We start from the raw sequence: 55,925 nt of genomic DNA, 5'->3' as shown, positions 1-55,925 counted from the left end.
TCTCGACCTCAACGGTCGTCGGTCGGATGACACTCATGGACGTTCTCCCCCCGGCACCGCGTGCGGAACGCGCGTGTCCCGCTTTTCCCATACTCAGGCGCTACCTCTGGCTACGCTCCGCCATACGCTGACTTCACCCAGTGGTGGGAGAGGGTTCGGAAAGGCCGCGAGAATGTGAAAATTCATCTAGGATTTCCGGTTCTGCCCAGTGCCTTGATCCCGCCCGATCATCGGGTAGCTCAGTCGTCGACTTACTCCGGTAACGTCCAGTCGGCCGTTGCAGTGACGGTCCCGCGCCACACTGGGCGTGAAATGATCGGTGAGCGATCCTCAGTGGATCAGCTGGCGAGGCGAGGCCCGTCGAACGGCGCGGTCCGCAGAGCCGAACAGCGGGGGTGCGGGTGCCGAACGAACAGCACGACCGGCACGGTCGGTCAGTAGTCGACCACGAACCGGCCGACAACCGCCGAACCGGCCGCAACGAACGAGGCTTCACCGACGGGAATAGCCCCGCCGGACGGGGAAACCCTCAACGCATGCGGAACGAGCGAATCGAGGCGGACCGGACCGGCGACGGGCCGGACCCCACCGGCGCACCCGAGCGGCCTCGCTGGCGGCAGCGCCTCTCCACCACCCTCGCGCTGATCCGCGCCAACCCCACCGGCCTCCTTGCCCTCAGGGTCGTCATCGGCGTTCTCGGCGCCCTCGTGGTCACCATCGGCATCGTGCTCATCCCGCTGCCCGGCCCCGGCTGGCTCCTGGTGATCGCCGGGCTCGGCATCTGGGCCGTCGAGTTCCTCTGGGCCAAACGGCTGCTCGCCTTCACCCGCCGCCACGTCCACGGCTGGACGGCCTGGGTGAAGCGACAGTCACTGGTGCTGCGCCTGGTCATCGGCTCGATCGGCCTCGTCTTCGTCGCCACCGTCGCGCTGCTCTCGATCAAGTACAGCCTCGGCATCGACGTGATCGCCCAGGTCTTGCGCTACCTCGCCACGAACTGACCCCGGGTTCGCGGGTCGGCCGCACGATCGGGTAGAGTCATCCGCGCTGAGGGCGATTAGCTCAGCGGGAGAGCGCTTCGTTCACACCGAAGAGGTCACTGGTTCGATCCCAGTATCGCCCACAAGTCCCCAGGTGCCCCCTGTCCGCAGAACGCGCGGACCGGGGGGCCTTGTCATTTCTGCTCCGGGGGCCGAGCCCCCGGACACCCCACGGTGCGATGGTGCGGTGCGTCGATCCGCGCGATCTGTTGCGCGTTGAGTTGTACAGGTACGTGGGTGTTGTGGACGGTGATCGGGGTTGTTGTGGCCTCGTCGCTGCGGGTTTGGCAGAAGCGCTGGAAGTTGCGCGGCTCGATGGGCGTGCCGTAGCGGGTGGTGAACACCAGGTCGTTGTCGTGCCACGCCTTACCGGCCGTCGCTCGTGCTTCGTCGCGTTGGTGTTTGCGCAGTCGGAGTGCGGCCAAGCAGATGTCGGGCAGCGGGAGGGTGGCGTCGGACGCCTGGGTCTTGGTGTCGCGGTGCAGGAGCTTCCCGCGTACGCGTTGCAGTTGGCGGCCGATGGTCAGCTCTCCGGCGTCGAGGTCGACGTCTGCCCAGGTGAGGCCGAGGGCTTCGCCTTTGCGCAGGCCGGTGACGAGGACCAGGGCGTACGCGGCGTAGAGCGGATCGGCGTCGCCGCGGGCGGATTCGAGGAAGCGGCGTGCTTCGTCGCTGGACCAGGACTTGCCGCGTCGACGGCGGACGGTGGCCAGGGTGACCGGCACGGCCGGGTTGCGGCTGATGAGGTCTTCGGCCTGGGCGTGGGTGAGGGCGGCGCGTAGGGCGGCCCGGATGTCGCTGACCGTGCGCGTCGACGGGACCGCCTGGCAGCACCGACCGACCGCGCAGCAGCGCCGCTTCTCCTTGCGGCGGGCGGCGTCCTTGCCCTGGGCGCAGCACTGGCAGGTGCGGGCCACCTGGTTCAGCCAGGTCTGCACCTCCCGCGCCTGGAGCCGGTCGAGCCGCTTGGACCCGAGGCCGGGGGAGAGGTAACGCCGGACGAACGTCTCGTAGGTGGCGAAGGTGAGCGGCGCCCGGTTCGGCTCGATGATCTCGGTCAGCCAGTAGGCGAGGAAGCTGCCCACGGTCGGCACACTGGTCGCCACCGGTCCGGCCTTGGCCTGCTGGTGCAGTTTGATCCACTTGTCGTGGACGGCGTCCCGGGTCTTGCCGTAGACGTACTTGCGGGTGCGTTTCCCGTCCGGCTTGGTGACCCAGACGTACGCGGCGAAGCCGTTGCGGTACGGGAAGATCGAGCCTTCGCCGTTGGCACGGGCACGGGCGGGCATCAGGCGGCCTCCTGCCGGTCGATCTGGTCGCGGATGTAGTCGTCGACCCATTCGGGGAGGATGCGGCGGTACTTGCCGTCCTTGATGGAGCGCAGTTCGCCGGTGGCGATCTTCATCTTGACCTTGGAGATGCCGAAGCCGAGCAGGACGGCGACCTCGGCGGGGGAGTACCACCGTGGGGTGAGAGGTCGGGTCACGCCGCCACCCCCGACCACGTCTCGTGGGCGAGTTCCTCCCGGCCGACGCGGCTGCGCTCCCGGTGCTGGGCGGCGGCGGTGTTGGCGAGCAGCGCGTCCCCGTCGGTCAGCCAACCGGAGCCGACGAAGGCCAGGGTGCCGACGCTGACGGAGTTGTCATCGGTGCGGCGGTAGGTGGCGCGGGTGTCGCGGAGCAGTCCGAAGGTGACCGAGTACCGGCGGGCCTTGGTGAGGAAGTGACCGCCGTAGCCGAGCATGTGCGCCCACCGTCGCAGCCCGGCATAGACATCGGGTGTGGTGTCAAGGTCGCCTTGACGGTCCTCGGCCTGGGCGTCGGTGTCGTTGGTGCGGCGCCGGGTGGGGCGGCCGAGTCGCCAGCAGGCGTCGATGAGCCGGGCCAGGTGGTCGCCCTCCGGATCGGCGTAGGCGTCGACCGTGCCCGGGGTTAGTCGGGTGGAGCAGTGGCCGGTGACCTCGGTGGCCTTGGTGGCGTACTTGGCCAGGTAGGCGGCCACCCTGGCGTCGGTCACGTCCCCGTCACCGGTGCCGATGCGGCGCACGTCGACCTGCTCACCCCAGGCGATCGACCAACCCTGCGGCCGGTCGGGATGCGGCGGAGTGGCGAAGGTGATCTGCCGGGCGGCGGCGTACACGGCGGCGTCGAGGTCGTCCACGGTGATCCCGACCGGTGGCGGGACCAGGGCGTGCCGGTCACCGGGATCGACCCCGTCGAGACGCAGCAGGACATGGAAGTGCACCGCGCCCCGGCGCTGCATCTCGGCGACCTTCCCGTGCGACACCCGCACCGGCGGCACCCGCCGAACCCGGCCCGAGTCGGTGACAACCTCGACCCTCGGGATACCGCGACGGTGGCAGAGGGCGGCAAGGTGCCGCTCGACGGCCTGCTTGGTGCGCCGCCACAGCTCACCGGCGAAGACGTTCCAGACGACCTGGTGATCGTGGTCGTAGCAGTCCAGGCAGAGCGGCCGACCGAGCTGCGGATCGGCGCAGTCGTGCCGGGTAAAGCAGGCCCCGGGCCGCCCGTGCGGGCAGGTGGCAGCGTCACGGCGGGCGTGGCAGGGGGCCGGTCGGCAGTCGCAGCGCCGCCGGTCGGTGCAGGTGTGCCGGAGTACGTTCCGGCGGTGGACCGGGCCGAACGACGGCGCGGTGAAGGTGGCGAAGACGACCGGGTGCTGCGTGACCGAGGCGGGGACGGTCTTGCCGCCGGTCAGGCCACAGCGGACGACCTGGAAGGCATCACCGGCGTAGACCCAGGAGCAGTCCGGGCACTGGGCGGCACGCCGGTTGCCGCACGCCTTGTAGAGCACCCGATCGGGCAACTCGTCGGTGTGCTGCTCGCCCAGGACCCGCCCGGTGTCCCGGTCGACGGCGGTCATGGTGCCGGTCAGCCGGATCGGACGGGCACAACCCCCGGCGGTCCGGGTGTGCTCCAACCAGCCGAAGTAGTCGGGGGTGGCGGCCCGGTGCAGGGCCTGGGCGGCACGACCGGCGGCAACGCCGGGACGGTGCAGGGTGGACACGATCTCTCCTCAGGGCGAGTGGCAGGGACGGGCGACGAAACGCCACCGGGGGGCCGGAACGCTGTCCGTCGGTGGTGTTCGTGTGTCTCCTGGCACCGCCGTGGAGGGCGACTGACGCCGGAGGGCGGGTGTGGCTGACCGCCGTTGGGTTGTGGTCCTTCCGGTTGCCGTGCTGGGTGAGGCCGGGACGGGTGGGGTGCCTGGAGGTCGGCGTCCGGCGGGTTGCCGCAGGCGAACCCCACCCGTCGAGGGAATGCGAATCCGGGCCATCGTGACGGCGGGAAGACCGTGCTGGGCCACTCAGCGGATTCCGGGGCCGACATCGCGGCCAAGGTGATCGAGAACCGGCGGGACGTGGCCCGCATCAGCGGCAGGAAGGCCGCTCAGCAGCTCCGTGGTCGAGCCCAGCGATCCGGCAGGGAGGCCGCACTGGCGTGCTCGACGACCGCCAGAGTAGCACCGGGTACCGACTCGTCAATCCGTCGTAGTCTCGTGCCAAGTGCGAGCCCTTATAACGGTGGCGCTGGCGGCGTGCTGGTTCAAGGATGGTGCCGTGGTTACCGAGAAGCTGCCGGGCGTCGTGCTGGTTGACGACCTGCGCTCGTTTCTTGATGGTCGGGCGGCACACGTTGCGCGCACCAGCAGGGCCGGCATCGAGGCACTGGAGCGACACCGCGGACAGCGAATGGACGAGCTGTGGCTGGATCACGACCTCGGCGAGGACGACACGATCTGGCCGGTCGTCGAGGTGTTGGAGCGGGCCGCGTTTGAGGAGGTCCCATTCGATATCGGCGTCGTGTACGTCCACTCAGCGAACCCCGCCGGCGCTGGAAGGATCATGCAGGCGTTGCGCCGCTGGGGCTACAACGTGCGCTCTGCGGCTGGGTCACCGTTCGTCGGCTACCTGGCCGAGCCCGAGTAGCAGCCTGGGGAAGCTGGCCGGCTGCCGACTGTGTGTGAGGACTTTCCTTACGTCTATCAAGGCGGCCCTGAACGGGCCGCACGCGCCGCCGCCTGGGCGCGCGTCCGTCGCTCCGCTGGCGCTCCGACTCCGGCCACGCAACACGCCCGGCGGCTGGCGCGGAGAGCGGGTAACCCGGTGGGCCGCCGCAGCGCGACAGCAGCGTTGACCGGGTAGTGGTGGGCCGACAGCCGGCCGGGCCGCACGGCCACGAGCCCGCGCGGCGTAGGGATGCGGACGCCGGCCGCGTTGGCGAGCTGGAGGCCGGTCGCGGGGTTGCGGTTACTGCGCCTCCGGCGGGGGCGCTCCGGCTCCAGGATGGCCGGGGCTCCGTCGGCGGGTCGCGGTCCGTGGGTGGTTGCGGTAGGCCACCCCGTCTGCCATCGACCCGGGCAAGCCGAGCAGACCGCCGCCCGGCCCGCCAGCGTCCGTACGGGTGTCAAGGTCCGCTTGACGTGGCGGGCCGGGCGGCGGCCTGCTCCCAGAAGGGCGGGTCGACGGCAGACGGGATGGCGAAGATGAGGTTAGATGTTGGAGGTCAGCGGCAAGTCTCTACCCGGCATTCATTGTGAGAAAAGTGGATGAATCGACTTCGTTATTGGAAGAGGCGACTTACTGCCAAGATTACTGACGAGCTATCGCGGAACCGCAAGTTGGTCCTGCGGGTTCTAGCGTCTGTAGCCGTATGTGCAGGTGTCGCCTTCGTCGTATTCATCATCATAGGGCCCCTTGCGTCACTTGTGGGTGGGGATGTGGTTAGTTCGCTCGCAGGAAAGGAGCGCGCTGACGCAATAAATAGCGTCAGGCAGACCCTGCTGCAAACCGCTGCCGGAATTGTTGCGCTAATTGCTCTAACTGTGACGGTCAGCACTTACCGTCTTTCCCGGAGGGGTCAGCTAACTGACCGGTATCTAAAGGTAGTTGCACTGCTTGCGAGTGAAAAAATGCACGAGCGAATTGGGGGCGTGTTTGCGGCAGAGCAAATAATGGTCGAATCCGAGAAAGATCACCAAACGATAATCGAAGTCCTCTCTTCCTATGTGCGTGAGTGGCCAGGTCATGAGGATTACCCCGACAATCGGGAACTCCCAGAGTTTTGGGGTTCGGCGGGGCCGAGAAAGTCTGATGTCAAACTCCCGGCCGACGTGCAGGCGGCGTTGACGGTCCTAGGGCGGAGACCAGAAAGGGCTGAAGCGCGCCCCTTGGATCTAACTGGTGCCGACTTGCGTAACGCAAGCCTAAGGGAAGTGAATTTCCGCAATGCCACTCTTGTCTGCGCCAAGCTAGATGACGCGGACCTCTTTGGTGCTGATCTGACCCGGGCCAACTTGCACGACGCTAGCCTTGCATACGCAGACCTACGAATGGGATCACTTCGCCGTGCGTACATGGTTGGTTGCACTCTTAGAGGCGCCTATCTGCCTCCAGATATGCGCGGCATCTATTTAGTGGATTCGGACTGCTCGGGGGCGAAGTTCGGCGAGCATCTAGAAGGCGCGCAGATCAACGACTGCTGCCTAGATCGCGCCTATCTGCTTGGCTGCAATCTGGCGAGTACCGGGTTCGCGGCGGTTGATGCGCGAAACACATTTTTTGCGTTGGGGAGAACTGTCGACCCAAATGACATGCCTGCCGTGGGGATGACTGGGCGCCAGCTTGAGCGTGTGGCCATCAACTCTTCTACCGTCCTACCATACTACCTTGACCCTTTATCCGTTGGAATTCTTGTCGACGAAGAGGGGCCGCTCGACTGGGATTCTCTGGATCCGATCTTTAAGCGGCTCGATGGTCCAGAGGCAGAGGTGGACGAAGTGGGCGAGGGGGAGGTGAATAGCCACGGGTCGAGGTGAATTTGCTGATTGCAGCCGAGGCGCATCGCGCTGGCCGCAGACGGGACTCGGCTCACCGGCGGCCGGTGGTTCCTTCACACCGAAGCAGTCAGCCCTGCTGCTGTCGACAGCAACGGTGACAGCTACAGGGCTGAACAACGCGAGCCGAAGCCAGCGTCCGTACGAGCCGTCAAGGCCGTCTTGACGTGGCGGGCCGGGCGGCGGCACCGCTCCCCGAGGCGGGCGGGTCGATGGCAGACGGGATGGCACTTGTACCCGCATGGAAGGATGTGAGAGCTGTACAGGTCGGCTCTAAGTGGACGGGGACAACGTGAGGGATCCGTTGGTGACCGCTGCGGGTGTGCTTGCTATTTCCGCTTTGCTCGCCATCTTTTATGCGGCCATTCAGACGGAATGGCCGACAAGCTACGTTTCGGCTTCCGCAGACGTTGGGCTGATTGTCAACCGAAATATCTGCCGATATCTAGCCTTTCTGTTCGTTCCTGCATACGTCGTCACCTTGCTGGTTTCAACGACGGTAAGCTCGTTTGGCGGAACGGCGATGGCCTGCGCGCTCGGTGGTGCGACTCTTCATCTTGCGCGGACTCAAGTCGTTCACTACTTCAAGACCGTCGTGCGAATCAGAAATCACACGCGGCTTCCATCTACGCTAGTGGTTATTGCGGCGATACTTGGAACGCTCGGATCGGCTGCACTGGGGGGATTAGGTCCTGGTCCATTCACCGCCGTTGTGCCACCCATTGATGAGTTCTTCAAGTCCCTTTGGACCACCATATTTGTGGCGTTGCTAGCGGTCGTGGCCCTTCGGATTTCTCGGGCCACGAGTTCGGCGGAGGCTCTAGTCAAGAGATCAAGGCAAGAATTAGGTCAGGAACTGATCAAGCTCGCCCGAGATGAAGCAACTCGGGCGGGAACTGATCCCGCTCTTGTTGAGGGCATCCTCCTGGCCGAGAACCTGCAACGTCCGGGTTGGATCAGACGCCTTGAGCGCTGGAAGGGACTGCTCCAGCCGGAGGGCACGTATGGAGTCATGCAAGTCCATTCCGATGCCCCGATAGACGACAAATCATCCGTGCGTCTTGCGATTTCCAAGCATCTCTGCGGCGTCGTAGTGCGCCGTAATGAGTGGGGTTTCTATGGTGACGATTTGCGACGGGTGCTAGGCAGTTACAATCCGAGCGCTGATTTCGTTAAAGTGGCTCAGATGCTCATTGACGAGATTTGCTACGAGACTTACAAGAAAAAGCAGGAAGGCGAAGACTCTCTCACCGACGAAGAGAAGTTGCAAGAACGCTTAGCGCTTGCGCTTGCAGTCTGGGAAGAAATGGCAAAGCGGATAGTCGCAAAAGAGGAGGGTGTGGTTGACATTGCGCGCCTCTCGATTTCTGACCTGCGCGCGATGACGCAGATTATCGAGCGGCTCCCGGCCCCCAGAGATTCAGTGGACGAAATAATGGGGAATCCGCGGCAAGCAGCGCTCAGGGTTTCAGGCATTGATGAGACTCTCGACAACAACCACACTTATGATAGTCGCTCCGGCTGACGGCCTCAGCCCTGCTGGTGGCCTCCGACAAAGCAGTCAGCCCTTTTGCTGTTGACAGCAACAGGCCCGAACCGTGAGAGCCGAAGCCGGCCGTCGAGGATACCCTCCCGAGGTCGGGGATGTGTGCGGACAGAGATGGACGGAGCGGCCAGAACTTACAAGCGACGGGTCCAGATGCCATCCCGGCGTGGGCGAGTCGCTGGCGTGTGGGGGGTTATGAGGCGTTGGGCTGGTCGGTAGCGTTGGCCGTGGTGGCGGCCGATGGGTCGGTGGTGCGTCCTGCGCTACGCGAGGGGGTTCCGGGTGGATTCCTTGCCGGAGTTGACGTTCGGGCAGCGGTTGAAGGTCTATCGGGAGCGGTCCGGGAAGTCTCGGACGGTGTTGGGTGGGTTGGTGGGCCGCAGCGCCGAGTGGGTCAAGGCGGTGGAGACGGATCGGATTCTGCCGCCGCGCATTCACATGCTGGATCGCATCGCGCGTGCTCTGAAGATCGACGTGTCGGCGTTGGCGGCGGAGTTGGGTGATCGGTCTGCTGTGGTCAACGGGCCGGAGCATCCGGCGTTGGTGTCGGTCCGGGCCGCGCTGAATCATGTCGCGCTTCCCGATGACGCCCCGCCGGTGTCGTTGTCGGGTCTGCGGCAGCGGCTTGTGGCGGGGTGGCGGGCGCGTCATCAGGCGGCGGATCACCGTACGGTGCTGGGCGGGTTGTTGCCGGGGTTGCTGCGGGACGGGCAGCGGGCCGTGTTGGCGTACGAGGGTGACCAGCGGCGGGAGGCGCAGGCTCTGTGGGCGGAGACGCTCGGGTTGGCGCAGATGTTCGTCGCCTATCAGCCTGCCGCCGAGTTGTTGTGGCGGGTGACGGATCGGGCGATGGTGGCCGCGCAGGAGTCCGGTGATCCGGAGGCGATCGCCCGTGCGGGGTGGTTCCTGTGTCAGGTGCATCGGGAGTCCGGCGACTGGGACACCGCGATGAGGGTGACGCTGGAAATGTTGTCGGCGTTGGAGTCGAGGGCGGTCGACGGGAGCACGAATCTGCTGGCGTTGTGGGGGGCGCTGAACTTCGAGGCCGCCTACACGGCTGCTCGTGCTGGTGAGGAAGGTCGTGCCTGGCAGTACTGGGACCGCGCGGACCAGGTGGCGCAGCGCCTGCCGGAGGGCTTCTACCAGCCGCAGACGTCGTTCTCGCGGGTCATCATGGGCGCTCATGCGGTGACGGTGGCGGTGGAGTTGCAGCAGTCGGGCGAGGCGGTGCGGCAGGCCCGTCGTCATGATGCGGCGGCGATTCCGTCGAGGCCGCGTCGGGCACGCCATCTGATCGAGGTCGCGCGGGCGCACTATGGCAGGGACGACAAGGAAGCGACCGTGGCGACGCTGCTGCAGGCGTACGAGTCGGCTCCGGAGACGATCCGGTTCAACGGGTACGCCCGTCAGATCACCATGGACCTGCTCGACGGTCCGCGTTCCACCCGGGATGCCGCCCGTGACCTGGCGACGAAGGTTGGACTCGTCTCCTGAACCAGGGGTAGGAACCTTACCCATCCCGCCCGGCCACCGACCGTAGCTTCTCGCTCACGGGATGCGGTGGTCGGTGCGAGTCACGCCCGGCCGCCGTGTCCCTCAGCCAGAGGGCGACCGAGCCGCCCTCGTGAGCGACGAGGGAGGGTACGTGCGGCGCGTCTCGTACGACAGCTATCTGTCCGCCACCGCGTTGACCTTCGCCCGGCGGCATCGGCCAGTGTGGTCCTGGCAGCACTGGCGGCGCATCTGCAACTGCGGATCCGACCTGCCGTGCCGAGCCCGACACCGGATACCGATCAACCGAGGGCACTGGCCTCAGACGGAGGACCAGCGGTGACCGCTCATGGCCCGGTGATGCCGATCTGGAGCTGCGGCGGCTGCGACCTGCCGTGGCCGTGTCCGACGCGGCGGCGGGAGCTGCGCGCGGAGTACGCGGACGCGCCGGTGTCGCTGGCTCTCTACCTCGGGGCCTACCTCATTCAGGCCGCCGAGGACATGCCCTGGGCACCCGCCGGCACCCTGCACCGCCGTTTCGTCGGCTGGACCCGGCAGCCGCCGGAAGTACAGCAGCGAAGTACAGCAACCGTGCCAGCCGAACCGGACCGGAACGAGCGCCACCAGGCCGGATGACCTCGTACGACGCCCGATCCGACCGGCCTGCCGAGAGTTCACACCGAAGCGCGCTAGCCATGCCTCAGTCATCTCCGTATTCGTCCACGTCTAGCTCGGCCCCTGTGTATTGAAGAAACTCCAAGGCTCGGCGATCGAGGTGCCAGCCGAGACGTTGATGCTGGTCGCCATCGTCGTCATTGAAGTAGCGCACCACCTGGAGTGTCGAGGTGAGGCCCTCCCCCTCCGACTCATCGATCGATCTAGCGAGAGCCGTTATCTCATCGGCGATAGGCTCAAGGCGGTCGATGATTCGGTCAATCTGCTCATCGACCGTCAAGCCGCTGTCACGACACACAACCCTCCAGGAATGGACGCGCGGCACCGGAGGGTTCTCCCTCTTGCTCGCCTTGACGCTGACCTCGTCTGCTTCCATGCCTAACCGCGTCGCCATCTCGTGCGCAGAGAGATGGTCCGAACGCAACGAGAAGTACACATACTGATGTACCCGCATGGCTCGGATCATGGCAGCGAACCGGCGCAACAAACAGTCGGTAACACCAAGGTTGCCCGATCCGTGCCCGAGGGCCAGCGACGGAGGGCGGCGGATTAGCGCCCGACGTCAGAGACGTACGCGGACTGAGTCGGACGGAGCGCCCAGAACTTGCAAGCGAGTGGTCAGGGGCTCCTAGGCCAGCAGCGACCTACCCCGCCGACGTGTTGTAGCGATCAAGTGTCGCTTTAGACGTCGAGGCGTCGCGGAAGACGAGTTCCCACGGGCCGGTGTTCACGTCCATGTCCTTGCCGAAGCCGATCCACTTTCCGGCCATCCGTCGACCGGTCGGCTCGGCGATGAGCTGGATTGCTCCGTGGTACCGGGCGCCCCGGTAGTAGCCGGTGGGGTCGGTCTGCTCTACCCAGGTGCCAGTGACGACGGCACCGTCCAGAGTCAGGTCCAGCGAGAGAGACGAGAACGCCGAGCCAGGCAGGCTGCGTGCCGTCAATCGATCGCCGTGCTGGAGCAGCACCACGAAGTGTTGTCCAGCGAAGGAGTCTCCCCGCCCGCTGGAGTAGAACTGGTAGCGGCTGAGCCACACGCCTTCGTATGAACGGCCGGTTGTAGTGGGCTTGGACGTCGGTGTCGGCGTAGCCAGGCTGGACACGGGAGAGGTCAGGTCGTGGCCGCCGTGGTCGTCGTCAGCGACATGCCCGTTGGGTGCCGCTGCGAAGCCCAAAAGTGAGATGGGTAGCCCGGTGACGACTTCCAGTGCGCGGGCATAGACGGGGCGCGGCGCGGCGATCGTGCCGGACTCCCATCGCTGGACGAGTCGCTTGTTGGCGTCATTGGGCTCGCCGACGCGGTGGCCCGCGGCCTGGAGCGCACGAGCGAAGTCGTCCTGGCTCATCCGCATTCCGGTGCGGACAGCGCGCAACGCGGTGTTGGGGGCGGTCATGACCGCCACCCTAGCGTCATGTCGCCTAAATGTCGCCCGCTATGTGGTTGATTTGTCGGTTCTTGTGCCGTCGCAACAGGTGACATCCCGACGTCACTGTGGATCTGCGACGGTCAACGTGCCGCCGCTTCCTACAGGCGGAGGTAAAGGATGCCGGGTAAAGGCGACGAGCTGGCGGTCAGCCGGGGTGAGCAGATCCAGGCGGCCGAGCGCGAGGCGGCGAAGCGTCGGCTGCTGGCCGAGGCGGAGGCGGATCGCATTCCGGTGGAGGAGACCACCCGGGCGGTGCCGGATCGGCGGTGGCGTCGTGGGCGTCGTTGAGCTGCTGCCGGTGGGGCGGCGGGTGGCGTACTGGCGGGGGCGGCGGAAGCTGTCGCAGCAGGTGTTCGCCGATCGGTTGGGGAAGTCGAAGAGTTGGGTGGACAAGGTCGAGCGGGGAGTGCGCTCGCTGGACAAGGTGTCCACGCTCCAGGAGGTCGCGACGGTCCTGCGTATCGACACGGCGGTGCTGCTCGGTCGGGACGTCCAGCCGACGGATGTGTCCGACCGGACCGCAGACGTCGAACGGGTCCGGGCGGCACTGTCCCGGTACGCGATTCCCCTCGGCCGACCGGCAGGCAGTCGTCCGGTGCCACCCGGCGCGCAGGTGGATCGGCAGGTCGCCTACGTGTGGACGACCTTTCAGCACGCCCGCTACGAGCGGGTGGCCGACCGGCTGCCGGAGTTGCTGGCCGACGTCGAGCGCGCTCACGCGGTGGACCCGGTGGCGGGTCGGGGGCCGCTGGTGGAGGCGTACCGGATCACCGCGTCGCTGTTGGTGAAGCTGGGTGAGCCGGACCTGGCGTGGCTGGCGGTCGATCGGGCGATGACCGCCGCCACCGGGGACCGCATCCTGGTGGCCGCCGCAGCGGTGCAACTCGGTCAGGTGCTGCGTGGGTGTGGGCAGGTGCGGGCGGCCAGGTCGGCGATGTTGGCCGCCGCCTACCGGATCGTGCCCCCGACGATCGAGGGCGGCCCGCCTGAGGAGCTGTCGCTGGGCGGGACTCTGTTGGTGCAGGCGGCGTTGGCTGCCGCCCGATCAGGCGACGAGGCAGCGGTGGTCGATCTGCTGGACGAGGCGGCAGCATTGGCCGTCCAGGTCGGTGACGGGCATGATCACCACCGCACCGGGTTCGGGCCGACGGCGGTGCAGACGGCCAGGGTGACCGCAGCGGTGGAGTTGGGCGACGGCGGCGACGCCGTGGCCTGGCACGAGAAGGCGACCGACCGCGACGGCTGGCGGTGGCTGCCCGTCGAGTACCGCGCCGCGCACCTGATCGACGCCGCCCGCGCGTACCTCCACACCGATGATCCGATCAACGCCGGCCGGGCACTGATGGAAGCCGACCGGATGGCTCCCGCCGAGATCCGACACCGCCCGGCAGGCCGGGACGTACTCGCTCAGATCGTCCGCGACCCCACCGCCCCGACCACGCTCGTGCACCTCGCCGCCACCATCGGGGTGGGCTGAGGATGACCGCGCCGTTCCTGTCCCTCGCCCAGATCCGCAACCGACTGATCCTGACCGCCCGCTGGGTACTCCGCGACCACCGACCCGGACCCGACGGCTGCTGCCCGATCTGCCGCACGGCGGACTGCCCGGTGGCCGCCGCCGCCCGAGACGTCCTCCGTGTAGCCAAGGAAGTACAGCTGTGGAGTACCGCAAGGCAGCCGGAAGAGGGTGCCTCCGGCTGACTGCGGTCGTCGACCTGCGTCGGTTGACCTCAACCTAACCTTAGGATGCATGCTCTCGATGTTCGCGGCGGCGAACGGACGGGAGCGAATGAAATGCGAGTGGTCCAGGCAGTTCGTTTCGGGGATCCCGAGGTGCTGGTTCCAGCTCAGGTACCAGACCCGGTGGCCGGACCGGACCAGGTCGTGGTCAGCGTGGCAGTGGCGGGCATGACGTTCGTCGAGACGCAGATCCGGCGTGGTACCGACAGGTGGCATGAACGGCCGGAGTTGCCGTACGTGCCGGGCAGTCTGGTGGCCGGGCTGGTGAGCGCGGTCGGTGCGCAGGTGGATCCGGTGTGGCTGGGGCGGCGCGTTCTGGCCAGCACGGGAGAGACCGGCGGTTTCGCCGAGCAGGCGGTGGCGCTGGTCGGGGACCTGTTCCCGGTGCCGGACGGCCTGGGTCTGCCGGAGGCCACCGCCCTGTACAGCGACGGCAGCACCGCGCAGGGGCTGGTCGAATACGCCAAGATTGGCGCCGGTGACTGGGTTCTCATCGAAGCGGCGGCGGGCGGGGTGGGCAGCCTGTTGGTGCAGCTCGCCCGTGCGGCGGGCGCGAGGGTGGTCGGAGCCGCTCGCGGGTCGCGGAAGCTCGGTGTGGTCAAGGACCTGGGCGCCGACGCGGTAGTCGACTACAGCGCACCGGGCTGGACCGAGCGGGTACTCGAAGCGACCGGTGGCAGGGGAGCGGATGTGGTGTTCGACGGTGTCGGCGGCCGGATCGGGCGGGCCGCATTCGAGGTGACGGCCCGAGGCGGTCGATTCTCGGTGCACGGCGCGTCCAGCGGCGAGGTCACGCTCATCGAGCCCGCCGAGGCGCGTCGCAGGGGAGTGGAGGTGATCGGCATCGAGCAGCTGTTCGATTTCGGGCCGCAAGTGGCGCGGTGGGCGGAGCAGATGTTCGCCGAGGCGGCGGCGGGAGTCGTCCGACCGATCATCGGGCAGACCTTTCCGTTGGAACGTGCCGCCGAGGCCCACGCGGCGATCGAGAACCGCACCGCAGTGGGCAAGACCCTGCTGCTGATCTGAGTGCCTCGGAAACCGACCGGGCTGCATCGGGGCACCACGGCCCCGACGCAGCCCATGCTCCGGTGCGGTCAGAGCCAGTTCTTGTGCCACCTCTGGTAATTGCCGTTGTTGCACGGTTCGGCGTAGGCCCATCCGCTGTAATTGTTGTCGGCACACCGGCCGGTCAATTCGTTCGCCACTCGCGACGGCTGCGTGAGGAAGTACCAGAATTGGAGCGGCTGGCTGTTCTCGCACGCTGCGGTGTAGAGGTCACCGTTGTAGTTGGTGGAGAGGCATCGACCCGTGGCGACGTTCACCATGATGTATCGGTGGACGATGGGGGCGGCGGGCAGGTCGTACCACTTCTGGTTGTTTCCGCCGTTGCAGGCCAGGGTGTAGACGGTGCCCGACGAGTTGCTGTCCAGGCAGAGCCCGGTCTGCACGTTCCGCAGGTGGTACACGGGCGCCGCTGCGGCGGACGCCGCCTGTGGCGTGGCGATCACCGTGGTGAGGCTGGCGAGGAGAGCGATCACCATGGTGAACAGCGCCCCGGCGGACTTGCTACGGATCATTTTTGCGGTCTCCCCAATGAGGTGATGACTTCGCCGTAGTTGCTCGCATTCATTGACGAACACTGTGGACGGCGGCGCCAGTCATTACATCGACACGGTTGTTGCGGACGCAAGCTTCAATCCGGTGACCCTCTACACAAGATCTTATTGAACTTTGGGCGAGTGGTTTCGTCGCGGCGGAGAAGTGTTCTCCATCACGTGAACCATCGACCGCCCGGCTCGTCGTCATCGGTATGCGGGAAATTCGATCCACCGCACGTGGGAAATCCACAGTGCGCTACGTCCGAGCACTATCGACGCTGCTGCTGATGCCGGTGGCGGTGCTGGCCCCCTCTTCGGCCCAGGCGACAGCACCGCCGGCGGTCCAGACGGCTGCCGCCGCCGACCCGGCCGCCGCGAACCTGACCGCCGCCAACCGGATCGAGCCCGTGGCCGGGATGCCCGACTGGTCCCGTGCGGGATATCTGGGTGGCGCGCCGCTGCCGTCCGACGGCGACCTGGCCGGTGGCGCCTGCACGATCAGTGCGGCTCGGCTCGCCAGCGAGTTCGGCGTCCGCGCGGACGACAGCATCGACGACAGCAGCGGCCTTCAGGCCGCGATCGACCAGATCAAGGAATCCTGCTCGCCCTCGGGCAACCACCGCCGGCTCTCGCTGATCACCCTGCCCGCTGGGCGGATCGACATCACCCAGCAGATCTACGTCGACGCCAGCTTCCTGATCCTGCGGGGTCAGGGTGCGGGTGACGGTGGCACCCGCGTCGTCTTCCGGCCGAACGCCAACACCCGGTACGACACGCTGACCGCCGACGGCAGCCGGTGGCACCAGGACTCCATGATCTGGGGCACCGCCCCCGACGAGGGCAGGGGTGGCTGGATCTGGCCCGGTCGTGCGCTGTTCAAGGTGCAGACCCGCGAGGTCGCCGAGCGGTACGTGGACGAGTGGACCACCGCACCGCGCAACCGGAAGGACCTGTTCGAGGGGTCGATCAACCAGCACTGGGCCTCGGGCGTGAAACTGGCCTCGGCCTCCGGCGACCCGGGCTTCTCGGCCCGTACCGGACGCTCTGTGATCCACATCGACCCGGCGGCGAAGATGGACCGGTTCGTCGTCGGTGGCTACGTCTGGGTCGGCGCCGCGAACAGCCGGAACTTCTACGAGCAGCAGGGCCTGTCGCCGGACGACCCGGGCGTCCGCGAGAACCTGCACATGCGCCAGCAGATGTTCCGGGCGGTCCAGGTGGACCGCACCCGCAAGACCGTGACCCTCGACCGGCCGCTGGAGTACGACGTGCCGGTCGACTCGACGTCGGACGGCTCGGCGCCGATCGGCAGCACCGCGTACACCAGCAAGATCACGCCGTTGCGCGTGGTCGAAGGGGTCGGCTTCGAGAACTTCGCCTTCAGCCAGGAACTGCTGGACATGCCGAAGCACGGCGGCGGTCGCTACACCACGCCGCCGGGCGACGCGGTGCACAACTACGGCAACCTCGCGCCCGAGTACGCCATGCACGGCCTCGCCTTCAAGTGGGCCGCGAACAGTTGGGTGCGCGGACTGACCGGCACGATGACCGGCTCGCACCCGGTCGTCACGGAGGTCGCCCGCAACCTGCAGATCGAGCACAACACCTTCGACGGCGCGTGGAACAAGGGCAAGGGCGGCAACGGCTATCTGCGCGGCAGCCGGGTGTGGGACTCGCTCTGGGCCTACAACACCAGCCGGAACCTGCGGCACTTCACGTTCCAGTGGTCGGCCAGCGGCAACGTGGCGTTCCGCAACGACCTCGACTCCGACCTCAACCTGCACGGCGGCTGGGAACGGTACAACCTGTTCGAGGGCAACACCGTACGCGTGCCGTACGAGCACCGGTCGGGCAACTGCACCGCGAACTGCGGCGGTGAGGGCGGCGAACTGGAGGACGGCACCTGGTTCCCGATCTGGTGGGCGGCTGCGGCCAAGGCGATCAAATGGTCCGGTGCCTCCGGCCCGCAGAACGTCTTCCACCAGAACACCCTGATCAAGCAGTCCACGCCCGGCGGCCCGTTCCTGCCGTACGAGCCCTACTCGGTGGGCAGCGGCAACAGCAGCGCGATCTACCAGTTCGGCTCCGACGCGAACAACCCGCGCGCGTTCGCCCCGTTGAGCCAGGGCGGCGCACCGATCAAGGACTGGTCCGGGCGGGAGACCGCGACCTACGACGGCCAGGGCGTCGTCGTCCGCAACGAGCGGTGGCCCTCACTGTTCCTCCGCGACGTCGGCCAGCTCGAACCCCGGGACGAGAACCGCCAGGAGGTCATCACCTGGAACATGCAGGGAGCAGGTTCCGCGGCGGAGGGCAGCTACCAGAACAAATACCAAGAGGTGAGGAGCTTCGTTACGCAGAGCGGGGCATTTGTCGTAGCTCTGCAGGAAGCCGGAGTGCCCCCGGCGGGCATGACCCTTCTAGCCCAGCACCAGCAGAATGTCTACGATCGGGGCAATGCCCAGATTGGCCCGGGATTCCCGAACGTCGAGGAGTACCGCTGGGGCAGCGGCGGGCGCCCCGGTGGCGCGAGGTTGTACTGGTTGCACACCGACACCTCGCCGACGAACTTCGGGCGGGTCAACTTGGCGGTGGCCACCCGAGAGCCGGCGGCAGAGGTCATTGTGGTGGCCGCCGGACTTAACGGTGCTCGTCCCGCTCTCGGCGTACGGATCGGCGAGACGGTGTTCTTCACCGTTCACGGCTGGTCACCCGGCGGCCCCGACACGCCAGCTCTGCTGCAGAACATTCGTACGCACATGCAGAACAACCCGGGACCGAACGGTCCCTACGAATGGATCGTGCTCGGCGACTTCAACCGGGAACCGAACAATCTCCGGGCCGCGCTGCCTGCGCAACAGTTCGGAGTGATGGATCCGCCTCAGCACACGCATCCCACCCAGAATCCGACGCACAGTTATGACTACGGGGTGACGGACTTCGGAGGCGGGGCGCCGACCCTGCTCAGCGCCAGGACACTGACGACGACCGTCTCCTCGGATCACTTTCCCGTCCGGTACAGCCTGACGCTGCGCGCGGCCGCGGAGAACCCACCGCTTGCCACTCCCACGCTGCCGGGACTGGCGCTGCTGCGCAACGCCGCCACCACGAACGTGGCCGACGTCGAGCCGGGCGGCGGCCCGCTGATTCCGGACACCGCCTATGACGAGGGGCGGGACCAGCGGTGGCGGCTGGACTGGGATAACGAGTTCGACGGCCACCTGCGGTTGCAGAACGTGGCGGACGGCCGGTACATCGGGCTGGAGAGCGTCGCGCCGAACTCCCGCGCCGCGCTCAGCTCGGCGCGGCGGCTCGACCAGTTGTGGCGGCCGATCATCGCCGACAACGGCGCGTGGACGCTGCGGAACTACGTGAACGGGCAGCTGCTCACCGCCATCACGCCCGGTGACTTCCTGCTGGGTGTACGGGACGCGGACGGCTCGGCGGAGCAGCTCTGGTTCTTCGCCTCCCAGACCGAGGTCGGGGAGCGGCGGGAGATCCGGCACGTGGCGACGTCGCCGCAAGGGGAGACCGAGATCGATGTCGCCGATCCGGACGGCGTCGAGAATCGACCGGTGCGGCTGCTGCCGAACGACACGGCGACCGAAGGCTGGGAGCCGATCTTCGTCGGCCAGCGAGGTGCCGACCGCTGCTTCCATCTGCTCTTCGGTGACGAGTACCTGACCTCGTCGCCCAACGGGACGGAGCCGCTGCCGGGTGGGCAGGTGGTGCTGGAGCCGTACGCGCCGAACAGCGACGGACAGGTGTGGTGCATGCACCAGGACACCGACTCGATGAGCATCTACAACATGACCGGGTTCCACGGTGCGCCGGTTCCGTTGTACCTGACCGACCACGGGGTCCACGCCCAGCTCACGGTGGAGTTCGCCAGCTCCGACGGCGTCGAGAACTGGCGCTGGGCGGACTGACCTGAGTCGCCGCGAGGCAGCCCCGGGCCGAGTGGGGCGCCTGGGGCTGCCTCAGCCGGCGCACCGATATCGAAGGATGAGATCCCCGCGCCGTTGGTGCGGGAGGAAGGAACTCGCCATGGAACGGCTTCAGGGTAAGACCGCGCTGGTCACGGGCGGAGCGATGGGAATGGGAGCGGCAACCGTGCGCCGGTTCGTGACGGAGGGCGCCAACGTGGTCATCGCCGACGTCAACCGCACCGTGGCGGAGGCGCTCGCCGCGGAACTCGGGCCGCAGGCCGTCGCCGAGAGACTCGACGTCCGGTCGGCAGAGGAGTGGGCAGCCCTCGTCGGGCGGACGGAGGAGCGCTTCGGCTCCGTCGACATCCTGGTCAACAACGCCGGCATCGCCGACCCCGCTCCGCTGGAACAGTGGGACGCAGCGCGGTTGCAGCGCACGTTGGACGTCAACCTGATCGGTGTCTTCAACGGCATCCAGGCCGTCGTCCCGGCGATGAAGCGGGCCGGCGGCGGATCGATCGTCAACATCGGCTCCGTCGGCGCTCTCCAGGGCGTGCCGAGGATGTCCGGCTACGTGGTGTCGAAGTGGGGCGTACGGGGGCTGACCAAGACCGCCGCGCTGGAGTTGGGCGTCCACGGGATCCGCGTGAACGCGGTGCACCCCGGCCAGATCCAGACGCCGATGACCGAAGGCGTCACGTTCGACACGAGCAACGTCGCGCTCGGCCGGGTCGGTCAGCCGGACGACATCGCCCGGATCGTCCTCTTCTTCGCCAGCGACGACTCGATGTTCGTCACCGGTAGCGAGGTGGCGGGCGACGGTGGGCAGATCGCCGGCCCGGCCGACTACCAGGGTCTGCCTCAATGACGGGCACGCCACACCCGGGGGTGGTCATCATGCAACGACCCGCCGCGCTGGCCCGATACCGTCTGACGGGATCCCGAACTCCCGGATTCGTTGATCCTGAAACTCCGCCTCGCGTCGCGGACCACTGCACCCGAAGGGGAGGAGGGCTCGGCCTCAGGTGAATCGGCGTACCTGGTCGCGACGGTGTCCCCAGACGGTGAGTCCGGCGAGGACCGTGATCCAGACCGCGAGCATCACCAGGGACAGGGGCCCGACGGACTCCCCGGTGAGCGCGACCAGCACCAGGTCGGTCGCGCCCCGGGTGGGTACGAAGGGTGCGATCTGCTCGATGATCTTCGGCGTGTCCGCGTCGTCGAAGAACATCCCACCGGCCACCGCCAGCGGCAGAAAGCCGACGCTGTTGGCGATGGCGGCCACCCGCATCGACATCAGGTAGCCCATCGCCAGCCCCAGCAGGGTGAAGGTCACCACCGCGACCATCAGCGCCCCCGCCGCCAGCAGTACCCGTGACGGCGGAGCCGAGGCGGCGGTGAACAGCCCGGCCACCAGCAGGATCGGGATGATCGCCGCGGCGACGACCGCCAGCCCGACCAGCAGGTAGCCGGACATCTGCGGGGCGATTCCGCCGGGGAGGGTGCGCAGGTAGTTCCCCCAGGCCGATTCCCGTTGCGCCGCGATCGCCACGCTGAAGTGGCCGACGCAGGCCATGAGCACCCCGAACACCACAAGGGTCGCGGTGGCCGAGGTGATCGCCGCCGCGTCCTGGCCGATGAAGGGTACGACGAAGAACACCATGACTCCGACCGGGACCAGTGTCACGGTCAGGAACATCGTGGGCGTACGGATGGTGTCGGCGAGGTTCCGCCGGGTGTAGGTCATGGTCAAGGAGGACATGGAACGGCCCTTCGGGTCAGGTGGTCCGCCGGTCGCCGGTGATCGCCAGGAAGGCGTCCTCCAGCGAGGCGGATTCGATCTCGATGTCGGTGAAGGACGCGCCGGAGGTCACCAGTTCCCGGACCAGCGCGCTGGCATCGTTGGTGAGCAGATGGGCGCGGTCGGCGTCTCGCTCGATCGAGGTGACCCCGCTGAGCGCGGGCAGCACCGGGTGGCTGAGTGTGACCCGCTTGAGCCGGACCCGGCTGCGGATCTCGGCGAGACCGCCGTCGGCGATGATCCGGCCGTGGTCCATCACCACCACCCGGTCGGCCAGCGCCTCCACCTCCTCGATGTAGTGGCTGGTCAGCAGGACGGCTCCGCCGTCGGCGTGGAAGGACCGGATGCCGTCCCACAGCGCCCGCCGGGCGTCCACGTCGAGACCGGTGGTGGGCTCGTCCAGGAAGACCAGTCGGGGCCGCCCGACGAAGGCCAGCGCGACCGCGACCCGTCGCTGCTGTCCGCCGGAGAGGCCGCCGGCCTGCCGGTCGGCCAGCGGGGTGAGGTCGAAGCGGTCGAGAAGTTCGGCCCGGTCCACCGGATCGGGGAAGTGCGCCGCGACGAAGTCCACCAGTTCGGTGACCCGCCAGGTCTCCGGAAGCCCGGTCTCCTGCGGCGTCACGCCGATCACGCGACGAGTCGACTCGCTGCGCGGGTCGCCGCCGCACAGTTCGACACTGCCGGAACTGGGCCGCAGCAGGCCGGTCATCACGTTGATCAGTGTGGACTTTCCGGCACCGTTGGGGCCCAGCAGTCCGAGTACCTGCCCGGCGGGGATGTCCAGGGAGACGCCGTCCAGCGCGGCAGTGTCGTGGTAGCGGCGGGTGAGGTCGCGTACGCGGGCGAGGACGGTCATGCGGCGGCCTCCGGAACCTGTGGGTTCGGGTCGGACATGATCGACGGGAGGTCGGGGAAGGCGAAGGGGCTCGGCTCACCGTGCGGCACGACCGGCCACGCCTGTCCGGTCCCGCCGCGTGTCAGCACCAGCTCGGCGACCTCGGCGACGCGTTCGGGGGAGAGGACCGCCACTCCCAGGTCGCTGATGAACGGGATCGCCTCTCCCAGGATCGGGGTGTCGATGAAGGTGGGGCACAGCGCGTTGACGGTGACACCCCGGTCGACCACGAGCGGCGCGACAGAGCGGACCAGCCCGATCACCGCGTGCTTGGTGGCCGCGTAGAGCGGGTTCATCGGGCTCTCGCTCAAGCCGGCCAGGCTGGAGGTGGCCAGGACCGCGCCGGAACCCTGCGCGGTGAACACCTCCAGGGCGGCGTGCAGCCCGTAGACCACTCCGTCGAGATTGACCGAGACCAGGTCGCGGTAGTGCTCGGGCCGGAAGTCCTCGGTGAAGCTGCCCTGTTCACCGATTCCGGCGTTCAGCACGACGACGTCGAGCCGGCCGAAGTGCCTGGTCGCAGTCTGGGCGGCGGCGATGTTGTCGGCCAGCCGGGCGACGTCGGTACGGACGAAGGCGCCGGCAACCTCCCGGGCGACGGTCTCCCCGGCCGGATCGACGTCGGCGATGACGACGCGGGCGCCGCCGGACGCGAAGCGGCGGGCGATGGCCGCACCGATTCCGCTGGCTCCGCCGGTGATGAGTACGACTTTGTCGTCGAGGGGGTTCATGGCTTCTCCGTGGTGGACGGGACCGGCCGGGTGGCGTGGTCGATAGCGGTGGTGATCTCCCGCAGGTACCGGTCGATGTCGAGGCCGGGATCGCGGGACAGCGCGGTGGGTACGGCGTCGATCACGCCGCGCACGATCCGGGCCATGACGGTGACGTCGAAGTCCCGGAACTCGCCGGATGCCTGCCCCGCCTCGAACAGTTGCTCCAGCGGCAACAGCAGTTGCCGGTCGAATTCGGCCGGGTCGGCGTCGGGCAGGTCACCCAGGCCACCGCTGGTGAGAATCTCGACGAGGGCGATCATCCGGGCCGGGTGGGCGCGCATGTACTCCAGGTTCGAGCTGATGTAGGCGCGCAGTTGGCCTGCAGGCGTGGTCTCGGCATCGATCATCGGTGCCATGGATGCTGCGGCGTCGGTGTAGACGGTCGTGACGACCTGGGTGATCAGCTCGGACTTCCCCGCGAAGTGGTACGAGATCAGTCCTCGGCTGATCCCCGCACGAGTGCCGATCTTGCCCATCGACGCGCGGTGGTAGCCGACCTCCGCGATGGTCTCCACCGCGGCGTTCACGATCTGGGCCCGCCGCGCCTCCTCGATGAAGGTGCGTGACTGGCTGCCGGGTTCAATATTTGGCACCATGGCCAAAATTTAGCACGTGATGCCAGAGAGCTGCGCCGGCACGGGACCCGAGCAGGCCGGGTGGGTACTCGACCGGCCTCCGATCGTCGCCGACCAGCCCAGGGGGGCGTGGGACGCGGGCGGCATGCACACTCCGAGCTACGTGCCACCCCATGGCGGACGCGGTGCGCGCATCTACTACGCCGGCCGTGCCGGGGCGCGTCACTACGGCCCAGGCAGTGCGTACGCGATCGGTCTCCTCACGCAGGACGACCGTGGGCGGTGGGCGCGACACCCGGGGCCGGTCCTGCGTGGAGGGTCGGGTCAACCCAGCGTGCTCGAACCGCTGGTCATCGCCGTCGACACCGGTTACCGGATGTGGATTCTCGCCACACCGCACGAGGTCGCCCCCGGCGAGCAGCCCGACTTCGAGTTGCACGTGACCGACAGCAGTGACGGCGTCCACTGGGAGCCTGCCCGGCGCTTCGCCACGAGTGAGGAGGGCTACTTCGACAACGCCGTCTACCCGATCCCGCACGGGTGGGAGATGACACTGGCTCGCGGCACCAACCTGCACGGCACCACGCCCTACCCGGAGCAGGGGCTGTGGGTGATGCGCGCCGCCACTCCGTCGCCGGACCGCGCGGCCTGGTCGACGCCCGTACGCGTGCTCGACACCGCCGCCCCCGGCATCCCGTCGTGGGTGGCCCGTGGAGTCTGCGGCCCCTCGGTCGTCCCGCTGCCCGACATGCGACGGATCGTGTTCCTCACCGGCACCCACGATGTCGACTCCTGGTGGCGGGCCACCCGGCGACGGATGGCTCACACAAGGCGGACCGCCGTGCCGTCGCCCTATTGTCTCGCCACCGGCACCATCCAACTGACCGTCATGGAGTGAGTGGCTCGGTGCCTACAGGTATGGCTCTGACGGTCAGATCGAGCGGACCGGGGAACGACAGGGGATGCCGCCGCCGGCCCGCTCGACCAGCAAATACAACGATCGTTCTAGTTGATGCTGTCGATGACCGCGACTTCCTCCGAGCCGACGCACTCGGTGGGCACGTCTGGGAAGCCGTCGCCTAGGGGTGGGCTCTGGTAGCCGCCACCTGCCTCGAAGGAGTCGCCTACCTTGATGTCTCCCTTGCCGGGCACCTTCACTCCCGTCTGACCATCCCCGAGGAGCGTGGTGCCGTTCGGCCAGGCGAGGAGGTAGACACTGCCCTCGTTGGTCCGCACGGCGAGGCACCGTCCGTCGGCGACGATCAACTCTCCCGCAATCTGAGCATCCCGGCCGCCATCGGATGCTGGCGCAACGATTGTGCGTACGCCGTCGGATTCGACCACCTGCCCGCCACTGGCATCACTGCCGCAGCCGGTAAGGGTGCCCAGGCCGACGAGCGATACCGCGATCAACCAGCGAGGCCATCTTCTGTCATCGCTCACTCGCACCGTGCCTCCAGAATGTAGGTCAGCACCCGACGTCGCTCCGAAGCCTCAGGTCGTCTTCAATAGTAGTCCCAGCGTGATGTGAACCTGCTGGGTGGGTGTGAACATGTCTCGAGTGAGCAGGTTGTAAGTCTTGTATCCGGAGTGGACGCCATAGGCGGCGGTGCCCCAGTACCAGGGTCCACCGCTGTCGCCACCCGCTGCCTTGCGCCGGTGAGTCATGGCAAGGCCACAGTATTGATCACGGCATTGGTTCAATTGGTACACCTCGTCGCAGGTGGCGCCAGAGGTCTTGCCGAACTTGCATACCGATATTCCCGGCGTGGGGTGGCCGACTGTCTGCGCGTTTCGGCGCACACCTGAGTCGTAGTAGAACTGATTTCCAACTGCCTCCGAAGAGCGGTGCCATTGCATGTCTCCCTGGGCACCCTCGTGGGCGGAGATGAAAGTCAGGACGCTACGCGATTCGTATGCCTGCGAATTTCCGCAGTGGCCTGCGGTCGTCAAACCGTGCTGCGAGGTGTCAGTGGAACGGCGAACGGGGAATCCGGCCGTGCAGGATGAGAGGGAGCCTCCGCCGTAAACGGTGTCAACTCCACCATCGAGTTGGGAAGTCGCTTCGATCTCGAGTCGAACAGCAGGGGGAGTGGCATTGATCGCGGCGGCTACTGGCCCAGCTTCGAGAGTCGACCGGATGTGGTCAGCAACCCTTGCTGCGGCTATCCCCGGCTGCGATCCTACAGCTACGCGAATAGTGCCGGTGGTGGTGTCAGGGTTTGTCGCGACCCGAGCGTTCGGGCCCGCTTCTGCCAGGACTGCATAGTGAACGTCCTTGGCTGCCTGGACAAGGCTGGCTTCATCCCATCCTAGGTGTTCACGGATCTCCACCCGGGCCGGCACGGTGGTGAGATGGCTGGCGATATCCGGCGGCGCTGATCCGCTGAATGAGATCCAGGCGTCGTAGTTGGCGCCGGGGGCGATTGCGGCATCAGCGAATGTGTCCGCGTAGGTGGCGCGCAAATGGCCTACAGCACGCGCGAATTCATGCCGCCAGGCGTACTTGTCTACCGTCGTCTCCAGGTCCATTGCATGCTGCGCAGCGAACTGCTTCAGGTCATGCAGTTCCTCGGGAGTCGGCTTGATAGCGACCGTGGTCGGCTGGATTACCGAACGCTCAGGAACATTGGTCACCGCAGAGGCCCGAGAGAAGACAACTCCTGACGGGCTGCTGGCGACGGACCAATGTTCCTCCCCCGCCTGCTTGGCAAGCGCTGGTGCCGATGGTGCTATCACGGTTAAGGCGATGGACGTTGCGATTAGCGATCGTCGTAACAAGACTTCCCTTTCCGCCGTAGGGTCTGCCCTCGTGAGGCAACAATTAATCTTGATCCGAAGCGTAGTGATGTCAATCCATGCAGTCAAGGAACTTCCCTGATTGCGTAGAGTGAGGTGGCGCTTAAGTGAAGCGTGTCCCTAATTGCGCAACTTGATTCGGTTGAGCCGCCCGGGGCCTCGGTGGGGGCGTGCAGGGTGTAACGTGGGCGCGTTGCCGATAAGCATTGGCATCTGTGGGGCGCGATTCTTGCTCACCGTGTCCGAAAGCAGATTTCCCGCCGCTATTGAGTCTCCGCGGACTGCCGTGTTCCCGATGTGAATGCGCCTGATTGTGCATCCGGCTGCCCTGAGGTATCTCGATCGCCACGCCGTTCCTCGCCCCTGCCCAGATCCGCGCGACTCCGTCCGTCCTCGGCCCTCAGTCGGTCGGCGCGGTGTGGCGGAGCCCGGCGAGGACGAGCGTGATGACCTGATCCGCGTGACTGCGGTAGCTCGGGTGGTCGTGGGTCGCGGAGATGCCGTGCAGAGCGATCATGACGGCGTCGGCACTCACGTCGTCGCGGACCGTGCCGGCCTCGGCGGCGGAGGCCAGCAGATCGGCGATGACCTGGTGCAGGGCCTGGGCGCCCTCGGCCATGGTGTCCGAGTGGGTGGCCATGAGCGTGGCGAGGGTGCGGGCGAGGCCCTGGTGGGCGTGCAGGTGGGCCACGAAGTCGCGCAGGAAGGACTCCAGCGCCTCGTCGGCGGGGAGGGTGGCGTGCAGCTCGCGGGCGCGGTCGCACAGCGCGGCGAGTTCCTCGCGGTAGACCGCTTCGGCCAGGGCTTCCCGGGTGGGGAAGTGGCGGTAGAGCGTGCCGGTGCCCACGCCGGCCAGCTTGGCGAAGTCGTCGAAGCGCAGGTTGAAGCAGTTCTTGGCGAAGAGTTCGCGGGCCTTGGCGATGAGGGCTTCGCGGTTGCGGCGGGCGTCGGCGCGGAGCGGCTTGGCGTCGGTCATGTGGGGTCCCGTGTTGACAAGTGGAGACTGTCTCCATATTTTGAAAGTGGAGACTGTCTCCGATTGTAGGGTGCGAGGTGGCGCGTGAAGGTCTTGATGTTCGGGCGGGGTGTGATCGGTGCAGCCTACGGGTGGGCCCTGGAACGGGCCGGGCACCACGTCGAGTTCTACGTCCGGCCGGGGCGGGCGGCGGCGTACGGAGATGCGATCGACGTTGATCTGCTCGACGCGCGACGGCGGCCGTGGGGGAAACGGGTCGTCGAGAAGTGGCCGGTGCGCCTGCGCGAGTCGCTGGCGCCGGACCATGACTTCGACCTGATCGTCTTGAGCGTGCAGCACTACGGCTTCGCGGAAGCTGCGGCCTTCCTGGGGCCGCGCGTGGGCGGGGCCACGGTGCTCGTCTTCAACAACCTGTGGGTCGAGCCGCTGACCGCGATCGAACATCTCCCCACCGAGCAGGTGGCCTGGGGCTTTCCCGGGGCCGGCGGCGGTTTCGGCGACGACGGGGTGCTGCGTGCGTCCCTGCTGCCGATGGTCTTCCTCGGCACTCTCGACCGGCCGCCCACCGAGCGCGAGCGGGCCGTCCGCGAGGTGTTTCGCGGGGCCGGGTTCAGGATCCAGGAGAACTCCGACTTCCGGGGCTGGTTGGCGATCCACTTCGTCCAGAACGCGGGTCTGCACACGCAGAGCCTGCGGCGAGGTTCCCTGTCCACGCTGACACGCGGTGACCTTCGCGAGGCGATCCTTGCCGTCCGCGAGCTACTACCGCTGGTCGAGGCGCGGGGCGTCGATCTGCGGCGGCATCGGTCCTCCCTGCTGCCGTTCACCGGGCCCGTCTGGCTGGCCGCACCGGCACTCGCCGGGATGTTCGCCCATTTCCCGCCGGCGCGCAGGGTGACGACGGCGCACGCCAACCCCGAGGAGTTGCGGGCGGTCTGCCGCGACACGCTCGCGGAAGCGCGTCGGCTGGGGGTGCGGGTGCCGCGGCTGGAGGCGGCCGAGCGCTACTTCACCGACGCGACTGCGGCCGGGGTGTCGGGGGTGGGTGTGGTGTAAGGAGGGGTCCCCTGCTAACGCCTGGTGTATAGCAGGGGACCCCTCCTTACACCCGACGCCGCGTGCTGCCGAGTCTGGAGCCGCCTACTGCGTCGGCTGCGGCACCGGCTGGAACGCCACGTCGCTCACGTCGGCGACCAGCTCGGTGAAGTCGGTGCCGTACGCGGCCGGCTCGATGATGCGCAGCACCAGCGCGAACGGTCGGTCGGCACCGTAGGTGCGGGCGAGTTCCGGGTGGTGCGTGGTCAGGTAGCGGGCGGCGGCGAGGTTGCTGCCCGCCGTCAGGCCGCCGATGAAGAACACCGGGCGTCCACCGACCGGGCCCCAGAACCGGGCGAGCAGGACGTAACTGATCTCCGGGCTGGCGACGTACTCGGTGCCGCCGACGGTGAACGCCCGCCGACGCTTCTCCTCGTCGAAGATCTCGTACGTCACGCCACGGAGGATCGCGCGTAGGTGCGTGACGCTGCGCGGGCTCGCACCGCCGGGACCGCCGACGCAGAACTCGGTCAGCCGGCCGATCTCCCCGGTCGGCTGGTCCTCGCCGACCCGGTCCGCGTAGGCGCCGCACTCGCGGGCGATGGTCGCCAGCTCCACCAGCGCGGCGACGTCGCGGCGGTGGACGCTGAACTCGCGCGGCGACGACGCGTGCCGGGAGACCACCAGGAGGCAGCTCGCTCCGGCGGTCAGGCCGAAGAAGGCACGTGCCCGGTTCAGTTTGCGCCGACGTAACAGAAACCCCGAGAGCCAGACGGCCGTACCGGCGATGACGCTCGCCAGCAGATTGATCACAAGGTCACCCACGCCTCGATCATGGCCGATCCCGTCACGCCCGGCGTCAGCGGCGGGGTAGCACGCCGAGGAGGGTCGCGGTCAGGGCCAGCTTCAGTGAGTCCCGCAGCTCCATGTGAAAGCGGGCCAGCTCGGGTGCGGCCCGGTAGGCCGCCTCCAGGCTGGGCGGAGGTGTGCTGTACGCCGACAGCGCTCCGGCCATGACCATGGTCTGCAGGTTGAACAGCGCGGCGTTCTCGCCCAGCTCCGGCAGGTGCTCGTGGATCAGGGCGGTCATGGTGGCCAGATGCCCCATGGAGGCACGCTTGTAGCGGAGGGCGACCTCGACGGAGACGTTGTGTTCCAGGACGCCGACCTGTGCGCCGAAGAGGTCGCAGAGCACCACTCGGGCGGCCAGTGAGCGGCTGAGGACCTCGGCCACCGCGGTCGCCCGTTCGGTCATGGGCAGGTCGTCGTCGACTCCGTCGGTCAGCTCGCCGGCCAGGTCGGTGAGCCACTCCTGGAGGTAGCGGTCCAGTAGTTCCAGCAGCACCGCCTCGCGGGACTCGAAGTAGCGCAGCACGTTCGGCTTCGCCAGGCCCACCCGGCGGCTGAGCTCATTGAGGGTGACTGCGGCCACCGGCATTTCGTCGAGCATTGCCGACGCCGCGTCGAGGATCGCCCGTCGGCGGATCTCCCGCTGCTCTTCGGTCCGGGCCCGCTGGAAGGTCACGATCACCAGCCTAACTTAGGTACCTTCGGTACGTTGACAACGTACCGGGAGTACTTTAACGTCGTCGACGCAAGATACCTCCGGTACTTAAGATGATCGGGAGCCTGGCATGAGCGAGAAGTGGACGACGGCGAACATCCCGGACCAGCGCGGGCGGGTCGCCGTGGTGACCGGCGCCAACACCGGGCTGGGGTACGAGACGGCCAAGGCGCTCGCCGAGCGCGGGGCGTCCGTGGTGCTCGCCGTACGCGACGTCGAGAAGGGCGAGCAGGCCGCGGCGCGGATGACCGGGGACGTGACCGTGCAGGCGCTGGACCTGACCTCGCTCGACTCCGTGCGGACCGCAGCGGGGGAGTTGCGGTCCCGGATCGACCGGATCGACCTGCTGATCAACAACGCCGGGGTGATGTACACCCCGAAGCGGACCACCCGTGACGGCTTCGAGCTGCAGTTCGGCACCAACCACCTGGGCCACTTCGCGCTCACCGGGCTGCTGCTGGACCTGATGCTGCCGGTGCCCGGCTCGCGGGTGGTGACGGTCAGCAGCACCGGCCACCGCATCCGGGCCGACATCCACTTCGACGACCTGAACTGGGAGCGGTCGTACGGCCGGGTCGCCGCCTACGGCCAGTCCAAGCTCGCCAACCTCATGTTCACGTACGAGTTGCAGCGCCGCCTCGCCCCACACGGCACCACCGTCGCGGTCGCCGCGCACCCCGGCATGTCCAGCACCGAACTCGCCCGCAACACCCCCGCAGCCCTCCGGCTCCCGCTCACCTGGCTCGCGCCGCTGATCACTCAGACGCCTGCGATGGGCGCGCTGCCGACCCTGCGCGCCGCCACCGACCCCGCCGTGCTCGGCGGCCAGTACTACGGCCCCGGCGGACGCAACGAGGTCATGGGCCACCCCCGACTGGTCACGTCCAGCCCGAAGTCGTACGACATCGCCGTCCAACAGCGACTCTGGGCCGTCTCCGAAGACCTCACCGGCGTGACGTTCCCGGTCATCCAGCCCGCGCGGAACTCGTTCTCCGCCGGCCTACGCGCTGCCTGACCGCCGGTCTGGCCAGGTCAGGAATCCCGGGCGGCGTCCAGCGTCGGGGTGCGGACCTGGTCGCAGGCGGCGAGCAGCGTCCCGACACGGCGACGTGCGTCAGCCGCCAACGGATCTCCGTCGCGGCGCAGCACGCGTACCGCCGTCGCGGCGGCCTCGGCCGCCCACACGGTGAGCTGCGCTGCGGCGAAGGCGTCGGCGATCGCCAGCAACCCGGCGCCGTCCTCGGCGGCGCACGCGCGGGCGTGCCGGGCCAGCAGCGGCGACAGGGTTCCGTCGGTACGCTCGGCCAGCTCGGAGAGGCGTTGGGCCACCGAGCGCCGTGCGCCGTCGGCGCAGGTCGGACCGATCAGGGTGGCCGCCTGACCGAGTCGGGTCAGGTCGTGCAGGGCCAGCACCTCGTACCCGGTCAGGCCGTCGGTGCGTAACCGGTCGACCAGCGCGACCAGGTGTTTCACGGCGGCGGGTAGGTCGCCGGAGGCGGCGATCGTCCCGCCACGGGCCAGTTCCAGCCAGGGGTAGAACACCGCGATGCACGGGGAGTGCGCATGGTCTGCCGCCGCCATCGCCGCCGAGGCCGTGTCGGCGTCGCCGCGCCAGGCCGCCACCTGGGCCCGTTCGCCGTGGGCGAGACTGCCGTAGAGCCGGCTGGTGGCCAGCATCGCGCCGGCCGTGTTGCTGAAGGTGACCGCCTGGTCGGTGTGCCCTCGGAGCCGCGCGGCGTAGGACTGGAGGATGGTCAGGAAGCCGCTGCCGAGTCGCAGGCCGCCGGAGCTGACCAGGTCGGCGAACTCGTCGGCCGCGATCGCGTCGATGCCGGGCAGGTCGCAGGTGAGCGCCAGCCGGGCGGCCCGGGTCGACTCCACCATCGCCTGGAGGTACGGCATGTCTCCTCGCCAGCCGGCGACCTCGGCCTCCACCTGGGCGATCGCGTCGGCGTTGCGGCGGAACAGACCGCGCGTCGCGTCGACGTAGGCGACCACACACCGGGCCAGACCACGGGCACCCGGTCCGGACGCCGGGCGGGCCAACACCGACTGGCTCAACCGCAGCGCCGCCGCGATCTCCATCCGGTGCATCCGCATGAGCGCCTCGAACGCCCAGACCCGTGCCTGGTGGCCGGGATCGGTGAGCGTGCCGGCCGCCTCGGCCAGGCTGTCGACGGTGGACTCCTCACCGAGGCTCCAGTACGACAGCATGCCCCGCACGGTGAGCCAGCGGCTCCGACGCCGCTCGTCGACCAGTTCGTCCCTGACCAGGTCGAGGACCTGGAGGGCTTCGTGCGGGCGCTCGCAGAGCATCAGGACGGTGGCGAGCAGTTCCGCGGCGTCATGACCACCGCCGGCTGCCAGCGCCGCCCGGGCCAGTTGGATCGTGAGCGGTACGTCGTAGCGGGCGAATGCCTGCACGGCACCGGCGAGCAGCAGGCGGGGATCCTGTGCGGAGCCGGCGCCGAGCCGCCACAGGGCGACCCGCAGCAGGTCATCCGGGCGGCGGGCACCGGTGGCCTGCACCAGGTCGGCCAGTTCGGCCTGTAGTTGCCGGGTCCGGGCCGGCGGGCAGCGGCGGCGCAGCAGCTCTCCGTACAGCGGATGCGTCAGTCTTACGTCGACCCGCCGGTCACGCCGGACGACCGCGATCAGGCCGTGCTCCTCGGCCTGGGTGACGTCGGCGGCGTGTGTCGCCGTGGTGAGCAGGTGCAGGCCGATCTGTTCGCTCAGGGCGACCAGTTCCACCACCTTGCGTACGCCCGGCGCGAGGTGGTCGATCCGGGTGCCGATCACGTCCGTCACGTCGAGAGGCCGCGTCGAGTGGCCGGTCCACTGCCAGATGCCACCGGAGCAGGCCCACTCACCACTGCCCGACGTGCTGCGGAGCAACTCGTGGAGAAGCAGCGGATTGCCGGTCGAGAGGCGGAACATCTGGTCGATCGATCGCGCGTCAGCCGGCCCGCCGAGGACGGCGGCGAGCAGTTCCGTGGTCTCGTCCCGGCCGAACGGGGTCAGCTCGACGCGTTCGACCAGATCGTCGACGCACAGGGGCCGCAGCGGCAACGGCACCTGCTCCCCGTCGTCCACCGTCCCGAGCAGGACGACGTCCTCCTGCCGGGTGAGCACGTGGACCAGCGCCGCCGACGGTGCATCGAGCAGGTGGGCGTCGTCGACGGTGAGCACGATCGCCCGGCCCATGGCCTGCTCGTGCAGCGCATCCACCACCCACCGCAGTACTCCGGCGGGGGTGAGACCTGCCGGTTGCGCGACGGGAAGCACCTGGGCCAGACCGCCGAAGGGCAGCGCCGTACTCGGATGGCTCGCGGCGATGGGCCAGACGACGTACCGGCTCGCGGGAAGCTCCGCCACGGCCTCGCGGACCAGGCGGCTCTTGCCGACACCGGCACCGCCGCTGAAGAAGACGCCCCGCCGGCCGATGCCCTCCACTACCGCTCGCAGGTGCTTGAGCTCACCGGTTCGGCCGACGAAACTTCCCCGATCCACCGAGGCATCGTATCGACGTCGACCCCGATCCGATGTCGCACACCGTGTGCGTCGAGATCGGATAGCGTCGGCTACCCCTGTCGCGGCAGCCACGGTTCGGCGGATGGTGGGCCGCCGCGTCGAGCCAGGAAGGAGAGCTGTGGAGGACGGTTTGCGTACCGGTGACGTGCTGCTTCTCTCTTGCCCGTTCACCCCTGCCTCGGTGGCCGGAACGTCGCGGTTCTTCGTGTCCGTGCGGTGGCCGTGGTGGAAGGCCGACCCGGAGACCGAATGGATCAGGTGGAACGGCGACGTGGCGTTGGCCCGGAGCCCCGGAAACGTCGATTGGGAGCGGGAGTTCTTCCGGACGGACCCGGCTGCCGACGGCCTCCGGCACGGTGACGCATGCCGGGTCGGCATACCGCCCACCCTGGTGCACGTCGTCGACGTCCGGCACTTCGACCCTCCGCTCGTGACCGGACGACTCCCGCGACCCCGCACCCACGTCGTGGTCCTGCCCGAGGGCCAGTCGTACGATCCGACGTGCGACGAGCAGGGGTACGAGATCGACCCCGACGACGACATACCGATCCGGCTCGATCCGGTCTTTCGGCCGTACCCGTTCCTCGATATCGGTGACGAACTCGCCGACAGTGATGGTCGGGCATGGCGCTTCGACGGCCCCTGGGACTGGTACGCCTTCGACCGCCGAGCGCCCGACACGCCTGCCTGGCCCCTGACGCTGTTGACGCGGAGCGGTGCCCCTGCCCCGAACGCCGCCGACGTGGTGGCCCGCGCCACCAGTCTGAGCGAGCACGACGGAGAACTGGCCAGGTGGAAGGCCATGACCCAGGCCGAGCCGACCCGCCTCCAGGTGCCGGAATCCGCATGAGCGCGACTCCTATGCCTCGCTGATTCTGGCCCTCGTTTGCATCCACATGTGGACCTCTCGACGCGGGTGGTCCGTCCGCTCAATCCCTTCCGGTCGTCTGACGACCGAATCGCCCGCCACCATGCTCGCTTCGTCCTGCTCGACAGGTTCATCGGTGCGCTGATCGTGCTGGCCAGCGTGGGTGGGCTCGTGGCTGCCGGACACCTGCTGCTCGGTGAGTACCGCTAGCTCGGCGAAGCGTGGCCCACGAGCCGGCCTCAGCTCTCAGGTCGGCCCGCGCTGATGATCTGGTGCGTACCTGTCGACCGGGCTCTACACTGGATGCAGCTAGAAGGGGAGTACCCCTCCGCTCGGTACCCGCCTAAGGCGCCAGCACAGGCAGCGCGCCCGGGGCCGAGAGCCCGGAAATGGGCTGGGGGAGACCTTCGGCCGACCTACCCTGGTCGAGCCGAGGTCGCTGAGACCCCATCGCTCGACCCGAGCGATGGGAGTGTCTTCGATGGGGATCACCATCGGGATCGTGGCCTGGGTCCTTGTGCCCGTACTAGCTCTTGTTGCCCGCGTCGTCATCGTGTTGATAGCCCTTCGCGGCACGAAGCCGAGCGAGCGCCCGGCAATCCTGCGGGCCCTGGCTGTTCTCCTGCCCTTGACTGGGCATACCGTTCCGAGGGACAACCACCGTGTCGAAGGGGGTGTCCGCACCCCTCGAAGCGGGGGGTGTCCCGGTCCCGACCAGGTCTCGTAGGGTGCGCTCACACGTACCTGGAGGAGTTGGGCTCGATGGGATCGAAGCGCAGGCGGGCCCGGGTGGGGCTGACGGCGGCGGCGGTGGCTGTCGTCGTACTCGGTGTCGGCATCGGCGCTGCCGGCGCGAGCGGCCGGCAGCCCTGGTGGGGCCTCGGGCAGCAGCAGGTCTCGCCCACGCCGAGCGTGACCCCGAGCGACGCCCCGACCTCCGACGCGCCGTCGGCCCTGGGCACGCCGGTGAGCGCCGGGCCGACCACGGCGACGCCGTCGGCGAGTACGTCCCCGAGCGTGCCCGCCACCACGCCGCCGCCCTCGCGGACCCCGTCGGCCTCCGGCAGCCCCGCCGCGTCGGCCTCGTCGCCGACCCCGCCGACCGGGAACCGCACGACCGCGCCGACGTGGGCGCCGCCGCCCGCGAACGCCGGATTCGACTACCAGATCGGCGGGGTGTACGCGCCGCCGTCCGGCGTCACCGTGGTCAGCCGTGACCTGGAGGCGTCACCGGCCGCCGGGCTGTACAACATCTGCTACGTCAACGCCTTCCAGGCGCAGCCGGGCGCGGAGTCGTGGTGGAAGACCAACCACCCGGACCTGCTGCTGCGGGACGCGCAGGGCAACCTCGTGGTCGACGAGGACTGGAACGAGCTGATGCTGGACTTCTCGACCGCCGCCAAGCGGACGGCGTTGACCACGATCGTGGGCGGGTGGATCGACCGGTGCGCCAGCAAGGGGTTCAAGGCGATCGAGCCCGACAACCTGGATTCGTTCACCCGGTCCAAGGGCCTGCTGACCGAGTCGCAGGCGGTCGCGTACGCGGCGTCGCTGAGCGCGTACGCGCACGGCAAGGGGTTGGCCGTGGCGCAGAAGAACCTCGCGGAGCTGAGCACCTCGAACGCCCGCAAGGCCGGGTTCGACTTCGCCGTCGCCGAGGAGTGCGGCACCTGGAACGAGTGTGACGCGTACACCCGCACCTATGGCGCCAACGTGATCGTCATCGAGTACACCGAGAGCGGCTTCAGCAAGGCGTGCGGGTCGCACGGCAGCACCCTCTCGGTCGTGCTGCGCGACCTCGCCGTCTCGGCACCCGGCTCCCGCACGTACGTCCGTAAGGCGTGTTGAGCGGGGACCTCAGCTCGCGGGTACGACCTGGACGATGCTCTCGCCGCCGACCGCGTTCCCCTGGTCGGCCATCGAGCTGATCAGGTTGTAGTAGCCGGGGCCGGCGTCCGGGGCGATGACGATGGTGCTGACCGGACGCTGGTCGGGCGCGTCGGCGGGGCGTACCGGCTCGGCCGGGTAGGTGACCAGCCCGGGGACGGTGAGCGTGCCCATCGCGTGCGCGGTGAGCTGCTCGACCGACTCGAACGGGCCGATCAGGTGGGCGGTCAGCTCGACGCCGGGCCCGGGCGTCGGCGTCACGGGCGGCTCGTCGGGTGACTCGACGAGCCAGTTCAGGGTGAAGGTCTGCCCCGGCTGGTACGACTTCTCGACGTCGGCGGTCTCACAGCAGGAGTAGGTGACCGTCGACGCCGCGACCTCCTCCACCGGGCTGACCACACACGCGGCCAGGAGCGGGAGCAGGAGGGCCAGGGGCAAGGCGCGGTGAGCCTTCATGCGCCGGATCGTATGCCTCGGTCGCAACCCTGACCTCGATGTTCGGCCTGGACGCAGGGAGGTGGTCACTTGCGCCGTTCGCGGACGAAGCCGGTCCGCAGACCGACCGCCAGCATGACCGCGTAGACGCCGGCCTGCACGAATGTCCCCACCAGGGCATCCCGCCAGGAGTCCCGGATGACCCAGTTGATCAGCAGCAGCACCGGCAGGGAGGCGAGCAGGGCGAGGAACATCCGCAGCGGGTACGGCCACCGTCTCATGACCGTTCCTGTACCCCCGGGGCGTCCGTTCGATGTGTCGCACGGCTCGGCCGCCGCCGGTGTCGGCGGCGGCCTGCCGGTGGTGACTGCGGTACTGCTCGGGTCAGCCGTTGTCGATCAGGCTGGCGATCTCGTTGTAGATCAGGTGCGCCTTCGCGCCCTGGTTGGACGGGCAGCCGCCGAGGTGGTGCAGGGCGATCACCCGGTGGCTGCTGTTCAGCACCGGCGAGCCCGAGTTGCCGCCGGAGGTGTCGCAGCTGTAGCTGATGTTCCAGGTGTTGTAGTTCGCGTTCCGGACGGTGCAGCGCGCGCCGTTCTGGGTGTCCTCGAAGATGGACAGGCGCTTCGGGCTGCCGTCACCGTGGCCGGGGATGTACATCTGGGTGCCGGTGGTGGTGGCGGTCGTCGCCAGGTAGAGCGTGCCGAAGCCCTGGATGGCCGCGAAGTTGTTCACCGAGAACAGGGCGTAGTCGAGCTGGTTGGAGCCGCCGCTGCTGACCCGGTAGAGCGTGGCGCCGCTGACCTTGGTGCCGGGGCCGGGGTTGGCACCGCCGCAGGTGGCGCACTGGTAGTTGAACTGCATCTCGCTGCCGCTGACCGCCGACTGCGTCGAGAAGCAGTGCTTGTTGGTCAACATCCGGTTGGTGTTGCCGACCCGCCAGGTGGTGCACATGCCGCCACCACTGATCAGCAGTCGGGCCACCGCGTTGCCCCGGGCGTACTCGGTCGGGTGGCTGCTCTGGTAGCAGACCACGTCACGGCGGGCGTCGGTGCTGCACACCGACTGGGTGGAGAAGTTGTGCGCGGCGATCTCGGTGCGGTCGTAGCCGCGCCAGAACCGGTCGATGGTGGCGGCGCTGCCCCGGCTGGCGCGGGTGCTGTGCAGCGTCACCACGGCGGTGTCGCCCTCGACGGACATGGCCCAGAAGCCCGGCCGCCCGTCGGTGGTGTAGTCCGAGCCGGTCGCCCGGTTCAGGTGGCGGTCGTACCGGTGGCTCTCCCGGCCGTCCGGGCTGGCGACGGTGACGTACTCGCCGGGGCCGAGTCGCAGCGAGGCGAAGTGCACCTTGACGTAGGTGGCGCCGGGGTGGTGGATGACCTGGGTCCGGCCGTCGCGGGCGTACGACAGCGCGCCGTCGACGGTGCGCAGCTCGCCGACGGTCGTCACGCCCTCGGCCACGAACTGCTCCGACTCGGGGGCGCGCTCGGACTGCGGCGCGAGAGGTGGCGCCGAGTACGCCTCGGCTGGTGCCGACAGCAGGCTCAGCCCGAGTGTGCAGGCGCTGAGCATGACCGCCAGCGTGCGCAGACGGCGCGGGGCGTGTGTCATCGTCGCTCCTCCCAGGAGACCGGAACCTTAACGATTGCTCAGTCTTCTTACACGAGCCGCGGCAGCACATGCAAGACTGTCGATGTTTCGTCGGCGTGGACTCCGGCCGGATGGCGCACGTCGCGTAGGGTCCTGCCCGTGTCCGACCAGCCGACGCGGAAGCCCCGCCGCACCTCCACGTACGCCCTCGTCCTGGCCGGGCTGAGCCTCGTGCTGTCGTTGATCTCCTGCGGCGTGGTGGCGGTGGCGCAGCTCGGCGACACCGACGACGCGCTCCAGTCAACGCCGCGACCGGCGACCGCGTCGGAGGTGGAGGCCGTCGCCCACGTCACGTTCCCGCCCGGCACGGTGTTCCTCTCGGCCGTCAGCAGCAACGGGCTGGAGACCCACCTGTCGGCGAGGTTCCGGATCCCCCGCGCCTCCCTCGACACCTTCGTCACCGACGGGGACTTCGGCGCGGAGCTGACCCCCGGGCTCCGCGCCGTCACGCGGGAGGACGACGTGGGCGGCGGGGACACCTGGCACCCCGAGCGCGCGGCCCGCGTCTCTGGACTGGCCGAAGAGGCGCCGGGGCCCGGCGGTACGTACCGTCGCCTGCTCGTGGACCTGGACGCGGCGGACGCCGTGACGATCTACCTTAGGGCGACCCGGCCCTGACCTGCGCCGTGCTGACGGTGATCGCGGGTGGTGCGGTGTTACTACGACCTTGCGTGGCACGACCGCCGACGCCGATCGAAAGAGGCACTGTGGACTCATCGCTCGCGATCGTCATCGGTGGTACGGCGATCTTCGCCGGTGCCGTCGCCTTCCTCGTGCTCCTGCGGGGCGCCGGGAGCCGGCGCGCCGGCCTGGTCGCGGGCGGGACCACGCTGGGCGGGATGCTGGCCGCCTCCGTCCTCGTCTTCTGGGTCAGCCTGACCTACGTCATGTGATGACATCCGGGCGGTCGACCCGCCCGAGCCGTCCGGGGCGGCCTCAGACCGTCCCGGACAGGTAGTCCTTCCGTCGCTGCGGCGGGAACTTCTCGATCGCGTACCGCAGCATGACCCTCGGCATGGCCCGGTAGTGCCGGACCAGGAACTCCTCCGCCGCCGCCAGGTCCCGGTTGCCCACCTCGCGCAGCATCCAGCCGACCGCCTTGTGCACGAGGTCGTGCGGGTCGCGCAGGAGCCGCTCGGCGAGCCGGAACGTCCACGCGTAATCGTCGGCCTTGATGAACGCGAGAGTGGCCATCACCGCGATCCGCCGATCCCAGACCAGGCGCGATTCGGCCAGTCGGTCCAGGACGGCGCGGTCCTTGTCGAGCAGCCAGGGCCCGAGGACGTACGGCGCCCAGGAGTCGACCAGGTCCCAGTTGTTCAGGTGAGCGCTGTGCGTGAGGACCAGCTCGACGATCCGGCTGCGTTCCGGCTCGTCGGCCTTGTCGAACTTGCGCACCAGGATGAAGACGGCGGTCAGCCGCTCCTCGTGCACGTCGCTGGTCAGCAGCGTCGCCGTGGCGGCGAGGTCGAGGCCGCGCCAGTGTCGGCCGGCGACCCGACGCTGCTGCGGCACGGTGACGCCGATGGCCCGGTCGCCCTCGCCGTACCCGCCGGGGAACATCTGGAGGTACCGACTCACACCGGTGGCGCGGGCCGGGTCGGCGAGCTGGGCGAGGTCGTGCCGGACGTCGGCGGCAGTGGTGGCCATGACTCGGCAACCTACCCCGAGCGGTGCGCCGCACCGTGCCGTCCGCGCCGCGCGGCGGGGTTCGGCGACGTTTCGAATCCGTCACGCAGTTTTGACGGGCGTTGCGGAAAAGTGCCGGGTAGGTGAATTCGAAGAATTGGTCGCGCTGTGACGTCCACCATGTTGACAGTCCTCGGCGGCGCCTCATTCACGCCACTTTCGCCGCCTCCGCGACGGCGGTGACCTCGCTATTCACGTCAGCGTCCCGGAATCAGATCACAAGTGGTTCCGGATCATTGTTGGCCGGGGCTGTCCGAACGGTATTGCCGCTGACACTTTCCGGTAACCCCGAGCCTCGGCGGATTCGCTAACTTGAGCGTCGCCCGGCAGGGGGCCGGGAAAGTCATCGGGGAGAGGGCACATGCGCAAGAAATTGATCCGGCAATTACTCGCCGGTATCGCGGTGGGGGCGGCGCTGGTGCCGGTCGTGGTGTCGCCGGCCTCGGCGGCACCCGTGTCGCAGGTGCAGTGGGAGCCCTGTGAGCAGGATGACAGTGCCCTGTGCGGCACCCTCGAAGTGCCGGTCGACTGGGCCGATCCGTTCGGCCCGACGATCGAGTTGGCGCTGGCCAAGCGGCCCGCGACCGATCCCGAGGTGCGGCGCGGATCGCTGTTGGTGAATCCGGGCGGCCCGGGTGGGTCGGGCGTGGACTCCGCCTTGTGGGCCACGTACGGTGACGAATTGCGTCGTCATTTTGACATTATCGGTTTCGACCCGCGTGGAGTGGCTCGCAGCGCGCCAATCATGTGCGCGGTCGACAAGTTGTCGGCCCTGCCGGCCGACGCCATCAAGACGTCCGCCGACTTCACCCGAATGGTCACCGCAAGTCGGGCACTGGCCGACGACTGCCGCTCCCGCAGCGGGCCGGTATTCGACCACGTGAACACGCTCCAGGTGATCCGGGACATCGACGCGATCCGGGCCGCCGTCGGCGACACGCAGTTGAATTTCCTCGGAATGTCGTACGGCACGCTGATGGCCCAGCAGTACGCGGAACTGTTCCCGACCCGGGTACGCGCCATCGTCGCCGACAGCACCATGGACCACAGCCTGGACGCCCGGGGTTTCGCCGTCACCCAGGCGGCCGCCGGGCAGGACTCGTTCAACGAGTTCGTGGCCGGCTGCGCCCGGCTGCCGCAGTGCGCGCTGCACGGGCGGGACATCCGCGGGTTCTGGCAGCGGCTGCTCGACCGCGCCGGCCGGGGCGAGTTGCCGGACCCGGACAACCACAGCTACAAGATCACCAAGCGGGATCTGGTCAACTTCGTGCTGGGCAACGTGAACTACCAGCCGTACTGGCTCGACATCGCCGCCGAGCTGGAACGGGTCGACGCCGGCCGTCCGTGGGGCGTACCGGCGGCCCGCCAGTCGACCGAGGAGCAGCCGCCGACCGTGGTGCCCTTCGCGTACCAGGCGGTGCTCTGCGAGGACTGGAACCTCGGGGCGCAGAACATCGGGCAGTGGCGGACGATCGTGGACGCGGCCCAGCTCGCCTCGCCGGACCTGCCGGACCTGCCTCGGGCGGCCATCGGCGCCATCTGCCTCGGCTGGCCCAGCACGGCGGACAACCCGCAGCGGCCGATCACCCCGACCAACCAGGCCAAGCTGCTGTTCGTCAACTCGTTGCACGACCCGGCGACCGGCTACAACTGGGCGCTCGGTGCCGCCGCACAGTTCGGTGACCACGCCGAGCTGCTGACCTACGAGGGCTGGGGGCACATCGTCTACGGCCGGGTGGCCTGCGCCGACGAGGCGATCGAGGCGTACCTGATCGACCTGGTGGTGCCGGCGGACGGTACCCGGTGCGCGGCAGCGCCGCCGCCCGGCACGGAGTCCGACGAGGCTCGGGGCCGCTCGGCCGGCCCGGCCGCCGACGAGGCGCCGCCGCTGGTGCCGCTGCGCAGCGAGCCGAAGCTGCCGACCTGGCTCTTCTGATGTCGTTGTAAGGAAGGGTCCCCTGCTAACGCCTCGTGCATAGCAGGGGACCCCTCCTAACATCCGTCAGCGGTTCAGGTGTCGCCGCCAGTCGCGGGGGACTCGGTCGGTGGGGCCGGGTACGCCCTGGTCGAGGGGGCGGTGGGCGGGGGCGGCGAGTTCCGGACCCTGCTCGTACATCGTCTGCTCGGTGTAGTCCCAGAACCATTCCTCGCCCGGCTCGTAGCTGCGGACGACGTGGTGGCCGGTCGCGGCGGCGTGGGCGCTCGCGTGCTGGCTGGGCGACGAGTCGCAGCAGCCGACCTGCCCACACCGGGCGCAGCGCCGCAGGTGGACCCACCAGCCCGGCGGGTCGGCGGCCTCGCACTCGGCACATCCCGGGCCGCTGGGTGGGACCGAGGGGTCGATGCCGTCCATGGCTCTCCTCCGTGAGAAGTGGGTGGTCACCGCCGGGTGCGGCGGCTCAGGTCCGGCTCGTAGCCAGGTGCGGGACGTCGCGCAGGCTGAGCGCGACGGGCGGCGGCAGGGGACCGTCGCCGGCAAAGGACGTCAGCAGGTACGCGACGAGCCGTCGGGAGGCGGCCAGCGCCGCGTCGGCGGAGTGGGCGACGATGCCGCCGTTGGCCATGAGCAGCAGGACGAGGTCGTCCTCGCTGAAGTCGGGGCGCAGCCGCCCGGCGGCCTTGGCCCGTCGGACCAGTTCGGCGAACCCCCGGAGGCCGCGTTCGCGTTCCCGGTCGAGGTCGATGGCATGAGGCAGCGACGCGACGACGGCCGCGCTGAAACCCCGGTCGACGGCCTGCATGGCGCACACCTTCTCGACCAGGGTGCAGAAGCCGCGCCACGGGTCAGGGTCGGCCAGGGCCTCGTCGACCACCGACACGCAGGCTGCGAACTGGTCGGCGAAGACCTCGGCGACCAGCGACTCCTTGGTGGGGAACCGGCGGTAGAGCGTCGCGACGCCGACCCCGGCGCGGCGGGCGATCGCGGCCATCGGCACGTCGAGCCCGCGTTCGGCGAAGAGTGCACCGGCGACCTCGACGATCCGGTCGCGGTTCTGTCGCGCGTCGGCGCGCAGCCCGTCCACAGCCGGTATCCGAGAGGCGGTCCCACTCATCCTTCTCACTTTAGCGTAAGCGGATGGTGCTCTCCGCTTAACCTGTTACGTTGGCGGGCACCAAGATCCCTGGAGGTGTGGTGAGCTACCGGATTTCCCTGCCCGCCAGAGCCGTCGCGCGGGTGAACGCCTGTGCTTTGAGCCTGCGCTCCTCGCGCCGATGGGGTCGCCTGGTCAGTCGGTATCTGACCGTCGTCACCTACACCGGACGCCGCTCGGGACGCACCTTCAGCACCCCGGTGGGGTATCGGCGTACCGGCGACACGGTGACGATCCCGGTCGGCCTCGCCGACGCCAAGAAGTGGTGGCGCAACTTCCTCGGCGAGGGCGGCCCGATCGCGCTGCACCTGGACGGCGTGGACCGCACCGGCCACGCGGTCGCCCGACGCAACGCTAAGGGCCTGGTCACCGTCACCGTCCGCCTGGACGGCTGATCCCCACCGACCCCCACCGACCCGAACGATCCCGGCGGACCTCGCCCCGCGTCTCCCCGGCGACCGGGGATGTTAGGAAGGGTCCCCTGCTATGCACGAGGCGTTAGCAGGGGACCCTTCCTTACACGCGGGTGAGGAAGGCGGCCAGGCCGTCCAGGACGCGGGTGACGTCGCTGTCGTCGTTGTACGGGGCCAGGCCGAGCCGCAGCGCGTGCTCGTCGTCAAGGCCGAGGCGACGGAACGGCTCGTACGCGTAGAAGGAACCCGCCGGGGCCAGGACATCGTGGCCGAGCAGGAACCGGTAGGCGTCGCGGGTCTTGCGGCCGGGCAGGGTGAGCAGCAGCGTCGGGGTGCGGTCGGCGGCCCGGGAGTGGACGACCACGTCGGGCCCCAGGTCCGCCAGTCCCTCCTCGATCCGCTGCCGCAGGCGGGTCTCGTGCGCGTCGACGGCGTGCAGCGAGGCGCGCAGCCGCTCCCGCCGGGACGTGTTCGTCGCGTCGTCGCCGGGGGCGATGTCGGCGAGGAAGTCGACGGCGGCGGTGGCGCCGTCCAGCATCTCGTACGGCAGGGTGCCGAGTTCGAAGCGCTCGGGCACCACGTCGGTGGCCGGGATCAGCTTGTCCGGTCGCAGCGTCTCCAGCAGGCCCGGGTCGGCGGCGAGCACGCCGCAGTGCGGTCCGAGGAATTTGTACGGGGAGCAGACGTAGAAGTCGGCGCCGAGCGCCGGCACGTCGACGAACTGGTGTGCCGCGTGGTGCACGCCGTCGACGAAGAGCAGTGCGCCGACCGCGTGCGCGGCGTCGGCGATCGCCCGGACGTCGGGTCGGGTGCCGAGCAGGTTCGACGCGCCGGTGACGGCGACCAGCCGGGTCCGCTCGGTGACGGCGGCGGCGACCGAGGCCGGGTCGAGGTCGGCGGTGGTCGGGTCGAGGTCGATCCAGCGGACCTCCGCACCGGCCCGTTCGGCGGCCAGCACCCACGGCCGGACGTTGGCGTCGTGGTCGAGCCGGGTCACCACCACCTCGTCACCGGGACCCCAGTCGCGGGCCAGGGTCCGGGAGAAGTCGAAGGTCAACTGGGTGGCGCTGCGGCCGTGCACGATCCCGGCGGCGGGTACGCCCAGCAGGTCGGCGTAGGCGAGCCGGAACGCGCCGACGGCGGCGTCCGCGTTGGTCTCCGAGAGCGCGCCGGTGCCCCGGTTGGAGATCGGCGCGGTCATGGTGGCGGCGACCGCGTCGGCGACCGGCCGGGGTGTCTGCGTGCCACCGGGGCCGTCGAAGTGTGCGATGCCCGAGGCCAGCGAGGGGAAGTGGGCGCGGAGCGCGGCGACGTCGAACCCGGTCGGTCCGGCGGATGCGGTGGAGGTCATCTCGGTCTCCTGGCGGTCGAGCGGGTGGTCCGGCACCGGCGAGGGGCGCGACGCCTGCAACATAGTGCAGGCCGGTGCGCCGGTCACGCTGTGTCGGCCCGTCGGACGGTGAGCGTACGCACGGGCGGCGGGGGCGGCGATGGTCGATTCGGCGGTCTAGGCTGACGCCCGGTAGACGACATTGGTCCGAATGAGACTGAGGGTGCGAACGTGGTGGACGGCACGGCGGTGACCGGCGGCGAACAGGACAGGCCCACTCTGGACACCGGAGTGCCGCAGACCGCGCGGATCTGGAACTACCTGCTTGGTGGCAAGGACAACTTCGCCGCCGATCGCGAGGTCGGGGACCAGATCATCGCCAACCTGCCGCAGCTCGCGCAGAACGCCCGGCTGTCCCGGGCGTACCTGGCCCGGGCGGTGCGCCACCTGGCCGGTACGGCGGGTGTCCGGCAGTTCCTGGACGTGGGCACCGGCCTGCCCACCGCCGACAACACCCACGAGGTGGCGCAGTCCGTCGCGCCGGACGCGCGCATCGTGTACGTCGACAACGACCCGCTCGTGCTGGCACACGCCCGCGCCCTGCTGGTCGGTACGCCCGAGGGTGTCACCGACTACGTGGACGCGGACCTGCGCGACCCGGACCGGATCCTGCGCGAGGCGGCCCGGACGCTGGATCTGGACCAGCCGGTCGCCGTGATGCTGATGGGCATCCTGGGGCACGTCGAGTCCGACGAGGAGGCGAAGTCGATCATCGACGGCCTGCTCGGTCGGCTGCCCCCCGGCAGCTACCTCGCGATGTACGACGGCAGCGACACCAGCGAGGCGGTCACCGAGGCGGTCCGGATCTGGAACCTCTCCGCCAACCCCCGGTATCACCTGCGCAGCCCGGAGCGGATCGCCGGGCTGTTCGAGGGTCTGGAACTCGTCGAGCCGGGTGTGGTCTCGGTGACCCGCTGGCGTCCCGACGGCGACCCGGCCGAGCTGCCCGAGGAGATCGACCAGTACTGCGCGGTCGGTCGTAAGCCCTGACCGGGTCAGCGGCGCTAATCAGTCGTCCGGCATCTAGCTGGCAGGCCATCTCGTTGGTACTGTCGCCCGATGCCGACGGATTTCGAAGCTGAGGGCGTCGACCGCACCCGTCTGGGCCGGCTGCTCGCGCGGGAGCGGTCCACGTTCGTGGACCGCCACCCCCGCTCGGCCGCCGCGTACGCCGACGCCCGGCACCTGTTCGGCAAGGTCCCGATGACCTGGATGAACAAGAACGCGGCCGGCTTCCCGGTGTACCTGGACCGGGCGCGCGGGGCCCGGGTCACCGACGTCGACGGTAACGAGTACGTGGACTTCTGCCTCGGCGACACCGGGGCGATGGCCGGACACTCTCCGGCGCCGGTGGTCGAGGCGGTCACCCGACGCCTCGCCGACCTCGGTGGGGCGGCCACCATGCTGCCCACCGAGGAGGCGGCGGCGGTCGGTGCCGAGCTGGCCCGCCGCTTCGGGCTGCCCGCCTGGAGCTTCACGCTGACCGCCACCGACGCCAACCGGTGGGCCATCCGGCTGCTGCGCGCCGTCACCGGCCGCCCACGCATCCTGGTCAACAGCTACTGCTACCACGGATCGGTGGACGAGTCGCTGATCGTGGTCGGGCCGGACGGGCGGCCCACCAGCCGGGCGGGCAACGTCGGCGCTCCCTGCGACGTGACCGCCACCAGCCGGGTCGCCGAGTTCAACGACCTGGACGGGCTGGCCCGCGAACTCGCCCACGGTGACGTGGCCGCGGTGCTGATGGAGCCGGCGTTGACCAACATCGGCATCGTGCTGCCCGAGCCCGGCTACCTCGACGGCGTTCGCGCGCTCACCCGACAGCACGGGACCTACCTGGTCAACGACGAGACGCACACGTTCTCGGCCGGGCCGGGCGGTGCGACGGCCGCCTGGGATCTGGCGCCGGACGTGGTCACCATCGGCAAGGCCATCGGCGGCGGCATCCCGGTCGGCGCGTACGGCCTCTCCGCCGAACTGGCCGCCGCGCTGACCGGCCGGACCGACCTCGACCTGGTCGACATGGGTGGGGTGGGCGGCACCCTGGCCGGTAACCCGGTGTCGATCGCGGCCACCCTGGCCACCCTGGGTGAGGTGCTCACCGACGAGGCGTTCGCCGGCATGGCCGAGGTGGCGACCGGCTTCGCCGAGGGGGTGGGCGCGCTGTTCGCCGAGTACGCGTTGCCGTGGTCGGTGAGTCGGCTCGGCGCGCGGGTGGAGTACCGATTCGTCGACCCGGCTCCGCGTACCGGCACCGAGTCGGCCCGGTGCGCCGATGCCGACCTGGAGGACTACCTGCACGTCTACCTGCTCAACCGGGGGATCCTGATGACCCCGTTCCACAACATGGCGCTGATGTGTCCGCAGACCACGGTCGAGGACGTACGCCGACACCACGAGGTCTTCGGCGACGCGCTGGGCGAGCTGGTGGGGTGACCGATCGGGTGGGAACAGTCGAAACCTATTGACTCTCGATAGGTAGCGAGTGATAGTCGATACATGCTGGTGACACGTTGGGCGGTGACCGCCCTCAGAGTCTTCCTCGTGGTGCTGTTCGGGATCCTGGTCGTGTTCCAGACCCTCTCGCTGCCGGGGCAGTTCGCCCACATGGCGCAGGAGTCACCGGAACAGGCGTACCTGCGGTGGCCGTTGACCGCGGTCACGGTCTTCTGGGTGCTCTGCGTCCAGGTGGTGGTCGTCGCCACCTGGAAGTTGCTCACCCTGGTCAAGAACGACCGCATCTTCAGCCCGGCCTCGCTGGTCTGGGTGGACGTGATCGTGTGGGCCGTCGCCGCCGCCTGGGTGGTGCTGGTGGCCGTGTTCCTCTACGTAGGATTCAGGGCCGACGACCCCGGAGTCCCGTTCCTGCTGCTCCTGCTCTCGACCGGCGTCGCCGTGCTGGGGCTGCTGATGGTGGTGCTGCGCGCGCTGCTGCGACAGGCCACCACGCTGCGGACCGACATGGAAGCGGTGATCTGATGCCCATCGTGGTACGCATCGACGTCCAGCTCGCCAAGCGCAAGATGAGCGTCGGTGAGTTCGCCGATCGGGTCGGGCTCACGCCGGCGAACGTGGCGGTGCTCAAGAACGGCCGGGCCAAGGCCGTCCGGTTCAGCACCCTGGAAGCCATGTGCCGGGTGCTCGAATGTCAGCCCGGTGACCTGCTCGAATGGGTCGAGGAGTGAGCCTCGTGGGGCCCGGCCGGATGGTCGGGCCCCACGAGGTGTCGTAGTCAGGAGTGTCGAGCGCAGGGCTGGAGGTCAGTAGCCGTAGCGGCTCTTGAGGTGCCGCCACCAGTCCCGGAACATCCAGGCGTCGAACTCGGTGATCGAGCTGGCGCTGCCGGCCCGCATCAGGAACCCGCCGACTCCGCTGGGCGTCCAGTCGTAGAAGTCGTCGAGGCCGAACGTGTGGCCTATCTCGTGCAGCAGGATGTGCATGTTCTCGGCGTTGAGGTTGTTCATGTAGTACTCGCGACCCATGCGTTGACCCCAGTCACCGCCGGCACCGCCGCCGAACCCGTCGGTCAGCCAGAGCGACTGGTCGTAGTGGCGGGCCACCCCGCCGGGACAGTTCGGGTACTGACCGCCCTGGTTGAAGAAGCGACCGCACTCGGGGGCGCACTGCGGGGCGTTCTCGCGGATGTTGTTGACGTAGACGTCGACGCTGGTGTCGGTCCACTGGAGCTGGCTGCGGTCACGGACCGCCCAGCCGACCACCTTGATCGGCACCTGCTGGTACGGCCAGGCGTTGTGCCCGACCATCACGTCCATCCACTTCTTGTACTGCCGGGCGAGGGTGGCGTGGATCTGGTCGCGCTGGGCGGCGGTGACGGTGGCGCTGGAGTCCCACCGGACGCAGAAGTTGAGGTAGCCACGGTTGGCCATCACCTGGTCCCAGCCGTAGTTGCGGAACCCGTACGGGTTGCCATTGTTGTAGGTCTGCTCCACGTGCTGCCACACCTGGTTGAGCGGGTTCACCAGGTGCGCGGGCGGGTTCCAGCCGCTGGTCGGCGGGGGCGTGGTCGGGCTCGGTGCCGGGGTCGTCGGGGCCGGCGTGGTCGGTGCCGGGGTGCCGGGCGCGCCGGTGCAGGTGACGCCGTTGAGCGCGAACGTGGTCGGTGCCGGGTTGCTGCCGTTCCACGACCCGTTGAAGCCGAACAAGGTGGCGGCTCCGGTGCCCAGGGCGCTGTTGTGGGCGACGTTGGTCGCGCTGACCCGGCTGCCGCTCTGTGTCACGGTGGCGTTCCATGCCTGGGTGACGCTCTGCCCGGCGCCGTATGTCCAGGTCGCGGTCCAGCCGTTGAGCGGGTCGCCGAGGTTGGTGACGGTCACCTCGGCTCCGAACCCGCCGGACCACTGGTTGGTCACCCGGTAGTCGACCCGGCAGCCCGGGGCGGCGGCCTGTGCGCCGGTCACCGCCAGGGTGGCCCCGCCGGTGAAGGCCAGTGTGGCGACGACCGCCACGCCGAGCCGTAGTCCTGTTCGGGGTGATCTCATGGGTGGTCCTCCCGGTGTCGGAAACGCCGTCGGTGGACACACCGACGGTGATAGATTGGCGTCGATGTAAACTAAATGGTGGCAGGTGGGCGAGTTGGTCGAGTGGCCAAGTGTTCGCAAACCCTGCCGTATTCGGTCCCCAGGTCTTGCCGAAAAGGTTTTCGTGGGCGAGGCTGGCCCACTTGCCCTCCAGCGCGGGCTTCCCGGTGGCCGTCGACACCGAAATCCAGTGATCTCCAGGGTCGGTTTTCACCAGAGATCTCCTGAGAGGGATTGCCGAAACGGTTTTCGAGGTTCATTGTCGGAGATCAGACCACCGGGGTCTTTCGAGCGTGCTCCGACCATCGGTCCCGGCGGCACGGGCGACGCATCGGGGACCTCTGGGCGAGGAGAGCAGACGATGATCGAGAGAAGCGGCGGGGCACGGGCACGCGCGGCGAACCGCGGGGCCGGCACCGGACGGTCCACCGGTCGATCGATCATGCGTGACGTCGCGGCACGGGCGGGGGTGTCCTCCCAGACGGTCTCCCGGGTCATCAACGGCCACCCGTACGTCGCCGACGACACCCGCCAGCGAGTGCTGGCGGCGATGCGGGAACTGGACTACCAACGCAACCCGGCGGCCCGCGCCCTGGTCACCCGGCGCTCCGGCACGCTCGGGATCATCGGGTACGAGAGCCCGCTCTACGGGCCGACCTCGATGCTCTACGCCATCGAGGGCGCGGCCCGCTCCGCCGGCTACTTCGTCAGCGTCGCCAGCGTGCGGCACCTGGACCGGCGGTCGGTGCTCGACGCGGCGGACTGGCTGCGCCGGCAGTCGGTCGAGGGGCTCATCGCCATCGCGCCCAAGCCCGCCATGGCCGGCGCACTGGCCGAGGCGGCGGGCGAACTGGCGGCGGTGACGGTGGGTGGTGGGTGCAGCGACGAGATCGCCAGTGCGCAGATCGACAACGTGACGGGCGCCCGACTCGCCACCCGGCACCTGCTCGACCTCGGGCACACCACCGTGCACCACGTGTCCGGCCCGGACGACTGGCCGGAGGCGGAGGAGCGGATCCGTGGGTGGCGGGAGGCCCTGCGGGCGGCAGGTGCGCCGGTGCCCGCCGTCCTCCCCGGGGACTGGAGCGCCAGCACCGGCTACCAGCAGGGGGAGCGGTTGGCCGCCGACCCCGACGTCACTGCCGTCTTCTGCGCCAGCGACCAACTCGCCCTCGGCGTGCTGCGGGCGCTGCACGAGGCGGGTCGGCGGGTGCCGGAGGACGTCAGCGTGGTCGGCTTCGACGGTACGCCGGACGGCGCGCACTTCCTGCCGCCGCTGACGTCGGTGCGGCAGGACTTCGCCGAACTCGGCCGGCGGAGCCTGGGACTGCTGCTGGCGCAACTCGACCCGGCGGAGCAGACGCCGGTGCGACGGCGCGACCTGCTGGTGCCGGAGCTGATCAGCCGGCGCAGCGCGGCGGCCCCGTGCGGCACCGGTCGACCGCTGCGCGCGCTGCGACCGGCCAGCCTGATCGGGTAAGACCTGTCGACGTCCCTGGCCCGCAGGCCGGACGGGGACCCCGGGACCGCGCCCGGGTGTCCTGTCGACGCTCTCGTCCGAGCAGGTCAGGCCGCCGGACGTGTCTCGGAACTGGTGACGCCGGCCAGGGATCGCCGACACCGGGCTGGTGCGTGGTTCAGCGGTGCACCGCCGGTCCGGTCGACTCGCGGACGACGAGGCGGCCGGGTTGCCGGATCACGCCGCTGCCGGGATTGCCGTCGAGGGCGGCGTAGAGGTGCTTGACCGCGGTCGCGCCGAGCCGCTCCAGGTTGAGGTCCACGGTGGTCAGCGGTGGTCGGCAGTCGGCGGCGAAGAACTCCCAGTTGTCGTAGCCGACGATCGCCACGTCGTCCGGGATGCGCCGGCCGAGGTCACGCAGTGTGTCGGCGACCCCGGCGGCCAACTGGTCGTTGCCGCAGAAGATCGCGTCCACGTCCGGGCGGGCGGCCAGCAGCAGGCGGGCGGCGTGCCGACCCCACCGTTGGGACCACTCGCCGAACAGCGGGTCCCCGGCGGGGTCGAGGCCCGCCTCGGTGAGCACCGTCCGTAGCCCGGCCGCCCGGTCCCGTGCCGAGCGGTAGCTGTCCGGGCCGGTGATGTGCCCGATCCGCCGTCGCCCGTGCAGCACCAGGTGTTCGGCGGCGAGTCGGGCGCCGCCCTCGTCGTCGGCGATCACCGACAGGTCCCGGGGATCGGTCGACTCGGCGTAGGCGTAGACCACCGGGACCGGGATGTCCTGGGTCAGCGAGGGACCCACCTCGTTGCTGTCGCCGACCACGATGAACCCGTCGACCTGCCGCGCCAGCAGCGTACGGATGTAGTGCTGTCGCCGGATGGCGTCGCCCCGGGCGTCGCAGAGCAGCACCGACATCTGCTCGTTGCCGAGGGCGTTCTCGGCACCGAGCAGGATGGACATGGCGAACCGGCCGCCCAGCTCGTCGGTGAGCAGGCCCACGGTGCGGGTGCGGCCGTTGATCAGCCCGGAGGCCAGCGCGTTGGGCTGGAAGGAGAGTTCGCCGGCCGCGCGCAGCACGCGTTCCCGGGTGGCCTGGGCCACCTCGGCGCGTCCGTTGAGCGCCTTGGACGCGGTCGCGACCGAGACGCCGGCCCGGCTGGCCACGTCACTCAGCGTCACTGACTGTGATCGTCGTCGACCCACCGAAAGCCTTTCGCAAAAGTTTCAGGACGGCCGGCAGGTGGTCGCTGCCCCCGTATCCGGGGCAAGCGTAGAGCGCAGAGTGCATGCAGCGGAAGGTGAAGCCCACACCGAAACAGGTTCAGGTTTTACCCGTCCGACATCTTGCCGAAACCGTTTTCGTGGGCCACGCTAGCGGCGGAAAGTGATACCGACCACCTCGGCGGCGGTGCGGCTTGCCGTGCCGGTTCCGTCGAACCCGGCGGGAGGCGACACCGATGAGGACGGACGAGGCATCGCCCACGAAGACGGTGCGGGCCGCGTCGTCGTCACCGGTGCAACGGGCCCGCGCGACGCAGCGGTGTGACGGTGCCGTCTCGGGCCGTCCACACGACACCTCGGTTCGGCGGAGCCCCGTCGGCGATCTGTTGTCCACACCCTGACCCTGCCCGGCCGGCCACCCGCCGGCCGTACCTGATCATCCGGCTTCGCCGATCACGTCCACGGGGGGCGCCACGGCCGACGGCCGGTGCGGCGGCTCCGGTCCTACCCGATCGAGCGGAACCCCGCTACCCGGCTCACGGGAACCGCTACGCGGCTCCCCGGCGAGCATCGATGCAGACTAGGAGAGGAATCATGAGGAAAACCCTGGGCAGGCGTACTGCCCTGCGTTCGCTGGCCGGAGCAATGGCGGCGACGATGGTCCTCGCCGTGGCGGCCTGCGGCAGCGACGAGCCGAGCGGCCCGAGCGCGGCCGAGGCCGGCCCGACCGGCGTCGACGACGGCAGCGAGCTGACCCTGTGGACCCGCGCGCCACTGGAGAAGCAGGCGAAGCTGCTGGTGGACGCGTACAACGCCAAGCACCAGAACCAGGTCAAGCTCACCGTCGTACCGAACGACGACTACGTCGCCAAGGTCGGTGCGGCGGCCGGCTCCGGCGGCCTTCCGGACCTGTTCGCCGCGGACATCGTCTACGTGCCGAACTGGGTCAACCAGGGCCTGTTCCAGGACCTCAGCTCCAACATCGACGGTCTGGACTTCAAGGACCAGATCAACAAGGGGCACCTGTCGGCGGGCACCGTCGACAACAAGGCCCACGTCCTGCCGTTCGTGCTGGACCTGTCGATGATGTTCTGGAACAAGCAGTTGTTCCGGGACGCCGGGCTCGACCCGGAGAAGGCGCCGGCGTCGCTCGCCGAGTACGCCGCCGCCGCCAAGGCGGTGCAGGCCTCGGGCAAGGACGGCGTCTACGGTACGGCCGCCGGCCTGAACTGCGGCGGCTGCCTGGTCTTCACCTGGTTCCCGTCCGTCTGGGCAGACGGCGGCCAGGTGCTCAGCGAGGACGGCACCGAGTCCAAGCTGGCCGACGAGACCGCGCAGAAGGTCTTCAGCACCTGGCAGGACCTGTGGCGCTCGGGTGCCGTGCTGCCCGCCTCGGCGGGGGAGACCGGCCCGACCTGGACCGCCGCCTTCACCGAGGGCAAGGTCGGCCTGATGTTCTACCCGGCGACGCTGCTCTCCTCGACGCCGTTCGACGTCGGTGTCGCCGGCATCCCCGGCCCCAACGGCGGCGCCTCCACCTTCGTCGGTGGCGACGGCATCGGCATCTCGAAGGACTCCAAGAAGGCCGCCCAGGCCTGGAACTTCCTGAGCTGGATGATGTCCGAGGAGGCCCAGGTCGAGGTGCTGGCCAAGAACAAGGACGTGGTCTCCCGCGCCGACCTGGCCAACAACAAGTACGCCGCCGAGGACCCGCGCCTGGTGACCATCAACGAGGTGGCCGGTCAGGGTGACACCCCGGTCGCGCTCAACTTCCAGCAGGCGTTCAACGCGCCGAACAGCCCGTGGCTGACCCTCGTCCGCAACCAGGTGCTCAACGGGAACGGCGACCTGCAGAAGGACAACGGCGAGATCAGCGCCGTCCTGAAGCAGTAGGTACCCGGCGTGGGCGTGTGCCGCCCGAGGAGTCCCTACCGGTCGGCACACGCCCACGTCGCGCCCACGGTCCGCCCGTCAGCGAAGGAAACGAGAGGTTCCCATGAGCGTCACCGCTCCGTCTCGCCCGCCCAGTGCGGCGACACGGCGCCGCGCCCGTCCCCGAGGTCGTCAGGCACTGCTCGGCTGGCTCTATGCGATGCCGACCGCGGTCTTCGTGGCACTGCTGTTCGCCGTGCCGCTGCTGCTGGTCGTCAAGATGTCGCTGTCGCGGTGGCCGCTGCTCACCGGTGACCAGGGGTTCAACGCGCCCGACAACTTCGTGAAGGCGGTCGAGCACCGGTTCTTCACCGACTCGGTGGTGTTCACCCTCAAGTACACCGCGCTCGCGACCGTGCTGCTGTTGGCGCTCGGCCTGGGGCTGGCCCTGCTGGTGCAGGAGTCGAGCCGGTGGAACAACCTGCTGCGGGCCTCGTTCCTGATCCCCAGCGCGCTCGGCCTGGCCTCGGCGTCGCTGCTGTTCTACGTGATCTACTCGCCGTACGCGAGCCCGCTGGCCCCGCTGATGGACCGCCTGGGCATCACGTTCCTCGGCTCCCCGAACGCGGCGCTGTTCTCGACGACCTTCCTGATCGTGTGGCGGTACGCCGGCTTCTACATGGTGCTCATGCTGGTCGGCCTGCAAGGAATTCCGGCCGACGTGTACGAGGCGGCGCGTACCGACGGGGCGACCCGCTGGCAGACCTTCCGCAAGGTCACGCTGCCGCTGCTGCGTCCCACGCTGGCGCTGACGACCGTGCTCTGCGTGACCGGCTCCCTGCTCGCCTTCGAGCAGTTCTACATCCTGACCAAGGGCGGCCCGGACAACAGCACGATCACCGTCGTGCAGCTCATCTACATGGTGGCGTTCCAGGGCCAGAACGACCTGGGGGTGGCGGCGGCCATCTCCGTCATCGTGCTGGTCGCCCTGATCCTGATCAACGCGTTGCAGATGCGCGCCTTCCGGTCCGAGGAGAACTGATCCGATGACCGTCGACTCCCGCACCCCTCCGACCGTCGCCGACGGGACACCGCCGTCCGCGCCGGAGCCGTCGAGGCCGAAGAAGCCGACCGGGACCACCATCGCCGGGATCGCGCTGCGGACGCCGTACTGGGTGTTCACCGGTTCGGTCGCACTGATCTTCCTGGCGCCGCTGGCCTGGACCGCGGTCGCCTCCATCTCCCCGCAACCGGGCACCAACCAGGTGGACGGCTGGGGCATCGGCAACTACCAGACGTTGGCCGCCTACCAGGCCGGCGTCTGGCGATACCTCGGCAACTCCGCATTCGTCTCGCTGCTCACCGTCGCGCTGACGCTGCTGATCTCGTTCCTCGGCGGGTACGCCTTCGCGCGGTTCCGCTTCCCCGGCAAGAACATCCTGTTCCTGCTCACCCTGGCCATCCTGATGGTCCCGTACGCGACGCTGCTGATCCCGCTCTACGTCCTGCTCAACCAGGTGGGGTTGCAGAACTCCCTGGTCGGCGTCGCGCTCGTGCTGACCATGTTCCAGTTGCCGTTCTCCACCTTCCTGATGCGCATCTCGTTCGAGGCGGTGCCCCGCGAACTCGACGAGGCCGCGATGGTCGACGGCTGCTCGTCGTTCAGCGCGCTGTGGCGGGTGCTGCTGCCCGCCGTGAAACCCGGTCTGATCACCGTCGGTCTCTTCGGTTTCCTCGCCGCGTGGAACGACTTCATGGCCCCGCTGATCCTGATCAACGACACCGAGAAGATGACGCTGCCGCTGGCCGTGTCCAACCTGCGCGGCCAGGTCCAGGGTGTCGTCGACTACGGGGCGACCGAAGCGGGCGTCGTCGTGCTCGCCCTGCCGTGCATCGTCTTGTTCCTCCTGCTGCAACGACACTACGTGCGCGGCTTCATGTCCGGCGCGCTGAAAGGATGACCATGAGCGGCAACGCACATCCGGCCGCACCCGTCCTGCCGGTCCGGGGTCGCCTGCGCCCCCTCGACCTGCGGGAAGTCCGGATCGCGGGCGGATTCTGGGCCGAGCGCCAGTCGGTCAACGGCGGCGTGACCCTCGACCACATCGCGCACTGGCTCGAACGGGAGGGCTGGGTCCGCAACTTCGACCTGGCGGTGGACG

The 55,925-nt window shown here is 68.9% G+C and carries 56 protein-coding genes and 1 tRNA gene (2 of these 57 only partly in view); 31 read left to right on the top strand and 26 right to left on the bottom strand.

Going from position 1 to position 55,925, the window contains the following annotated elements; translation table 11 throughout:
• A protein-coding gene (locus ABT008_RS10735) for an SsgA family sporulation/cell division regulator (RefSeq protein WP_007457244.1) crosses the window boundary here: on the bottom strand, nt 1-37 show its beginning. It extends 395 nt beyond the left edge of the window; the window shows 37 of its 432 coding nt (coding positions 1-37); it begins with the start codon at nt 35-37; its stop codon lies off the left edge, out of view.
• Between the two features lie 499 nt (nt 38-536).
• Here ABT008_RS10735 and ABT008_RS10730 point away from each other — a divergent pair, with 499 nt between their 5' ends.
• Nucleotides 537-1,001: a TIGR02611 family protein gene (locus tag ABT008_RS10730; RefSeq protein WP_350695464.1), complete on the top strand. Its 465-nt coding sequence runs from the start codon at nt 537-539 to the stop codon at nt 999-1,001.
• A gap of 50 nt (nt 1,002-1,051) precedes the next feature.
• Nucleotides 1,052-1,123, top strand: a tRNA-Val gene (locus ABT008_RS10725).
• Between the two features lie 51 nt (nt 1,124-1,174).
• Here ABT008_RS10725 and ABT008_RS10720 read toward each other — a convergent pair.
• Genes ABT008_RS10720 through ABT008_RS10710 form a run of 3 tightly spaced genes read right to left on the bottom strand, consistent with a single transcriptional unit; the run spans nt 1,175 to nt 4,067 of the window.
• A complete protein-coding gene (locus ABT008_RS10720; RefSeq protein WP_502890388.1) occupies nt 1,175-2,329 on the bottom strand; it encodes a site-specific integrase in 1,155 nt (384 codons plus the stop codon).
• Nucleotides 2,329-2,526 (bottom strand): excisionase family DNA-binding protein, encoded by a 198-nt coding sequence (locus tag ABT008_RS10715; RefSeq protein WP_233220221.1) that lies wholly within the window; start codon nt 2,524-2,526, stop codon nt 2,329-2,331. Before ABT008_RS10715 ends, ABT008_RS10720 begins: the two co-directional genes overlap by 1 nt.
• On the bottom strand, nt 2,523-4,067 hold the full coding sequence (locus ABT008_RS10710; protein WP_350695462.1) for a replication initiator: 1,545 nt from the start codon (nt 4,065-4,067) through the stop codon (nt 2,523-2,525). Before ABT008_RS10710 ends, ABT008_RS10715 begins: the two co-directional genes overlap by 4 nt.
• A gap of 553 nt (nt 4,068-4,620) precedes the next feature.
• Here ABT008_RS10710 and ABT008_RS10705 point away from each other — a divergent pair.
• The 5 genes from ABT008_RS10705 to ABT008_RS10685 all read left to right on the top strand — a co-directional run bounded on the left by ABT008_RS10705 (nt 4,621) and on the right by ABT008_RS10685 (nt 10,569).
• Nucleotides 4,621-4,989 (top strand): cyclic-phosphate processing receiver domain-containing protein, encoded by a 369-nt coding sequence (locus ABT008_RS10705; RefSeq protein ID WP_350695460.1) that lies wholly within the window; start codon nt 4,621-4,623, stop codon nt 4,987-4,989.
• A 791-nt stretch (nt 4,990-5,780) separates the two neighbouring features.
• A complete protein-coding gene (locus tag ABT008_RS10700) occupies nt 5,781-6,878 on the top strand; it encodes a pentapeptide repeat-containing protein (RefSeq protein ID WP_350695459.1) in 1,098 nt (365 codons plus the stop codon).
• Nucleotides 6,879-7,203: 325 nt separating this feature from the next.
• A complete protein-coding gene (locus ABT008_RS10695) occupies nt 7,204-8,421 on the top strand; it encodes a hypothetical protein (protein ID WP_350695457.1) in 1,218 nt (405 codons plus the stop codon).
• A 303-nt stretch (nt 8,422-8,724) separates the two neighbouring features.
• Nucleotides 8,725-9,936 (top strand): helix-turn-helix domain-containing protein, encoded by a 1,212-nt coding sequence (locus tag ABT008_RS10690; RefSeq protein ID WP_350695456.1) that lies wholly within the window; start codon nt 8,725-8,727, stop codon nt 9,934-9,936.
• A 336-nt stretch (nt 9,937-10,272) separates the two neighbouring features.
• The gene (locus ABT008_RS10685) at nt 10,273-10,569 is read left to right on the top strand and encodes a hypothetical protein (RefSeq protein ID WP_350695455.1); all 297 of its coding nucleotides are present in this window, start codon (nt 10,273-10,275) and stop codon (nt 10,567-10,569) included.
• A 64-nt stretch (nt 10,570-10,633) separates the two neighbouring features.
• On the opposite strand, the gene ABT008_RS10680 is transcribed toward ABT008_RS10685, so the two are convergent.
• Together ABT008_RS10680 and ABT008_RS10675 are read right to left on the bottom strand one after the other, a co-directional pair.
• Nucleotides 10,634-11,062 (bottom strand): DUF4279 domain-containing protein, encoded by a 429-nt coding sequence (locus ABT008_RS10680; RefSeq protein ID WP_350695454.1) that lies wholly within the window; start codon nt 11,060-11,062, stop codon nt 10,634-10,636.
• Between the two features lie 190 nt (nt 11,063-11,252).
• Nucleotides 11,253-12,011, bottom strand: a complete 759-nt coding sequence (locus ABT008_RS10675; RefSeq protein WP_350695453.1) for a helix-turn-helix domain-containing protein — start codon at nt 12,009-12,011, stop codon at nt 11,253-11,255.
• 141 nt (nt 12,012-12,152) lie between these two features.
• On the opposite strand from ABT008_RS10675, the gene ABT008_RS10670 reads away from it, so the two are divergent.
• The 3 genes from ABT008_RS10670 (at nt 12,153) to ABT008_RS10660 (ending at nt 14,801) form a co-directional block, all read left to right on the top strand.
• Complete coding sequence (locus ABT008_RS10670) at nt 12,153-12,323, top strand: hypothetical protein (RefSeq protein ID WP_350695452.1); 171 nt, start codon at nt 12,153-12,155, stop codon at nt 12,321-12,323.
• Nucleotides 12,310-13,512 carry a helix-turn-helix domain-containing protein gene (locus tag ABT008_RS10665; RefSeq protein ID WP_350695450.1) on the top strand — a complete coding sequence of 401 codons (1,203 nt, stop codon included), beginning with the start codon at nt 12,310-12,312 and terminating at the stop codon, nt 13,510-13,512. Before ABT008_RS10670 ends, ABT008_RS10665 begins: the two co-directional genes overlap by 14 nt.
• Nucleotides 13,513-13,868: 356 nt before the next feature.
• Complete coding sequence (locus ABT008_RS10660) at nt 13,869-14,801, top strand: zinc-binding dehydrogenase (RefSeq protein ID WP_350695448.1); 933 nt, start codon at nt 13,869-13,871, stop codon at nt 14,799-14,801.
• A gap of 68 nt (nt 14,802-14,869) precedes the next feature.
• Here the strand turns inward: ABT008_RS10660 and ABT008_RS10655 are convergent, their stop codons facing one another.
• The gene (locus tag ABT008_RS10655; protein WP_350695446.1) at nt 14,870-15,352 is read right to left on the bottom strand and encodes an RICIN domain-containing protein; all 483 of its coding nucleotides are present in this window, start codon (nt 15,350-15,352) and stop codon (nt 14,870-14,872) included.
• Nucleotides 15,353-15,624: 272 nt separating this feature from the next.
• Here ABT008_RS10655 and ABT008_RS10650 point away from each other — a divergent pair, with 272 nt between their 5' ends.
• A complete protein-coding gene (locus ABT008_RS10650; protein WP_350695445.1) occupies nt 15,625-19,302 on the top strand; it encodes an endonuclease/exonuclease/phosphatase family protein in 3,678 nt (1,225 codons plus the stop codon).
• A gap of 118 nt (nt 19,303-19,420) precedes the next feature.
• Nucleotides 19,421-20,170 carry an SDR family NAD(P)-dependent oxidoreductase gene (locus ABT008_RS10645; RefSeq protein ID WP_350695443.1) on the top strand — a complete coding sequence of 250 codons (750 nt, stop codon included), beginning with the start codon at nt 19,421-19,423 and terminating at the stop codon, nt 20,168-20,170.
• 153 nt (nt 20,171-20,323) lie between these two features.
• Here ABT008_RS10645 and ABT008_RS10640 read toward each other — a convergent pair whose 3' ends face one another.
• Genes ABT008_RS10640 through ABT008_RS10625 form a run of 4 tightly spaced genes read right to left on the bottom strand, consistent with a single transcriptional unit; the run spans nt 20,324 to nt 23,367 of the window.
• On the bottom strand, nt 20,324-21,064 hold the full coding sequence (locus ABT008_RS10640; protein ID WP_350695441.1) for an ABC transporter permease: 741 nt from the start codon (nt 21,062-21,064) through the stop codon (nt 20,324-20,326).
• Between the two features lie 16 nt (nt 21,065-21,080).
• Nucleotides 21,081-21,959, bottom strand: a complete 879-nt coding sequence (locus ABT008_RS10635) for an ABC transporter ATP-binding protein (RefSeq protein WP_350695439.1) — start codon at nt 21,957-21,959, stop codon at nt 21,081-21,083.
• Nucleotides 21,956-22,729 (bottom strand): SDR family NAD(P)-dependent oxidoreductase, encoded by a 774-nt coding sequence (locus ABT008_RS10630; RefSeq protein ID WP_350695437.1) that lies wholly within the window; start codon nt 22,727-22,729, stop codon nt 21,956-21,958. Before ABT008_RS10630 ends, ABT008_RS10635 begins: the two co-directional genes overlap by 4 nt.
• Complete coding sequence (locus ABT008_RS10625; RefSeq protein WP_350695436.1) at nt 22,726-23,367, bottom strand: TetR/AcrR family transcriptional regulator; 642 nt, start codon at nt 23,365-23,367, stop codon at nt 22,726-22,728. Before ABT008_RS10625 ends, ABT008_RS10630 begins: the two co-directional genes overlap by 4 nt.
• A gap of 313 nt (nt 23,368-23,680) precedes the next feature.
• Here ABT008_RS10625 and ABT008_RS10620 point away from each other — a divergent pair, with 313 nt between their 5' ends.
• Complete coding sequence (locus ABT008_RS10620; protein WP_350695435.1) at nt 23,681-24,244, top strand: hypothetical protein; 564 nt, start codon at nt 23,681-23,683, stop codon at nt 24,242-24,244.
• A 107-nt stretch (nt 24,245-24,351) separates the two neighbouring features.
• On the opposite strand, the gene ABT008_RS10615 is transcribed toward ABT008_RS10620, so the two are convergent.
• The 3 genes from ABT008_RS10615 to ABT008_RS10605 form a co-directional block, all read right to left on the bottom strand.
• Entirely contained in the window at nt 24,352-24,789 is a 438-nt protein-coding gene (locus ABT008_RS10615; protein ID WP_350695434.1) for a hypothetical protein, read from the bottom strand.
• Nucleotides 24,790-24,840: 51 nt separating this feature from the next.
• Nucleotides 24,841-25,983: a S1 family peptidase gene (locus ABT008_RS10610; protein ID WP_350695432.1), complete on the bottom strand. Its 1,143-nt coding sequence runs from the start codon at nt 25,981-25,983 to the stop codon at nt 24,841-24,843.
• Nucleotides 25,984-26,545: 562 nt separating this feature from the next.
• Nucleotides 26,546-27,121, bottom strand: coding sequence for a TetR/AcrR family transcriptional regulator (locus tag ABT008_RS10605; protein WP_350695430.1), 576 nt, complete (start codon nt 27,119-27,121; stop codon nt 26,546-26,548).
• Between the two features lie 84 nt (nt 27,122-27,205).
• On the opposite strand from ABT008_RS10605, the gene ABT008_RS10600 reads away from it, so the two are divergent.
• On the top strand, nt 27,206-28,177 hold the full coding sequence (locus ABT008_RS10600; RefSeq protein ID WP_350695429.1) for a ketopantoate reductase family protein: 972 nt from the start codon (nt 27,206-27,208) through the stop codon (nt 28,175-28,177).
• A gap of 84 nt (nt 28,178-28,261) precedes the next feature.
• Here the strand turns inward: ABT008_RS10600 and ABT008_RS10595 are convergent, their stop codons facing one another.
• Complete coding sequence (locus ABT008_RS10595) at nt 28,262-28,981, bottom strand: hypothetical protein (RefSeq protein ID WP_350695428.1); 720 nt, start codon at nt 28,979-28,981, stop codon at nt 28,262-28,264.
• A 34-nt stretch (nt 28,982-29,015) separates the two neighbouring features.
• Complete coding sequence (locus tag ABT008_RS10590; RefSeq protein ID WP_350695427.1) at nt 29,016-29,687, bottom strand: TetR/AcrR family transcriptional regulator; 672 nt, start codon at nt 29,685-29,687, stop codon at nt 29,016-29,018.
• Nucleotides 29,688-29,790: 103 nt separating this feature from the next.
• On the opposite strand from ABT008_RS10590, the gene ABT008_RS10585 reads away from it, so the two are divergent.
• The gene (locus tag ABT008_RS10585) at nt 29,791-30,735 is read left to right on the top strand and encodes an SDR family NAD(P)-dependent oxidoreductase (RefSeq protein WP_350695425.1); all 945 of its coding nucleotides are present in this window, start codon (nt 29,791-29,793) and stop codon (nt 30,733-30,735) included.
• Nucleotides 30,736-30,752: 17 nt separating this feature from the next.
• On the opposite strand, the gene ABT008_RS10580 is transcribed toward ABT008_RS10585, so the two are convergent.
• The gene (locus tag ABT008_RS10580; protein ID WP_350695423.1) at nt 30,753-33,230 is read right to left on the bottom strand and encodes an AAA family ATPase; all 2,478 of its coding nucleotides are present in this window, start codon (nt 33,228-33,230) and stop codon (nt 30,753-30,755) included.
• 139 nt (nt 33,231-33,369) lie between these two features.
• On the opposite strand from ABT008_RS10580, the gene ABT008_RS10575 reads away from it, so the two are divergent.
• The 3 genes from ABT008_RS10575 (at nt 33,370) to ABT008_RS10565 (ending at nt 35,967) form a co-directional block, all read left to right on the top strand.
• Nucleotides 33,370-34,101 carry a hypothetical protein gene (locus tag ABT008_RS10575; protein ID WP_350695421.1) on the top strand — a complete coding sequence of 244 codons (732 nt, stop codon included), beginning with the start codon at nt 33,370-33,372 and terminating at the stop codon, nt 34,099-34,101.
• A gap of 48 nt (nt 34,102-34,149) precedes the next feature.
• On the top strand, nt 34,150-34,329 hold the full coding sequence (locus ABT008_RS10570) for a hypothetical protein (RefSeq protein ID WP_350695420.1): 180 nt from the start codon (nt 34,150-34,152) through the stop codon (nt 34,327-34,329).
• A 552-nt stretch (nt 34,330-34,881) separates the two neighbouring features.
• Complete coding sequence (locus ABT008_RS10565; protein ID WP_350695418.1) at nt 34,882-35,967, top strand: endo alpha-1,4 polygalactosaminidase; 1,086 nt, start codon at nt 34,882-34,884, stop codon at nt 35,965-35,967.
• Nucleotides 35,968-35,976: 9 nt separating this feature from the next.
• Here ABT008_RS10565 and ABT008_RS10560 read toward each other — a convergent pair whose 3' ends face one another.
• The 3 genes from ABT008_RS10560 to ABT008_RS10550 all read right to left on the bottom strand — a co-directional run bounded on the left by ABT008_RS10560 (nt 35,977) and on the right by ABT008_RS10550 (nt 38,052).
• Complete coding sequence (locus ABT008_RS10560; RefSeq protein ID WP_350695416.1) at nt 35,977-36,462, bottom strand: hypothetical protein; 486 nt, start codon at nt 36,460-36,462, stop codon at nt 35,977-35,979.
• 65 nt (nt 36,463-36,527) lie between these two features.
• Entirely contained in the window at nt 36,528-36,722 is a 195-nt protein-coding gene (locus ABT008_RS10555) for a hypothetical protein (RefSeq protein WP_350695415.1), read from the bottom strand.
• A 103-nt stretch (nt 36,723-36,825) separates the two neighbouring features.
• Entirely contained in the window at nt 36,826-38,052 is a 1,227-nt protein-coding gene (locus ABT008_RS10550) for a trypsin-like serine peptidase (protein WP_350695413.1), read from the bottom strand.
• A gap of 138 nt (nt 38,053-38,190) precedes the next feature.
• On the opposite strand from ABT008_RS10550, the gene ABT008_RS10545 reads away from it, so the two are divergent.
• Both ABT008_RS10545 and ABT008_RS10540 read left to right on the top strand, forming a co-directional pair.
• Nucleotides 38,191-38,709 carry a hypothetical protein gene (locus ABT008_RS10545; RefSeq protein WP_350695412.1) on the top strand — a complete coding sequence of 173 codons (519 nt, stop codon included), beginning with the start codon at nt 38,191-38,193 and terminating at the stop codon, nt 38,707-38,709.
• Nucleotides 38,710-38,798: 89 nt separating this feature from the next.
• Complete coding sequence (locus tag ABT008_RS10540) at nt 38,799-38,984, top strand: hypothetical protein (protein WP_350695411.1); 186 nt, start codon at nt 38,799-38,801, stop codon at nt 38,982-38,984.
• A 43-nt stretch (nt 38,985-39,027) separates the two neighbouring features.
• On the opposite strand, the gene ABT008_RS10535 is transcribed toward ABT008_RS10540, so the two are convergent.
• On the bottom strand, nt 39,028-39,741 hold the full coding sequence (locus tag ABT008_RS10535) for a DNA alkylation repair protein (RefSeq protein WP_350695409.1): 714 nt from the start codon (nt 39,739-39,741) through the stop codon (nt 39,028-39,030).
• A 400-nt stretch (nt 39,742-40,141) separates the two neighbouring features.
• Between ABT008_RS10535 and ABT008_RS10530 the strand changes: the two genes are divergently transcribed.
• The gene (locus ABT008_RS10530; protein WP_350695407.1) at nt 40,142-41,716 is read left to right on the top strand and encodes an alpha/beta hydrolase; all 1,575 of its coding nucleotides are present in this window, start codon (nt 40,142-40,144) and stop codon (nt 41,714-41,716) included.
• A gap of 66 nt (nt 41,717-41,782) precedes the next feature.
• Here the strand turns inward: ABT008_RS10530 and ABT008_RS10525 are convergent, their stop codons facing one another.
• Nucleotides 41,783-42,133: a UBP-type zinc finger domain-containing protein gene (locus ABT008_RS10525; protein WP_350695406.1), complete on the bottom strand. Its 351-nt coding sequence runs from the start codon at nt 42,131-42,133 to the stop codon at nt 41,783-41,785.
• Nucleotides 42,134-42,179: 46 nt separating this feature from the next.
• A complete protein-coding gene (locus ABT008_RS10520; protein WP_350695405.1) occupies nt 42,180-42,833 on the bottom strand; it encodes a TetR/AcrR family transcriptional regulator in 654 nt (217 codons plus the stop codon).
• Between the two features lie 80 nt (nt 42,834-42,913).
• Between ABT008_RS10520 and ABT008_RS10515 the strand changes: the two genes are divergently transcribed.
• On the top strand, nt 42,914-43,267 hold the full coding sequence (locus ABT008_RS10515) for a hypothetical protein (protein ID WP_350695404.1): 354 nt from the start codon (nt 42,914-42,916) through the stop codon (nt 43,265-43,267).
• A gap of 121 nt (nt 43,268-43,388) precedes the next feature.
• On the opposite strand, the gene ABT008_RS10510 is transcribed toward ABT008_RS10515, so the two are convergent.
• On the bottom strand, nt 43,389-44,636 hold the full coding sequence (locus tag ABT008_RS10510; protein WP_350695402.1) for a cysteine desulfurase-like protein: 1,248 nt from the start codon (nt 44,634-44,636) through the stop codon (nt 43,389-43,391).
• A gap of 210 nt (nt 44,637-44,846) precedes the next feature.
• On the opposite strand from ABT008_RS10510, the gene ABT008_RS10505 reads away from it, so the two are divergent.
• The 4 genes from ABT008_RS10505 to ABT008_RS10490 all read left to right on the top strand — a co-directional run bounded on the left by ABT008_RS10505 (nt 44,847) and on the right by ABT008_RS10490 (nt 47,860).
• The gene (locus ABT008_RS10505) at nt 44,847-45,665 is read left to right on the top strand and encodes an SAM-dependent methyltransferase (RefSeq protein ID WP_502890387.1); all 819 of its coding nucleotides are present in this window, start codon (nt 44,847-44,849) and stop codon (nt 45,663-45,665) included.
• Between the two features lie 69 nt (nt 45,666-45,734).
• Nucleotides 45,735-47,111, top strand: a complete 1,377-nt coding sequence (locus tag ABT008_RS10500) for a transaminase (RefSeq protein WP_350695401.1) — start codon at nt 45,735-45,737, stop codon at nt 47,109-47,111.
• Nucleotides 47,112-47,174: 63 nt separating this feature from the next.
• Nucleotides 47,175-47,654, top strand: a complete 480-nt coding sequence (locus tag ABT008_RS10495; protein WP_350695399.1) for a DUF2975 domain-containing protein — start codon at nt 47,175-47,177, stop codon at nt 47,652-47,654.
• Nucleotides 47,654-47,860 (top strand): helix-turn-helix domain-containing protein, encoded by a 207-nt coding sequence (locus ABT008_RS10490; protein ID WP_350695398.1) that lies wholly within the window; start codon nt 47,654-47,656, stop codon nt 47,858-47,860. Before ABT008_RS10495 ends, ABT008_RS10490 begins: the two co-directional genes overlap by 1 nt.
• Nucleotides 47,861-47,935: 75 nt before the next feature.
• On the opposite strand, the gene ABT008_RS10485 is transcribed toward ABT008_RS10490, so the two are convergent.
• Nucleotides 47,936-49,174 carry a cellulose-binding domain-containing protein gene (locus ABT008_RS10485; RefSeq protein ID WP_350695397.1) on the bottom strand — a complete coding sequence of 413 codons (1,239 nt, stop codon included), beginning with the start codon at nt 49,172-49,174 and terminating at the stop codon, nt 47,936-47,938.
• Between the two features lie 481 nt (nt 49,175-49,655).
• Between ABT008_RS10485 and ABT008_RS10480 the strand changes: the two genes are divergently transcribed.
• Entirely contained in the window at nt 49,656-50,693 is a 1,038-nt protein-coding gene (locus ABT008_RS10480) for a LacI family DNA-binding transcriptional regulator (RefSeq protein ID WP_350695396.1), read from the top strand.
• A 157-nt stretch (nt 50,694-50,850) separates the two neighbouring features.
• Here the strand turns inward: ABT008_RS10480 and ABT008_RS10475 are convergent, their stop codons facing one another.
• Nucleotides 50,851-51,873 (bottom strand): LacI family DNA-binding transcriptional regulator, encoded by a 1,023-nt coding sequence (locus ABT008_RS10475; RefSeq protein ID WP_350695394.1) that lies wholly within the window; start codon nt 51,871-51,873, stop codon nt 50,851-50,853.
• Between the two features lie 612 nt (nt 51,874-52,485).
• Here ABT008_RS10475 and ABT008_RS10470 point away from each other — a divergent pair.
• The 4 genes from ABT008_RS10470 to ABT008_RS10455 all read left to right on the top strand — a co-directional run.
• On the top strand, nt 52,486-53,784 hold the full coding sequence (locus ABT008_RS10470; protein WP_350695392.1) for an ABC transporter substrate-binding protein: 1,299 nt from the start codon (nt 52,486-52,488) through the stop codon (nt 53,782-53,784).
• A gap of 103 nt (nt 53,785-53,887) precedes the next feature.
• Nucleotides 53,888-54,805 (top strand): carbohydrate ABC transporter permease, encoded by a 918-nt coding sequence (locus ABT008_RS10465; RefSeq protein WP_350695391.1) that lies wholly within the window; start codon nt 53,888-53,890, stop codon nt 54,803-54,805.
• 4 nt (nt 54,806-54,809) lie between these two features.
• Entirely contained in the window at nt 54,810-55,724 is a 915-nt protein-coding gene (locus ABT008_RS10460) for a carbohydrate ABC transporter permease (protein ID WP_350695389.1), read from the top strand.
• A 2-nt stretch (nt 55,725-55,726) separates the two neighbouring features.
• Nucleotides 55,727-55,925, top strand: partial view of a glycoside hydrolase family 127 protein gene (locus ABT008_RS10455; RefSeq protein WP_350695387.1) — the beginning only. 1,754 nt of this gene lie beyond the right edge of the window; the window shows 199 of its 1,953 coding nt (coding positions 1-199); the start codon lies at nt 55,727-55,729; its stop codon lies off the right edge, out of view.

This window comes from Micromonospora sp. NPDC002389 (assembly GCF_040296095.1).
Lineage (GTDB): Bacteria > Actinomycetota > Actinomycetes > Mycobacteriales > Micromonosporaceae > Micromonospora.
This window is presented reverse-complemented; position numbering and strand designations above follow the sequence as displayed.

Coding starts and splice junctions, on each gene's coding strand:
- ABT008_RS10730 (WP_350695464.1), top strand. CDS start 537: ATGCGGAACGAGCGAATCGAGGCGGACCGGACCGGCGACGGGCCGGAC.
- ABT008_RS10720 (WP_502890388.1), bottom strand. CDS start 2,329: ATGCCCGCCCGTGCCCGTGCCAACGGCGAAGGCTCGATCTTCCCGTAC.
- ABT008_RS10680 (WP_350695454.1), bottom strand. CDS start 11,062: ATGCGGGTACATCAGTATGTGTACTTCTCGTTGCGTTCGGACCATCTC.
- ABT008_RS10670 (WP_350695452.1), top strand. CDS start 12,153: ATGCCGGGTAAAGGCGACGAGCTGGCGGTCAGCCGGGGTGAGCAGATC.
- ABT008_RS10655 (WP_350695446.1), bottom strand. CDS start 15,352: ATGATCCGTAGCAAGTCCGCCGGGGCGCTGTTCACCATGGTGATCGCT.
- ABT008_RS10645 (WP_350695443.1), top strand. CDS start 19,421: ATGGAACGGCTTCAGGGTAAGACCGCGCTGGTCACGGGCGGAGCGATG.
- ABT008_RS10640 (WP_350695441.1), bottom strand. CDS start 21,064: ATGTCCTCCTTGACCATGACCTACACCCGGCGGAACCTCGCCGACACC.
- ABT008_RS10635 (WP_350695439.1), bottom strand. CDS start 21,959: ATGACCGTCCTCGCCCGCGTACGCGACCTCACCCGCCGCTACCACGAC.
- ABT008_RS10630 (WP_350695437.1), bottom strand. CDS start 22,729: ATGAACCCCCTCGACGACAAAGTCGTACTCATCACCGGCGGAGCCAGC.
- ABT008_RS10625 (WP_350695436.1), bottom strand. CDS start 23,367: ATGGTGCCAAATATTGAACCCGGCAGCCAGTCACGCACCTTCATCGAG.
- ABT008_RS10605 (WP_350695430.1), bottom strand. CDS start 27,121: ATGACCGACGCCAAGCCGCTCCGCGCCGACGCCCGCCGCAACCGCGAA.
- ABT008_RS10585 (WP_350695425.1), top strand. CDS start 29,791: ATGAGCGAGAAGTGGACGACGGCGAACATCCCGGACCAGCGCGGGCGG.
- ABT008_RS10565 (WP_350695418.1), top strand. CDS start 34,882: ATGGGATCGAAGCGCAGGCGGGCCCGGGTGGGGCTGACGGCGGCGGCG.
- ABT008_RS10560 (WP_350695416.1), bottom strand. CDS start 36,462: ATGAAGGCTCACCGCGCCTTGCCCCTGGCCCTCCTGCTCCCGCTCCTG.
- ABT008_RS10555 (WP_350695415.1), bottom strand. CDS start 36,722: ATGAGACGGTGGCCGTACCCGCTGCGGATGTTCCTCGCCCTGCTCGCC.
- ABT008_RS10550 (WP_350695413.1), bottom strand. CDS start 38,052: ATGACACACGCCCCGCGCCGTCTGCGCACGCTGGCGGTCATGCTCAGC.
- ABT008_RS10535 (WP_350695409.1), bottom strand. CDS start 39,741: ATGGCCACCACTGCCGCCGACGTCCGGCACGACCTCGCCCAGCTCGCC.
- ABT008_RS10530 (WP_350695407.1), top strand. CDS start 40,142: ATGCGCAAGAAATTGATCCGGCAATTACTCGCCGGTATCGCGGTGGGG.
- ABT008_RS10525 (WP_350695406.1), bottom strand. CDS start 42,133: ATGGACGGCATCGACCCCTCGGTCCCACCCAGCGGCCCGGGATGTGCC.
- ABT008_RS10520 (WP_350695405.1), bottom strand. CDS start 42,833: ATGAGTGGGACCGCCTCTCGGATACCGGCTGTGGACGGGCTGCGCGCC.
- ABT008_RS10510 (WP_350695402.1), bottom strand. CDS start 44,636: ATGACCTCCACCGCATCCGCCGGACCGACCGGGTTCGACGTCGCCGCG.
- ABT008_RS10500 (WP_350695401.1), top strand. CDS start 45,735: ATGCCGACGGATTTCGAAGCTGAGGGCGTCGACCGCACCCGTCTGGGC.
- ABT008_RS10495 (WP_350695399.1), top strand. CDS start 47,175: ATGCTGGTGACACGTTGGGCGGTGACCGCCCTCAGAGTCTTCCTCGTG.
- ABT008_RS10490 (WP_350695398.1), top strand. CDS start 47,654: ATGCCCATCGTGGTACGCATCGACGTCCAGCTCGCCAAGCGCAAGATG.
- ABT008_RS10485 (WP_350695397.1), bottom strand. CDS start 49,174: ATGAGATCACCCCGAACAGGACTACGGCTCGGCGTGGCGGTCGTCGCC.
- ABT008_RS10480 (WP_350695396.1), top strand. CDS start 49,656: ATGCGTGACGTCGCGGCACGGGCGGGGGTGTCCTCCCAGACGGTCTCC.
- ABT008_RS10470 (WP_350695392.1), top strand. CDS start 52,486: ATGAGGAAAACCCTGGGCAGGCGTACTGCCCTGCGTTCGCTGGCCGGA.
- ABT008_RS10465 (WP_350695391.1), top strand. CDS start 53,888: ATGAGCGTCACCGCTCCGTCTCGCCCGCCCAGTGCGGCGACACGGCGC.
- ABT008_RS10460 (WP_350695389.1), top strand. CDS start 54,810: ATGACCGTCGACTCCCGCACCCCTCCGACCGTCGCCGACGGGACACCG.